Source organism: Paenibacillus glucanolyticus NBRC 15330 (assembly GCF_004000885.1).
GTDB classification, from domain to species: domain Bacteria; phylum Bacillota; class Bacilli; order Paenibacillales; family Paenibacillaceae; genus Paenibacillus_AQ; species Paenibacillus_AQ glucanolyticus.
The window spans coordinates 1-57671 of the sequence record NZ_BIMC01000022.1; the positions used below are offsets into that span (position 1 = coordinate 1).

58 protein-coding genes (1 of these 58 running past the window's edge) are annotated in these 57671 nt (G+C 49.1%); 9 read left to right on the forward strand and 49 right to left on the reverse strand.

Annotated features, from left to right (window positions below; translation table 11 throughout):
• The 18 genes from PGL02S_RS23500 to metH form a co-directional block, all read right to left on the reverse strand.
• Nucleotides 1-550 (reverse strand): hypothetical protein (locus PGL02S_RS23500; protein ID WP_127502960.1); only part of this gene is annotated, 550 nt, incomplete at its 3' end.
• A gap of 5 nt (nucleotides 551-555) precedes the next feature.
• A complete protein-coding gene (locus tag PGL02S_RS23505) occupies nucleotides 556-951 on the reverse strand; it encodes a hypothetical protein (protein WP_081742705.1) in 396 nt (131 codons plus the stop codon).
• 23 nt (nucleotides 952-974) lie between these two features.
• Nucleotides 975-1433 carry a hypothetical protein gene (locus PGL02S_RS23510; RefSeq protein WP_006209686.1) on the reverse strand — a complete coding sequence of 153 codons (459 nt, stop codon included), beginning with the start codon at nucleotides 1431-1433 and terminating at the stop codon, nucleotides 975-977.
• A gap of 77 nt (nucleotides 1434-1510) precedes the next feature.
• Nucleotides 1511-3586, reverse strand: coding sequence for a hypothetical protein (locus PGL02S_RS23515; RefSeq protein ID WP_036637591.1), 2076 nt, complete (start codon nucleotides 3584-3586; stop codon nucleotides 1511-1513).
• Nucleotides 3576-5489 (reverse strand): ATPase, T2SS/T4P/T4SS family, encoded by a 1914-nt coding sequence (locus PGL02S_RS23520; RefSeq protein WP_063455997.1) that lies wholly within the window; start codon nucleotides 5487-5489, stop codon nucleotides 3576-3578. Before PGL02S_RS23520 ends, PGL02S_RS23515 begins: the two co-directional genes overlap by 11 nt.
• Entirely contained in the window at nucleotides 5476-6345 is an 870-nt protein-coding gene (locus PGL02S_RS23525; protein WP_006209683.1) for a P-loop NTPase family protein, read from the reverse strand. Before PGL02S_RS23525 ends, PGL02S_RS23520 begins: the two co-directional genes overlap by 14 nt.
• On the reverse strand, nucleotides 6342-6962 hold the full coding sequence (locus PGL02S_RS23530; RefSeq protein ID WP_235187306.1) for a hypothetical protein: 621 nt from the start codon (nucleotides 6960-6962) through the stop codon (nucleotides 6342-6344). Before PGL02S_RS23530 ends, PGL02S_RS23525 begins: the two co-directional genes overlap by 4 nt.
• Before the next feature lie 141 nt (nucleotides 6963-7103).
• Nucleotides 7104-8201: an SAF domain-containing protein gene (locus PGL02S_RS23535; protein WP_036637562.1), complete on the reverse strand. Its 1098-nt coding sequence runs from the start codon at nucleotides 8199-8201 to the stop codon at nucleotides 7104-7106.
• Between the two features lie 28 nt (nucleotides 8202-8229).
• Nucleotides 8230-9699, reverse strand: coding sequence for a serine/threonine protein kinase (locus tag PGL02S_RS23540; protein ID WP_036637559.1), 1470 nt, complete (start codon nucleotides 9697-9699; stop codon nucleotides 8230-8232).
• A 159-nt stretch (nucleotides 9700-9858) separates the two neighbouring features.
• Entirely contained in the window at nucleotides 9859-10935 is a 1077-nt protein-coding gene (locus tag PGL02S_RS23545; RefSeq protein WP_036637557.1) for an SAM-dependent methyltransferase, read from the reverse strand.
• A gap of 5 nt (nucleotides 10936-10940) precedes the next feature.
• Nucleotides 10941-11714 (reverse strand): ABC transporter ATP-binding protein, encoded by a 774-nt coding sequence (locus tag PGL02S_RS23550; RefSeq protein ID WP_036637555.1) that lies wholly within the window; start codon nucleotides 11712-11714, stop codon nucleotides 10941-10943.
• Nucleotides 11711-12058 (reverse strand): thioredoxin family protein, encoded by a 348-nt coding sequence (locus PGL02S_RS23555; protein ID WP_051449105.1) that lies wholly within the window; start codon nucleotides 12056-12058, stop codon nucleotides 11711-11713. The genes PGL02S_RS23550 and PGL02S_RS23555 overlap by 4 nt, the downstream gene beginning before the upstream one ends.
• A complete protein-coding gene (locus PGL02S_RS23560; protein ID WP_006209670.1) occupies nucleotides 12055-12393 on the reverse strand; it encodes a cyclic-phosphate processing receiver domain-containing protein in 339 nt (112 codons plus the stop codon). The genes PGL02S_RS23555 and PGL02S_RS23560 overlap by 4 nt, the downstream gene beginning before the upstream one ends.
• Nucleotides 12394-12410: 17 nt before the next feature.
• Nucleotides 12411-13259, reverse strand: a complete 849-nt coding sequence (locus tag PGL02S_RS23565) for a deoxyribonuclease IV (RefSeq protein ID WP_036637553.1) — start codon at nucleotides 13257-13259, stop codon at nucleotides 12411-12413.
• A complete protein-coding gene (locus PGL02S_RS23570) occupies nucleotides 13249-14067 on the reverse strand; it encodes an Fpg/Nei family DNA glycosylase (RefSeq protein ID WP_006209668.1) in 819 nt (272 codons plus the stop codon). The genes PGL02S_RS23565 and PGL02S_RS23570 overlap by 11 nt, the downstream gene beginning before the upstream one ends.
• A 49-nt stretch (nucleotides 14068-14116) precedes the next feature.
• Nucleotides 14117-14905, reverse strand: coding sequence for a TIGR01457 family HAD-type hydrolase (locus tag PGL02S_RS23575; RefSeq protein WP_036637586.1), 789 nt, complete (start codon nucleotides 14903-14905; stop codon nucleotides 14117-14119).
• A gap of 324 nt (nucleotides 14906-15229) precedes the next feature.
• Nucleotides 15230-16159, reverse strand: coding sequence for a ribonuclease Z (gene rnz / locus PGL02S_RS23580; RefSeq protein ID WP_036637552.1), 930 nt, complete (start codon nucleotides 16157-16159; stop codon nucleotides 15230-15232).
• A gap of 87 nt (nucleotides 16160-16246) precedes the next feature.
• Nucleotides 16247-19687, reverse strand: a complete 3441-nt coding sequence (gene metH, locus PGL02S_RS23585; RefSeq protein WP_036637551.1) for a methionine synthase — start codon at nucleotides 19685-19687, stop codon at nucleotides 16247-16249.
• A 168-nt stretch (nucleotides 19688-19855) separates the two neighbouring features.
• Here metH and PGL02S_RS23590 point away from each other — a divergent pair, with 168 nt between their 5' ends.
• Nucleotides 19856-20392 (forward strand): cupin domain-containing protein, encoded by a 537-nt coding sequence (locus PGL02S_RS23590; RefSeq protein WP_006209664.1) that lies wholly within the window; start codon nucleotides 19856-19858, stop codon nucleotides 20390-20392.
• A gap of 100 nt (nucleotides 20393-20492) precedes the next feature.
• On the opposite strand, the gene PGL02S_RS23595 is transcribed toward PGL02S_RS23590, so the two are convergent.
• The 5 genes from PGL02S_RS23595 to PGL02S_RS23615 all read right to left on the reverse strand — a co-directional run bounded on the left by PGL02S_RS23595 (nucleotide 20493) and on the right by PGL02S_RS23615 (nucleotide 23464).
• Nucleotides 20493-20897: a FixH family protein gene (locus PGL02S_RS23595; RefSeq protein WP_036637584.1), complete on the reverse strand. Its 405-nt coding sequence runs from the start codon at nucleotides 20895-20897 to the stop codon at nucleotides 20493-20495.
• 270 nt (nucleotides 20898-21167) lie between these two features.
• On the reverse strand, nucleotides 21168-21959 hold the full coding sequence (locus PGL02S_RS23600) for an HAD family hydrolase (protein WP_036637549.1): 792 nt from the start codon (nucleotides 21957-21959) through the stop codon (nucleotides 21168-21170).
• A 42-nt stretch (nucleotides 21960-22001) separates the two neighbouring features.
• On the reverse strand, nucleotides 22002-22526 hold the full coding sequence (locus PGL02S_RS23605; protein ID WP_006209661.1) for a hypothetical protein: 525 nt from the start codon (nucleotides 22524-22526) through the stop codon (nucleotides 22002-22004).
• 160 nt (nucleotides 22527-22686) lie between these two features.
• Entirely contained in the window at nucleotides 22687-22893 is a 207-nt protein-coding gene (locus tag PGL02S_RS23610; RefSeq protein ID WP_006209660.1) for a DUF896 domain-containing protein, read from the reverse strand.
• A 199-nt stretch (nucleotides 22894-23092) separates the two neighbouring features.
• Nucleotides 23093-23464: a LysM peptidoglycan-binding domain-containing protein gene (locus PGL02S_RS23615; protein WP_036637582.1), complete on the reverse strand. Its 372-nt coding sequence runs from the start codon at nucleotides 23462-23464 to the stop codon at nucleotides 23093-23095.
• A 175-nt stretch (nucleotides 23465-23639) separates the two neighbouring features.
• Between PGL02S_RS23615 and lexA the strand changes: the two genes are divergently transcribed.
• Nucleotides 23640-24266, forward strand: coding sequence for a transcriptional repressor LexA (gene lexA, locus PGL02S_RS23620; RefSeq protein WP_006209658.1), 627 nt, complete (start codon nucleotides 23640-23642; stop codon nucleotides 24264-24266).
• A 73-nt stretch (nucleotides 24267-24339) separates the two neighbouring features.
• Here the strand turns inward: lexA and PGL02S_RS23625 are convergent, their stop codons facing one another.
• The 23 genes from PGL02S_RS23625 to PGL02S_RS23735 all read right to left on the reverse strand — a co-directional run bounded on the left by PGL02S_RS23625 (nucleotide 24340) and on the right by PGL02S_RS23735 (nucleotide 50629).
• On the reverse strand, nucleotides 24340-25158 hold the full coding sequence (locus tag PGL02S_RS23625) for a hypothetical protein (protein WP_036637548.1): 819 nt from the start codon (nucleotides 25156-25158) through the stop codon (nucleotides 24340-24342).
• Nucleotides 25151-25690, reverse strand: coding sequence for an RNA polymerase sigma factor (locus PGL02S_RS23630; protein ID WP_036637547.1), 540 nt, complete (start codon nucleotides 25688-25690; stop codon nucleotides 25151-25153). The genes PGL02S_RS23625 and PGL02S_RS23630 overlap by 8 nt, the downstream gene beginning before the upstream one ends.
• A 139-nt stretch (nucleotides 25691-25829) precedes the next feature.
• On the reverse strand, nucleotides 25830-26246 hold the full coding sequence (locus tag PGL02S_RS23635) for a hypothetical protein (RefSeq protein WP_036637546.1): 417 nt from the start codon (nucleotides 26244-26246) through the stop codon (nucleotides 25830-25832).
• 146 nt (nucleotides 26247-26392) lie between these two features.
• Nucleotides 26393-27721, reverse strand: coding sequence for a type I glutamate--ammonia ligase (gene glnA / locus PGL02S_RS23640; protein ID WP_006209653.1), 1329 nt, complete (start codon nucleotides 27719-27721; stop codon nucleotides 26393-26395).
• Nucleotides 27722-27784: 63 nt separating this feature from the next.
• The gene (locus PGL02S_RS23645; RefSeq protein ID WP_006209652.1) at nucleotides 27785-28195 is read right to left on the reverse strand and encodes a MerR family transcriptional regulator; all 411 of its coding nucleotides are present in this window, start codon (nucleotides 28193-28195) and stop codon (nucleotides 27785-27787) included.
• Nucleotides 28196-28277: 82 nt separating this feature from the next.
• Nucleotides 28278-29531 (reverse strand): methionine gamma-lyase family protein, encoded by a 1254-nt coding sequence (locus PGL02S_RS23650; protein WP_036637545.1) that lies wholly within the window; start codon nucleotides 29529-29531, stop codon nucleotides 28278-28280.
• A gap of 80 nt (nucleotides 29532-29611) precedes the next feature.
• The gene (gene hflX / locus PGL02S_RS23655) at nucleotides 29612-30901 is read right to left on the reverse strand and encodes a GTPase HflX (protein WP_036637544.1); all 1290 of its coding nucleotides are present in this window, start codon (nucleotides 30899-30901) and stop codon (nucleotides 29612-29614) included.
• Nucleotides 30902-31023: 122 nt separating this feature from the next.
• On the reverse strand, nucleotides 31024-32007 hold the full coding sequence (locus tag PGL02S_RS23660) for an AAA family ATPase (RefSeq protein WP_006209647.1): 984 nt from the start codon (nucleotides 32005-32007) through the stop codon (nucleotides 31024-31026).
• Nucleotides 32008-32089: 82 nt separating this feature from the next.
• Complete coding sequence (locus PGL02S_RS23665) at nucleotides 32090-32743, reverse strand: YdcF family protein (RefSeq protein ID WP_036637543.1); 654 nt, start codon at nucleotides 32741-32743, stop codon at nucleotides 32090-32092.
• Entirely contained in the window at nucleotides 32743-33300 is a 558-nt protein-coding gene (locus PGL02S_RS23670; protein ID WP_006209645.1) for a DUF402 domain-containing protein, read from the reverse strand. The genes PGL02S_RS23665 and PGL02S_RS23670 overlap by 1 nt, the downstream gene beginning before the upstream one ends.
• 102 nt (nucleotides 33301-33402) lie before the next feature.
• Nucleotides 33403-36063, reverse strand: a complete 2661-nt coding sequence (locus PGL02S_RS23675) for a PBP1A family penicillin-binding protein (protein WP_036637541.1) — start codon at nucleotides 36061-36063, stop codon at nucleotides 33403-33405.
• A gap of 180 nt (nucleotides 36064-36243) precedes the next feature.
• Nucleotides 36244-36483 (reverse strand): RNA chaperone Hfq, encoded by a 240-nt coding sequence (gene hfq, locus PGL02S_RS23680; RefSeq protein ID WP_006209643.1) that lies wholly within the window; start codon nucleotides 36481-36483, stop codon nucleotides 36244-36246.
• Nucleotides 36484-36535: 52 nt separating this feature from the next.
• Nucleotides 36536-37483: a tRNA (adenosine(37)-N6)-dimethylallyltransferase MiaA gene (gene miaA / locus PGL02S_RS23685; protein WP_036637539.1), complete on the reverse strand. Its 948-nt coding sequence runs from the start codon at nucleotides 37481-37483 to the stop codon at nucleotides 36536-36538.
• The gene (locus PGL02S_RS23690; protein WP_036637537.1) at nucleotides 37473-38252 is read right to left on the reverse strand and encodes a class I SAM-dependent methyltransferase; all 780 of its coding nucleotides are present in this window, start codon (nucleotides 38250-38252) and stop codon (nucleotides 37473-37475) included. Before PGL02S_RS23690 ends, miaA begins: the two co-directional genes overlap by 11 nt.
• A gap of 17 nt (nucleotides 38253-38269) precedes the next feature.
• Nucleotides 38270-40255, reverse strand: coding sequence for a DNA mismatch repair endonuclease MutL (gene mutL, locus PGL02S_RS23695; RefSeq protein ID WP_036637535.1), 1986 nt, complete (start codon nucleotides 40253-40255; stop codon nucleotides 38270-38272).
• A gap of 38 nt (nucleotides 40256-40293) precedes the next feature.
• A complete protein-coding gene (gene mutS / locus PGL02S_RS23700) occupies nucleotides 40294-43068 on the reverse strand; it encodes a DNA mismatch repair protein MutS (RefSeq protein WP_036637532.1) in 2775 nt (924 codons plus the stop codon).
• A gap of 61 nt (nucleotides 43069-43129) precedes the next feature.
• On the reverse strand, nucleotides 43130-44386 hold the full coding sequence (locus tag PGL02S_RS23705; protein ID WP_036637530.1) for a putative amidoligase domain-containing protein: 1257 nt from the start codon (nucleotides 44384-44386) through the stop codon (nucleotides 43130-43132).
• Nucleotides 44387-44493: 107 nt separating this feature from the next.
• Nucleotides 44494-45060 carry an outer spore coat protein CotE gene (locus tag PGL02S_RS23710; RefSeq protein ID WP_006209636.1) on the reverse strand — a complete coding sequence of 189 codons (567 nt, stop codon included), beginning with the start codon at nucleotides 45058-45060 and terminating at the stop codon, nucleotides 44494-44496.
• A 128-nt stretch (nucleotides 45061-45188) separates the two neighbouring features.
• The gene (locus tag PGL02S_RS23715) at nucleotides 45189-46169 is read right to left on the reverse strand and encodes an aromatic acid exporter family protein (RefSeq protein ID WP_006209635.1); all 981 of its coding nucleotides are present in this window, start codon (nucleotides 46167-46169) and stop codon (nucleotides 45189-45191) included.
• A gap of 101 nt (nucleotides 46170-46270) precedes the next feature.
• A complete protein-coding gene (locus PGL02S_RS23720; RefSeq protein WP_006209634.1) occupies nucleotides 46271-47104 on the reverse strand; it encodes an ABC transporter permease in 834 nt (277 codons plus the stop codon).
• A 5-nt stretch (nucleotides 47105-47109) separates the two neighbouring features.
• Entirely contained in the window at nucleotides 47110-47883 is a 774-nt protein-coding gene (locus PGL02S_RS23725) for an ABC transporter ATP-binding protein (protein WP_036637528.1), read from the reverse strand.
• 40 nt (nucleotides 47884-47923) lie between these two features.
• A complete protein-coding gene (locus PGL02S_RS23730) occupies nucleotides 47924-48928 on the reverse strand; it encodes an ABC transporter substrate-binding protein (RefSeq protein WP_006209632.1) in 1005 nt (334 codons plus the stop codon).
• Nucleotides 48929-49111: 183 nt separating this feature from the next.
• The gene (locus PGL02S_RS23735) at nucleotides 49112-50629 is read right to left on the reverse strand and encodes a carboxypeptidase M32 (protein WP_006209631.1); all 1518 of its coding nucleotides are present in this window, start codon (nucleotides 50627-50629) and stop codon (nucleotides 49112-49114) included.
• A gap of 129 nt (nucleotides 50630-50758) precedes the next feature.
• On the opposite strand from PGL02S_RS23735, the gene PGL02S_RS23740 reads away from it, so the two are divergent.
• The 5 genes from PGL02S_RS23740 to PGL02S_RS23760 all read left to right on the forward strand — a co-directional run bounded on the left by PGL02S_RS23740 (nucleotide 50759) and on the right by PGL02S_RS23760 (nucleotide 53268).
• The gene (locus PGL02S_RS23740) at nucleotides 50759-51097 is read left to right on the forward strand and encodes an iron-sulfur cluster biosynthesis family protein (RefSeq protein WP_036637526.1); all 339 of its coding nucleotides are present in this window, start codon (nucleotides 50759-50761) and stop codon (nucleotides 51095-51097) included.
• Nucleotides 51098-51127: 30 nt separating this feature from the next.
• On the forward strand, nucleotides 51128-51697 hold the full coding sequence (locus tag PGL02S_RS23745) for a beta-class carbonic anhydrase (RefSeq protein WP_006209629.1): 570 nt from the start codon (nucleotides 51128-51130) through the stop codon (nucleotides 51695-51697).
• 204 nt (nucleotides 51698-51901) lie between these two features.
• Nucleotides 51902-52480 (forward strand): PadR family transcriptional regulator, encoded by a 579-nt coding sequence (locus PGL02S_RS23750; protein ID WP_036637524.1) that lies wholly within the window; start codon nucleotides 51902-51904, stop codon nucleotides 52478-52480.
• Between the two features lie 56 nt (nucleotides 52481-52536).
• Complete coding sequence (locus PGL02S_RS23755; RefSeq protein ID WP_006209627.1) at nucleotides 52537-52986, forward strand: hypothetical protein; 450 nt, start codon at nucleotides 52537-52539, stop codon at nucleotides 52984-52986.
• Between the two features lie 3 nt (nucleotides 52987-52989).
• Complete coding sequence (locus tag PGL02S_RS23760) at nucleotides 52990-53268, forward strand: YxcD family protein (protein WP_036637522.1); 279 nt, start codon at nucleotides 52990-52992, stop codon at nucleotides 53266-53268.
• Nucleotides 53269-53370: 102 nt separating this feature from the next.
• Here the strand turns inward: PGL02S_RS23760 and PGL02S_RS23765 are convergent, their stop codons facing one another.
• The 3 genes from PGL02S_RS23765 to PGL02S_RS23775 form a co-directional block, all read right to left on the reverse strand.
• Nucleotides 53371-54018 carry a GNAT family N-acetyltransferase gene (locus PGL02S_RS23765; protein ID WP_173937144.1) on the reverse strand — a complete coding sequence of 216 codons (648 nt, stop codon included), beginning with the start codon at nucleotides 54016-54018 and terminating at the stop codon, nucleotides 53371-53373.
• An 86-nt stretch (nucleotides 54019-54104) separates the two neighbouring features.
• Nucleotides 54105-54563 carry a helix-turn-helix transcriptional regulator gene (locus PGL02S_RS23770; RefSeq protein ID WP_051449104.1) on the reverse strand — a complete coding sequence of 153 codons (459 nt, stop codon included), beginning with the start codon at nucleotides 54561-54563 and terminating at the stop codon, nucleotides 54105-54107.
• Between the two features lie 7 nt (nucleotides 54564-54570).
• Entirely contained in the window at nucleotides 54571-54921 is a 351-nt protein-coding gene (locus PGL02S_RS23775) for a DUF6809 family protein (protein WP_307719600.1), read from the reverse strand.
• A gap of 166 nt (nucleotides 54922-55087) precedes the next feature.
• Between PGL02S_RS23775 and PGL02S_RS23780 the strand changes: the two genes are divergently transcribed.
• Entirely contained in the window at nucleotides 55088-56479 is a 1392-nt protein-coding gene (locus PGL02S_RS23780; protein ID WP_036637520.1) for a TraB/GumN family protein, read from the forward strand.
• A gap of 172 nt (nucleotides 56480-56651) precedes the next feature.
• A protein-coding gene (locus PGL02S_RS23785; protein WP_036637518.1) for a UbiD family decarboxylase crosses the window boundary here: on the forward strand, nucleotides 56652-57671 show its 5' portion. It continues 819 nt past the right edge of the window; 1020 of the gene's 1839 nt are visible here — the first part of the coding sequence; the start codon lies at nucleotides 56652-56654; its stop codon lies off the right edge, out of view.

Here is a 57671-nt window from a genome sequence, read left to right on the forward strand (position 1 = left end):
AATCTTCATTAAGAACCAAACCTCCGTAAGGAAAAGCGATAGCTGCCTTCCCGCCTGAATTTGATCCTGTCAATGCATCGAATATCAACAATCCGGGTGTACGATTCAAGCTCCGAACGCTTACCTGGAAGTGATCGCCGGCCGTTAGGCGGTATCTACGGCTGTCATCTTCCTTGGCAACATGCGAATCCGGAAACAGATATCGCATTACATCGTCCTGATAATAGGCATCGTATACAACGGAGTAGCGGTTCAGGAATGTGTCCGGATCTGAAGGATCGCCATATTCGGGATGGTATTTCTTATGGTGATGCTCCATCTCCACGCTGTACATGTTCCCGGTGGCTGCCAGCTCTTGCAGGAAATCATTGTACATGATAGGGGTAATATATCCCTTCGTACGAACGCTGTCTACGAACTTGGTAACGGATTGATAGACAACGAGCCGTGACAGGTCATCCTGCCTTCTGGCCATCTCGCCCGCGGGAACTAAATAGAGCAGAAGAAGTGCCAGAAAAGCCGCAAACCATTTCGAAACCGAATTTGACATTGTTGCTACCTCACTTTAACAAACTGGATGCTATCCACTTCTCCATTGGTTCCGCGAAGATACTGCACGCCATAACGAGCGCTCATATCGATAATCGACAGATCCAGCTCTTCTGGATTACTGCCTGAGCTGAATCGTATTCCGTCCACGGACATATCGTAAACATTCGTCTGAACCTCACGAAGAGTAAACAATACTTCGCTTCCCTTATAGGTCAGATTTCTACCCTCGTTCATCATCTCCACTGTTGTCACTCCGGCATGCTGCTCCTGCGTCATCCTGCCCGCGGCGCTTATGCCTTGGTCGAGGAAGGTCTGCATATTAACGGCATACATACAGGCACCTATAAACAATGTCACCCCAGCTGCCAATTCAAGCATATTTATCGTTTGTTCACGCACGACGCGTCACCTTCCAAAAATAACTATTGATCAAACTTGATGCCCCTGATCACATTGGAATTATCCTTAACAATAGTCGCCCTGAATTTTCCGCTTGGGTTGACATACTCCGTGCTCTTCTCATCCATTACGAGATTGATATTCCCTTGCCTCGAATCCGGATTCAGGATAGATCCGTCCGTCTCCAAAACATTACCGTACCATTGCCCTGCTTTGTTTTTTCCGGTTGCTATGAAAACCCCGAACTGATCCTTATCCTTGTACTTGCGAAGTGCATTCGTAACCTGAGATCCGCTGATCGTTGTACCGTCATAAACGGTGAAAGCTGCCTGGGACAGCTCTGTTTGAATATCCGAGAAATTGTTCTGTGCGGTTTTGGTAGCTTCCTGTGCCGAAATAAACAAAATAACAACAATGGTGATCAGAGCAATTGTCAAAAATATTCCCGCGGCCACCTTCAGAGCTGATGATGCATTATTCATTGAAATCTCCCTCTTTTTCTCATTTATTATTTGAGTCTACGAATCATGACGACACTACACTACACTCGCGGCAGCATCTACAAACGCTGGATTTGCTCATAATACGTTTCCATCTGGGAAAAACTCATACCAATTAAGGGAATGACCAGATACATAAAGATCAGAGCATACATAGGGGTAAAACCGATCAATCGCGCCCATGCCGCCTTCGTATCAATCATCGCCTCATATTCCTGTTTGCGCTGCTCGAAGCTGAAGATCATCTCGCCATCCAGATCATCGAATACGTCCTTGATCGGTACTTTATCTACCGCAAGCAGCAATTTGTCTACCAATCGTTGAAAGTCAGGGAACCAAACATCTTCCTTCAGCTCCAGCAAAGCCAATTGGGCTCCATGCTCATAATGCAGCAGGCTTTTTTGGATCGGGATCTTAAATATGACGGCGAATCGATTAAGCCATTCCAATATGCCCTCAACCGAGATTCGTTCCATCCCCCGCAATATAGATATGACCGTCTGGAACTGATATACTTCATGCCGCATTTCCATATTGTGCACTTTCCGGTGAAAATACAGCAGCCATAGAGGGGCTCCGTATGCTGCCATCCCTGTCAAAAAGGACAACAGCAGCTCCCACCATTTTAGATATTCGCCATCATATCGCTGCAGCTTTATCATGATTCGATCAGTTATGATATCAAGCTGCTCCATAGTCAGTCCCATCTGATCCGTTTCGCTTACCATGTGCTTAACCTGATCGTGGGTGACATTCGGAGACATTTGCAATTGCTCCATCAACAGCCGATCCTGTTCCACAGTCTCTTCTGCCTGCCGTCGTTCGATCTCACTCATCTGACCGAACAGTGAATTGTTCAACGCTGCGGGAACATACAACAATTGATGTTTAGCCTGGACATGCAGACCCATTGCCAGCGATAACGAAAGGAAAAAAGCCAAGAAAAAGAACGTTAACCTTCTGACATATAACCATTCGAATTTGATTCTTGCATTGCTTTCCTTTAATAGTCGGAGTTGTCTGTCATAGTTCAACGTACCAGGGCTCGGTGCCATCATATCCACAAGCCTACGAACGAAAGAAATACGATACAGTCTCTCTTCCCAAGTGACTTTTTTCTCTACCCCTGCACGGTAATCCGTTTCTCGATTCTGCTGAAGCTTCTGCAGCAGGACGTACGAGATTAGAATAATGACATAAATCGAAATCTTGGTAATAAAACCAAGCTTGCTCATATAAAATTCATCCATTGAAGGAAAACTGCTTCTTGCCCAGCGTTCGATCGGTTTCGTAAAGAAAACAGGTGCCAATGCGATAACATTCAAGCCCTTCATCAAATAATCGAGCTTGTCTCTTCTCAATATTTCCAATTGGATTTCCTTTGTCAATCCGCTTAATCCATGCAGGTAGATGGAGCCTTGCTTTCTGGCGTGATCGCCAAACTCCATAACAAGGTGGGAAATGCCCGCAAAAGCCTTAAGATAACGATTAGGTGCCACCTCATAATAACGTTCCAACTCTTCGTCGGGATCATTGGATACCAAGGCATTGTAAATTCGATGTGCATGAATTGATATTTCGTGTCCGGAGGTTTCAGCACCCTCGTACAGCGCTTCCTCCACCATGCCATGCTGCTGATAGTGATGACGGACTAGAGAGAATAATTCAACCGATTGAACGAGCACTCTTCGCTCCAGGCGATTGATGAACATCTCAACAAGCATATTGTTAATAACCGCAGCCGCAAGAATGACAATGACCATAAATCCGAAGTCCGGTTGGCTCCATATAAGCAGTAACGCTGTTAGCGTGAGGGTGCCTGTTATAGCGAAGGCAAGTTTCATCGTCTCAAACCGAAGCGCGATTTCATCGTAAGGATGAATGATCGCGATTCTCTGCCTGATCCGTTTGAGATAAGATCGGACCAAGGGGATTTTCACCCCGTACATATAGGCCAATTGAAACCACTGTCGGTACATCTCACGCAGTGGCTTGTTTTCTCCCATCTCTGCCCTTCCGACGCTTCCTCTATGAAAAACTCGTCTTCTGGATAGCCATAACACGATACCCATGGTGATCGCAAATAGCAGCAGAGATATAATGAAAACCAGGATCAGCACATCTTTAGAGGTCACCTTCTCCCCCCCAACCTGCAGTCAGAAATGCTTTGAATTCTTCCGCATCTTCCGGCTGCATCTGCTCCGTCATTTCGAGGATACTGCGCTCGGATAGCTTGGCAGCAGCTATATACACTCCATCCCGGTACTCAATCACATTGCGGGATATAAAATGACCTTCTTCATTCAATCTCCGTATATGCTCTGCACTCAGCTTGAAATATTCCTCCAAACGTTTCTTCAAGCTGCCACTATCCGAGTTTATATTGATGTCTGGGAATGTCCCCTTCTCTATCGGGATACATTCTGTAATGCGCTCTATGTAACGGTTGCCATTCGCATCTCTTCTAAGATGAACATCAAAGTTGATGACACTGATTACCTGCTGCTCGGCAATGTGCTCCTGTCTGAATACTCCACTCTTGAGCAGGGAATTGCGCAGCGATTGAACCAGATCCTTGAATGTCTTGGCATGATGGGTAAATACCGTGAACAAACTGGCCACTTGGGACATCTGAATCATCCATGAAGCTACCTCGTCACTAGCTACCTCGCCAAGAATATTGACCGTACCGTCCGTTTTCTTCTGAAGATCCAGGCCTGCCTGCCCGCTTATGTGTTCCGTTTCCCTGAAGCTGAGGATGTTCCTTCGGCTGTAGATCTTCCTCAAATGCAGCTCAAAGGCCATTTCCTGAACCCGAAGCGTATAGGACGCATATATGTGGCCCACCATCGCCATAAGCAGCGTTGTTTTTCCCGACCCTTGTGCACCGGTGATAGCCGTAATCCGACTGCCCCTCATCAAATATTTCAACAATCCAATCGGCAGTTCCGCACCGCTGCCCGTAATCAACTGATCAAGCGAAACCTTAGGCAGATCGAATTTGCGAACAAAAAATGCCCAGGATTCTGCAAACGGAGGTCTAACCACGACGACCCGTGAACCATCCTTCATCTCATTTACCTTGTAACCGCTGGCTTCGGAAAGCTGTCCGGGATGATTGTATTTGTATATGTTCTGACATACCCTCTTCAGTTCCAGCATCGACCCAAACGAAAGGAAGCCCAGATGCATCGATATCCCCCGGTAAAAAATCCACACACTTTCACAGCCCGTTGAAGGTAATCCGGCGTGCTGTGCCCCAATTCCCAAAAAATCATCGTGAGAACGAAAGATCTCCTGTCCGCTGTCACGGTCGACAGTTATCCCGCTAACTCCACCGCTAACCCCGTCAATACGCTGATCTCTGATTTCATCCACAACAGAAAAGCCTTTGTACTGCTGATAAATGCGTTGAACCACGATATCCAGCTTCTCCTGAAACAAGAGCGGGCGCTGCTCGGACTCATAAATATAAGCCATGTCATCCGCCGTAACCGCATATACGCCGCCCTCTCCATAACCGGGGATCACCCGCGGTCTGGCAAGATCATATGTTTCGACCAGTACAGACAAGGCATCCTCACCATGTCTCTGTTTATATAGGTATAAGACGATTTCGAATTGATCCTGGGCTGTCAGGTCCAGCTGATTCTCGAACGAAATTGCAGCATTAATATTGGACTCATTCAAACCCAAATGGCTGACAAGCAGCTGTTTTAAGAAATCCTTTACATAAGCCTTGTCCAGTACATCACCTGATACGCAGCCTTTGAGAGCGCGTCTCAATTCACTTCGCTTGTTCAATCTTCTTCGATACTCTACTTCATGGAGTCCTAAATCGGACAGTTGACTATGCGTCAGTTGATGCAGGGTATCCTTAACAAACTCTGTCATGGACCCGAGTGAATACGGGTCCGTTCCCCTTGTCATGTCAGCGGCTGTTTTCTTTGTGTCCAAATAGCGAAGGTATACAAACAACAGCGCAAACAAAATCAAGATTACGATCCAAACCATATTCAAAGAGCTACCCGAAAGCATGCAAGCCCCCCGCTTTCGAAGCACCGGCAGGCAGACCCAACTGCTCGGCAGCAGCGTCGGCTACATGATGCACGGCGTTATAAAGAGGATTCATCCGTCTAAGGTCAGCACCTCCCCGGCTGCGCTGCATATAGGGCAAAATCGAACGCATATTCCATGCATCCGTCATGCCGGAACAATACGGAACACCGAGCACCACGTTTTTAATGCCAAAGCGACGCTTGATATTTTGCAGAGTGCAATTGCTCTCCCGATCATATTTGCCGATTACATACAGCCGGTGCTTGTCCGTAAGCTCAGAGGGCAATCGTTCCTGTACAAGTTCTCGCTCAAGCGCATGCAAATTTTGGTTCAAAGCCACTACGATCAGGTCAGCACCTAGTAATATTGCTCGGTCTGAGGCCCCAGGTGCTCCATTCCCTGCATCGGCTATCGTGACATCATAACTTCGCTTGGAGGATTCCATGACTCTGTTCATTAGGGTGGCCTGATTCCCATCCTCCGCATGCTTGGCCGATTCGAATTCATGCTCAGGCATATGCCGCGGCCCACACAGCAGATCCAGTCGGTCTGACAAAAGCGGCAGGGTATAATTGCGTACATTCTCTGGACTCAATCTCCCACTTGCATCAAGCCTTTCCAAGGCATCCATGCCGCTGTCCTGGAAAGCCGTAATATAATCCAGCGTTTCCTTTCGATGTGTAAATGCTTGTTCCACTCGTTCTCCATGGTATCCGCCATGTGCCAGCAGCACTTTGACCTGATACTCGAACGCCAGCACGATGGGCAGGCTTGTGGCCAGCATGGTACTGCCACTGCCGCCCCTCAACGGACTCCACACAGCAATCAGACTCATGCATGCCTCCTTCCTGCTTGCCTTAACGCCCGGCGGATATGCCGCTGTTCCATCTCCGACAATCTGCGGATAAGTTCAGTAAGGGATCGCTTATACTGCCTGGACAATGGCTTAATGCCCAGTCTACCCGCATGCTCATTCTTAATTTTCAGGGCGAAAAACAGTTCGTCCCACGGCATTTTCACGGGTGGACCCAGCCACTCGATCCGACTTTCTTCCAGATAACCTTCGATGTAAGCTTCATCTGTTAAATCTTCGATCACCTGAACGTATACCCGATGGAACGGTGGTAATGGATCATCTATTCTTGCAGCTCTTAGCTCATCCAGCAAAGCTGAGCTCTTTCTCAGTCCTGTTACCTCGAATCCGCTGACCCAAACATAGGCATCGGCTTCATCCCATTGATTCTTATCCAAAAATTGCGATTTCTCTACATCCATAATGACGTAGTCATACGTCTTCTCATCTCTTCCTTCCAAATATTTCCTCAGTGAAGAGTAATTCTGAAATCCGGTTGCCACATCAAACCCGGCAAACTCAATGATCGGCAGTTTAGGATGCATCACGCCTATGCAATGTTTGTACTTCGCATCAAGCGCACCATCCACTAGCAACACCCTGTTATCTCCGAACGCTAATATTTTGCACATATACAAAAGCAAGTCGCTCTTATCACAGATGCCCGTAAATATCCAAGTCTTCAATTGCTAACACTCCTTCATTCGCCTATCTGTTATTCAAGATCAATATGTTCCCGCTCAGGGACTTGAGAATATCAAATCCGCATCAGGTGTTCCCACTTCTGTTGTGGGCTTTGGATCCGCTGTTCCCTGTGTTCCCAGAATCTGCTCAGCTTCAAGATCCATCTCACCGCGTAGCGGGGTATCCCCCTGTTCGTCAGATTGGTTATCAGCCGAACTGCTATTAGCAGGAGGTGTCGCTGGAGTGCTGTTAGTGGATGCCGGGCTCCAAGAGTCCGGACTTCTGGCACTGCCTCCAAACGTGGAACTATAGTGCACATCAGAAGCCTGAACCTGCTGATTCGAATTAAGTTTGCTTAAATCCTCTTCCAGCGTGCTCCGAAGCGAAATCTCCAGATGCTTTTCCGCTTTCTTCACTATGTTCGGATTGCTTGCAATCAGGCTGGATACTTCCTCATTCGGCGGATAGTTGGGAATCGCCTTATCCTGCAGCTCCGGTTCAACATAAGTAAGTGCATACAGTGTTGCACCATGAAGGTAAGCGTCAACCAAAGCACTGGAGAGCAGAAGAATCTCCTGTTCACTTAACGTCGTCCAGAATGCCGGATTTTGAAACCTGTCAATCTTCTTCTTGGACAAAATAATGTAATCCTGTCCTGTCGGGAATTGAACCCGGACATCCACAACGTCCCCCTGTCTCAAATTACTTGGCAAATATACGGATTTCATCTCCCGATGACGCAGATCTGACGGAGTAGGCTCCTCTTCAAACAGCATCGTGCGCGTGATAGGTGTTCCTTGCAGCAGTTCGATCTTTACCCCCTTCCCGGCGATCTCCTCCTTGACCGAAAGAAGATTGTTAGAAGCCCCTTCATACGGCAGCCGAACTTCCTTAATATCCTTTGCCTCAATGAAATGTCCAGGAGGAATATCTCTTACTGGAACCCATGCAACCTGCATCGAGTTCAACTGCTGAAGCTGCGTCTCTTCCAGCTCCGTGATCCGCAGCTCGTATTTCATTCGCTCTTCACCCTGCTGTTCCTTATAGCCGTTCAGATAGTAAATCATGGTGCCGGCACACAGGGCACCTGTCACGGCTGCGCCGGCAAGTCCGGCAAATATCAGCTTGCGGCTCCGCCGCCTGATAATCGGCATTGCTTCATCTCCTTCATATCAAATGCGGTTAATTCTTTCGAAACCTGAATCTTCGCTTCCGTTCTGTCGAAGGCAGATAGTCCTGAAATACTTGGGCAAATGTCTGTTGGCTGCTATTCGGTATCTCAAATGGATCCGATTGCAGAGGCAATGCATGAACTTTGCTCGTTCCAAGCGCTTTCCTCATCTCCTGAATCGTTTCTTCCCCCGCGAGCGGCAGTGCATAAATCCGTCCAGGCTGAGGATGTCTGGACAGCATCCGGGCTAGCGTCACCACATCATGCTGCCGCCACTCCGCTCCTGAACCGATCACGATCGGCAGATCGGCCCGAAGGAATTCCTCCAACCGTTCGCTGTCACGATAGGACCCCAAATCGAGGACAACCGCATCATAACTGCCACCCAGCAGCGAGATGACCTCCGTTCTGGCCGTTTGGCGCCAAAAGTGAATTCCATTGATTTCAAACTTTCGAATGGACCCAAGCTTTCCGCCTTCCGCGATTTCCTGAATCCGGCTGAATGCGGTGGATTTCGCGCTCATTTCCACAATCGCCACTTTTCCATATCGCGAAGCCAGGAAATGTCCAAACGCAATACAGCTATGTGTAGTTCCTACACCTGACGATGCACCTAGCACAGCAGCCACCAGCGTCCCGGCAACCGTACCGGACTGAACCCCCGAACTATTCACGGGAATCGACTGCTGCCTGCTGAATGCAGAACGCACTTCCATCGTGGATTGATATCGATGCTCGGGTGCATATTGCAGCAGTTTACGGATAACAGGCACCAGTTCTCTTGGCAAGTCACCACGAATATGACGCTCCACGCCTGTGATCCATTCACTGAACTTGCCACTGGTTGAGAGATATAGCAGCAGCGCGCCTAACCCATACAGATCCGATCGCGCATCGCTTTGCCTTCCCCCATACTGCTCCGGTGCTGCAAATCCGACCGTTCCAAGCTTGACCGTATCCTCGCCGCTCTCCTGCTTGTAACTTCTCGCGATGCCAAAATCGATGAGTCGAACCTCCAGCTGATCGGTCAGCATGATGTTCGATGGCTTTAAGTCCCGGAATATGACCTGAGGCTCATGACCATGGAGATACTCCAGCACGTCCAGCAATTGCTCTGTCAGTTCCATGATAAATTCCGGATTCACGTTTCCGCGGTATCCCCGAAAGTACTTCTCCAATGTCATGCCCTGAATGTAATCCATCACCAAATAGGTGTAGCCGGTATCCTGAACATGGAAAAAATCAACGATTCGCGGCAAGCGCGGATGACTGAGTTTAATCAGCAGCTGCGCCTCATCCTGAACAGCGCGCTGCATACCGGGCTCAGACATACTCTCCTTCACCGCCCATTTCTTGCCGGGCAGCTTCAAATCCTCCGTCAGATATACGCAGCTCATACCGCCTTCGCCGATAATACGATCTATAACATAACGTTCGCCTAGCACTTCCCCATGCAGCAATCTGCAAGGCTGCTGTTTCATGATTACGCCCTCTCCCCTGTCTTATAAGCACAACAAAAAGGGAAAGCACTCCGCCACATCACTAAATCGTGATGAATAGCGGGATGCTTTCCCTGTAGTTGTTGTTGGTTAATTTTAGAATCATTATAAAACATTATTCATTCAACTGTAAAGACTTTTTTAATACTTAATCATATATAGCGTAATCTCGTCCCGATTATGAAACAGCTGCTTCGCTCCCTGAACCTGCATTCTCGCCTCTTCAAAAACCGCCATGATCTCTTTCACAAGCGCCATCGGTTTCTTGGTCAACAGCTTAACTGTAATGACTGCCGTGCCGCCCGCCTGAAGACTGTACAGGAGCCCTGTCACCATCTTCGCCGTTTGTTTCGGACTCCAGCTCATATCGCAGACCAGCAGATCGAATCTATGCTCCTTAAACGACACATCGGCCGCGTTCTTGTGGATGACCCTCAGGTTCTTGTGTCCGTGAAGCGATGGATGCATTTTGGCGGGATCCACCGCTGTAACCTGCAGGCCGCGCTCCAGCAAAAAGGAAGTCCATCCTCCAGGCGCAGCACCGATATCAAGGGCCTTGCGGAACGAATCAAATGGGATTCCGAACTGCTTCTCAGCCTCAAGCAGCTTGAACTTCGCCCTTGAGATTTGACCCTCTTCACGTTGAAAACGGACTGCGCCTCCGTTCCAATCCGACAGGTTCTCCTCTGGCCGCGACACGCCTACATACCATAAGCCGTCCGCTGCGAACAATGATATGATCCACTCCGGCGCCTGCACCGTGTATTCGAATTGGAGCGGAGTCAAACGATGCTGAAGTTCATCCCGGAGCGCTGCCGGGTTTTCCGTCCACAAGCTGTTCTCCGTCTTTCGGATCTGGATGGATACTCGGCTGCCGCTGATCTCTTCCCGCTTCAGTATATACGCTTCGACCGCATGTAAAGCTTCATCAACGGTTTCCGCCGTTATTTCCAGATGTACGGGAAACAGATGCCGTAGAAAAATAGGGGGCTTGGACATTATCAGTCCCTTGGCCTCCTCTTCCGACCTGCCGAGTGTTGTTACAAACACCTCACCCGGTATCAACATCGTGCTCTTCAGGCTGCCAAACATCCGGCGCAGCTCTTCTTGGGCATAGGGTGCAAATCCATGATTTGCTGTGCACACCCATTTACAGTGCAAATCCTGACTTTTCCGATCCTCTTCTTCAAGACCCTGCATAACATTTAATTCATCCAAACGGATTAACCTCCAGAAATAACTTTGATCCAGGGACGTCCGCCATTCCATTCCAGCTGAGCGTCAATATCATAAGTTTGTTTGATAAGTTCAGGTTTTAATACTTCTTCTTTCCTACCCGAGGCCGTTAAGCGTCCGTCCTTGATAAGCGCCACATGAGTAAACAAAGGGACAATCTCCTCGATATGATGCGTAACGTACACAACCGCTATCTTACGCTGCTTCAGAGAATCAATCTCCAGCAGCATCTTCTCCCTTTCGTACAAATCAAGGCCGGCACACGGTTCATCCATAATCAGAATCCTCGGATCAGCCATAAGGGAACGCGCCAGCATTACTTTTTTTCGTTCGCCCTGGGATAAGGTTCCGAGAGGCTGCTCTGCCAAATGACCAACATTCATCTCATTCAGCAGAGTGTAGGCTCTACTCCGTGCTTCCTCCGGAATGTCCTGATAGAACCGCAAAAAGGCATAAGCGCCTGTGGCGACTACTTCCCACACCGGGTCGCTCAGAGAAAGCTTTTCCAGCAGCGATTGACTAATATAGCCTATGGATTTGCGGACATCTCGAACGTCACATTGTCCATATACATGGCCGAGAACTTCAACTCGTCCACTGGAAGGGAACATATACCCCATCATCATTTCCAGCAGCGTGGTCTTGCCTGAACCATTCCGGCCCAAAATAACCCAGTTTTCTCCCGGTCTCATCTCCATGCTGACATTATCCAGAATATGACGGTCCCCTCGGACAAGCGATATATGCTGCAACGAGATCATGGCTTCACACTCCTGACAAAACTTGCAATATCCTGCACGGAGCCCATCCGGTACAGCACAGCCGGTACGGCGCCAGCACTTGATTGGACAGCCAAGAGAGCAGGAACACTGCGAATTTGATACCGTTCCACAATGCCCGGAAGAAAATTCACGTCTGCTTCAAGGAGCTTCATATCCGGAACCACATGCTCCACAATTTCGATCATTTTACGCGCAGCGGCACATGTACCGCATAATGGCGTATGCAAAAATACGATGACAGGATCAGCTTCCATATCCCGTTTCGCCATACGCTCTTGCCATTCGAGCCTCTCCACCAGTTCCCGCTGTGTAACCTCGATCATCTTGTACCCTGCGCGACTTCCCGCATTACGGATTCCGGCATCGGTCCATTATGAACCTGCACGCCCTCGGGCATATGTGCATAGAGCAGTTCATACATTTTTCTTCTGCCTGAAGGACTTGAGGTGTGAAGATATATTTCCTTGGCCTGCAGCTTCTCGGCAATCATAGCAGCAACTACATCGCCGCCGTTCATTTGATCATGCCCCAACTCAAAATCAAGTGACAGCACATCCACTTCGCATTCGCGGAGCATCAACAGACATTCTTCCCCGTTTCGAGCCAGCGCAAATCCTTTCGGATTAGGACGCCAGTCGTCTAAATACAGATGAATCATACTACTCTCTCCCTTAATCAGGACCAGGACAGCACCTTGGCGATGTCTTCCCGATGTGTGCCGTCAGCCCCTTTTTCACTTTCCAGGACAAATGCCTTGCCCGTGAGCTCCTGTGCCAGAGCCAAATGCTTCAGCGCTTCTGTACCTATCATACCTTGCCCGACACGTGCATGACGATCTTTTCTCGAACCGGCTCCATATTTCGAGTCGTTTAAGTGGACTGCTACCAGGGAATCCCAGTAACCAAGCGACTTGCCTCTGGCAAGGAGCTCGCCTGTGTTGGATATATCCCATCCTCCTGCCGCAAACAAGTGGCAGGTATCGAGACAAAAACCTATTTTTTCCGGATAATCAGCCAGCTGTCTAACCTTTACACTCTCCTCAAGGGTCATGCCCATCGATCCATGGTCGCCCGCCTGATTCTCGATCAGCAGCTTGGCCTTGCCCTTCCAAGATGATAACACATCGTTCAAACAACGAATAATATTCTGATAGCCTTCCAGCACATCCTGACTCTTGTGATGCCCAAAATGAACAACGATGCCAAGCGAGCCGCAAGCCTCTGCAATTATAAGGTCATTCTTGAGTGATTCCACGGTCAACCCGTAGAATTCTTCGCCGCGGGTCTTCCCTACCGCCATATTCGTCGGATAAGGCGTGTGCGCAATCGAAACAATCCCTTGCTCCTGGCAGAACCTGGCGCATGCGGCAGCATTCCGAATGTCCGGCGTCTTCAAATGGAGACTGCGCGGATTTTTCGGGAAATATTGATAGGCCAGCGAACCGATCCCGGCTGCATGCTGGGCTGCTGCAAGAAATCCGCCCCGGGTGCTGACGTGGCTTCCGATCCTGATCTTAGGCTTCATGCTGGCAATGGGGACAAAAGAAAACTTTGCGCGAGGTATGCTCCGCCTTCGCAATAGCGGTACCGCAGCGAACGCAAGGCTCTCCTTCGCGATCATACACCTTGCATTCATCGTTATAGGCTCCTGTCAGCTGGTCCCCTTCCTGAAACGGCATCTCCATGTAACCTCCGCCATCAGTCGCTTCATTCATTACCTTAACGGTGCTGTCATACAGCTGCTCCAAAGACTGCTCCGACAAATCCTGGATTTTGGTCAATGGATGAATTCTGGCATCAAATGCGATCTCATCTGCATAACAGTTACCGATTCCAGCGACAACCTGTTGATTGACCAGCGTAGTTTTTAATGCGCCACGCCGCTTTCCGATCAATTGGACAAAGCGCGCTTTGGTCATGCGTCGGTCCAGCAGCTCAGGTCCAAGCTCTTTTAGCGCATCATCGGCTTCTTTTGCCGTAAGGAAATGCAAATAACCCAGGCGCAGACCGATAAAATACAACACCTGATCACCAAACGTGATCTCGACTTGAGTAGAACGGGGAGGACGCTCTTCATCGATACGCCCTAAATACAGAATGCCTCCCAGCATCAAGTGAAGCAGCAGCCGGCCTCCGTTGTGGAGATGAAATACAAGGTGCTTCCCTCTCCGTTCCACAAAAATGACCTTGCTTCCTTTTAATACGGAAGTAAACTCATCAACAGGCACGTTTAGTGATTTCTCACGGTTCACAACAACATTTGTGATGGGTACATTGACAATGCTCTGAGATAACAGTCTTCGGTAGTTCTCCATTTCCGGCAGTTCCGGCATGATTCATCTTCCCTTCGTCGATCACAAAAGTTTATGTACGCTTCGCTTTTTACGAACACAGCAGTTTGACCACTTCACTCAAATCGCGGCATATATAGTCCGGCGTAACACCCGTTGCCTCGATATGTGCCCCCATGTTGAGATCTGTCGTTATACCCGTCATAACGAGCACCGTCTTGCATCCGGCATGTGCACCCGCTGCGATATCCGTACGGATATTATCCCCGATCACATAAGTTTCTTCCGGTGCCAGTCCAAGACGGTCCGAGGCAAACTTCATCAGAATCGAGGAAGGCTTGCCAATCACGGTCGGCTTAACTCCGGAAGCAGCTTCAATGGCGGCCCCAAGCGAACCTGCACCAGGCATTAAGCCGGTATCCGACGGGAGAAGCAGATCGGGATTGGTCAATACAGACACCGCCCCCTCCTGAATCCAGCGGACAGCACGGGTCAGTTTATCGTAATGAAACGCACGGTCAATTCCTTGAATGACATATTCAGGGGAGTCCTCCACGATCGTGAGGCCTGCTGACAACAGCGCTTCCCTCAGTCCCTCTTCCCCGAGCATCGCAACTCTGGCTCCCGGCGATTCCTCGGCAATATATCGGGCCGCCGCAAGGGAAGAGGTGCACACTTCGTCTGGCGAAGCAGGTATCCCCATTTCCATCAAATGCGCTGCCACCTGCTCCGGTGTTCTCGAGGAGTTGTTGGTTACGTACAGGTACGGAATCTGCAGCTCCTTCAATCGCTCAATGAGAAGATCCGCTCCCTCAATTCGGTTGCGGCCGTGATACAGTGTTCCATCGAGGTCTATCAGCAATCCTTTGGGTTTTTCCATCATGTTATAGCACCTTCTTTATTTCTTTCCTTCATACCCTAAATGATTCATCGGCTGAAGTACAAGTGTATTCTCGCCAATCCGTTATCGGCATCCATCATCATGAATATGTATCAAACATAAATACCCCAGTAGTATTATTGTAAAGAAGCCCACATCCGGTTGCAAGGTTCATGCCGGGCGCCTCATCCTGGTGCTGCCGAGTCGAAAGAAATCGAAGGCTGTCCAAGCATCAGCGAATATATATCGGTTTGTCATTTCCTGCGCTTTCCCGGAAAATAATTCACTTCACATTTCCCTGTAAGCCGGTCAGCTGCTCCATTTTCACGATCTTCTCTGGATGGGGTACAATCCGAAATCTTCAGCCAGCCGTGTATCCTCAAAAATCTGCTGCGCTTCCTTAAGCAGTGGCTGCAGATGCTCGATATCTTTATAGCGGGAACTAAAGTGGGTCAGGAACAGCGTCTTTACTCCGGCTCGTTCTGCTGCCTCTGCTGCCTGCTTAGCTGTACTGTGATAATATTCGTGAGCGAGCTCCGTCAAGTCATCCATAAAGGTAGCTTCATGAACGAGAAGATCGGCTCCCTTCGACAGGCTCTCCACCCCCGGGCATGGGCGCGTATCCCCGAGAATCGTAACCACTCTGCCCTTTTTCGGAGTTAGAAGCACGTCCGAAGCATGTATCCACCTGCCGCCGCCGAGATCCACGCTCTCTCCTCTTTTCAGCTTTCCGTATAACGGTCCCGGCTTGAGCCCGTAAGCCTCCAGCCGCTTCAGATCCAGACTGCCGGGAAGGTCTTTCTCCTCTATGCGGTAACCGTAGCTCTCCGCTCGATGATCCAGCTTTGCCGCTTCCACCCGGAAGCTATCGTCCTCAAACAACACACCGCCCGTATGCTCCATGATCTCCATCGTGTAAGGAACACGGGATTGGCTGATGTTTAATGTGGTCTCAATGAACGATTTAATCCCCGGGGGACCGTAAATCGCAAGCGGTAAAGTCACGCCTTGGGCACCGCGGCTCGAAAGCAGTCCCGGCAAGCCGAAGATGTGATCACCATGCATATGGGTAATGAATACCTTCTCAAGCTTGGACAGCTTGAGCGGGGATTTCAATATTTGATGCTGTGTGCCTTCTCCACAATCAAAAAGCCACAAACTTCTGCGCTCCTCCAGCAAACGCAGTGCAATCGAGGTCACGTTACGCTGCAGCGTCGGAACCCCCGCATTCGTTCCTAAAAAATAGAGTTCCATCCCTCTTCTCCCCTTTCGGTTGTAAACCGGAGAAATCCCCCGAAACATTCGGAGGATTTCAACCCGGCTATGCCGGTATTCAACAGGTTAAGCTTTATCCACGTTAAAATAATGTGCCTCAGGATGGCTGAACACCATCGCCGATACCGACGCCTCAGGCTCCATCATGAATCCTTCTGTGAGTTGAACGCCGATATCCTCTGGCTGCAGCAGCTTAAACAACGGCTCCTGATCTTCCAGGTCCGGGCAAGCCGGATAACCAAAGGAGACGCGAATGCCTTGATACCTGGCACCCAAGCGCTGCTTCATGGTCATGTCTGCCGGATCCGGATATCCCCAAGTATCCCGCATCATGTGATGAATCCGCTCCGCCAGTCCTTCTGCCGTTTCCAGGGCAACGGATTGAAGCGCATGGGAGCGGAGATAATCTCCCTTGTCCTTCCATTCCCCGGACAGTTTTCCTACGCCGTGTCCTGCTGTAACAACGAGAAATCCGACGTAATCCATCACCCCGCTATCTACGGATTTCAAGAAATCCGCCAGACATAGGTATGGCTCAACCTGCTGTCTCGGAAACGTAAACGTATGCAGTTCTTTGGTTGTGTCATTCGGATCATATATGATGATATCGTTGCCTCTCGACTGCGCCGGGAAGAAACGGTACATGGCATGCGCCTGAATGATGCCCGATTGAACGGCCTCCTCCAGGATGCCGTCAACGGTTTCCTTAAGGGATACTGCCTTCGGATCATTTGCTTTTAACAGCTGTTCCACGGATCCTTTAAGTCCCAGATGATGTCCTAACAGCATCTGCATGTTGATATAAGGCAGGATATGCGAGATCGGATAATTCCGGAGCACATGCCGCTCCATATCCGGCGGTATATACACCGGGACATCTGTCGATATTTTGGATCGCAAGCCCTCTGACAGCTTAGGCATCACTTTCACCACTTGAGGAGCCGCAGCTTCCGCTTCTTGCTCTGCCTTGATATCTTCAACCATTTTTGTCCGCTGCACCGGATCGCTAAGCTGGTTTGCCAAAGCAAGACCATCCATCGCATCCTTGGCATAGAGCACCATCCCATCGTACTCCGGACGAATGCGCGTTTTGGTGAATTTTCGTGTCAGGGCAGCTCCGCCTACCATAATCGGAACGCTGATCCCGGCATTCTTCAAATCCTGGGCCGTTGATACCATCTGCTGGGCTGATTTGACCAGCAAACCGGACAAACCGATTGCATCAGGCTGTTCACGCCGGTAGGCCTCGATAATTTGCTCCGGTGGTACTTTTATACCCAAATTAATGATTCGATAACCATTGTTGGACAGAATGATCTCCACCAGGTTTTTGCCGATATCATGCACATCTCCCTTGACGGTGGCGAGCATGATTTTACCTTTGACCGATGACTCGTTTTTCTCCATGAAGGATTCCAAATACGCCACGGAGGCTTTCATTACTTCTGCGCTCTGGAGCACTTCTGCCACGATTAACTCATTGTTGTTGAACAATCGGCCAACCTCGCTCATTCCATTCATCAATGGGCCGTTAATAATCTCAAGGGCTCCGTATTTGGTTAATGCTTCATCCAAGTCCGGAATAAGTCCTTCCTTAGACCCTTCCACTACATAGGAAGCAAGGCGTTCCTCAAGAGTCAAATTCGAGACTTGAACCTTCTTCTCGACCTTCTTGTTGCGGAATGCCGCCACAAAGGCTGCCAATGTCTCATCATTGGTGCGGTAGATCAGATCCTCCGCCAACCGGCGCTCCTCTTCTGGAATGGAGGCATACCGTTCCAGCTTCTCTGTGTTCACAATCGCATAATCCAGGCCCGCCTTGGTGCATTCGTACAGATACACGGAATTCAGCACTTCGCGTCCTGCTTCCGGCAATCCGAAGGAAACGTTGCTGATTCCAAGAATCGTATGCACTTTCGGCATCGCTTCTTTTATAATACGAATGCCTTCAATGGTTTCCTTGGCGGATCCGATGTACTGCTCGTCTCCAGTACCTACAGGGAATACCAGTGTGTCAAAAATAATATCTTCCGGTGAAACACCATACTTGTTCACGAGCAGATCATAAGAGCGCTGAGCTACCTTCAGCTTGTCGTCACGATGGATCGCCTGGCCGCTCTCATCGATGGTGCCCACTACGACCGCAGCACCGTATTTGTGTACCAAGGGAATCACTTGCTCAAATTTCTCCTCGCCATCTTCAAGGTTAATGGAGTTAATTATCGCTTTGCCTTGCGAGTATTGGAGGGCTAAGTCAATGACAGCCGGATCGGTTGTATCCACCATCAGTGGTACCTTAACCTTTTTCACCACGAGCTCCAGGAATTTGACCATGTCTTCACTTTCTTCACGATCAGGGTCCTGCACACAAACGTCAATAATATGAGCACCGTTCTTCACTTGTGCACGGGCAATCTCGGATGCCTCTTCGTATTTGCCTTCAACAATTAGACGCTTAAACTTGCGCGAACCCAGTACATTCGTACGTTCACCCACCATATATGGGCGGTTTTCTTGCTCAATATAGACAGGCTCGATGCCGGACAATGCCGGTAAATGCGTACCATCCAGCGGACGTGGCAGGAAGGTGTCCATCGTATTCTTTAGCGCACGAATATGATCAGGAGTTGTCCCGCAGCAACCGCCGGCAATATTGAGCCATCCCTTTTCTGCAAAAGCACCCATCTTCTGGGCCAACGACTCAGGGGATTCATGATACTGACCGTTCTCGTCAGGCAGACCAGCGTTAGGATAACAACTGATCGCACTTCTTGACATTTCAGACAAAGACCGGATATGGTCGCGCATGAATTCCGGGCCTGTAGCGCAGTTAAGCCCGATGGATACCGGATTTAAATGTTCCAATGAAATGTAGAATGCTTCAATATTCTGACCGGCAAGCGTGGTTCCCATCGGTTCGATGGTACCGGAAATCATAATAGGAAGGGTAACACCCGTCTTCTCAAACGCCTGGCGAATGCCAATGCTCCCCGCTTTAACGTTCAACGTATCCTGTGAAGTTTCGAGCAGCAGCGCATCAACCCCTCCTTCAATCAAAGCCACGGCCTGCTCCTCGTAACTCTCAATCAACTCGGCAAAAGTCACACCGCCGGTGACGGAGAGCGTCTTGGTTGTCGGCCCCATTGCCCCCACCACATAGCGAGGACTGTCCGGGGTAGAATATTTTTCAACCGCAGCACGCGCCAAATGCGCTGCTTTCAGGTTGAGTTCCCTGGCAAGCTCCGGAACATCATATTCAGCAAGGACAACGGAGGTTGAGCCAAATGTATTCGTTTCAATCAGGTCTGCACCTGCTTCAAGGTATTGTTCATGTATTTTCTGAATGACATCCGGCCGATGAATGACCAACATTTCATTACAACCGTCCAGCTCCGGGCCGCCAAAATCTTCTGCCGAGAGGTCCTCTTGCTGTATCATGGTGCCCATGGCACCATCAAGAATTAATATTCGTTCCTTAAGTACTTCTTGTAAGCTAGGCTTGTTCAACTCATAAACCTCCCCGGAAAACGTTAAATCTTAGTGTATCAGAATATTTTTCAATAGAAAAGCTGAAATATGCGTTGTTACTCGGGCAAATCAACATTTGCAGATGACAAACGCGGTGAGGGGGGCTATAATACATATTAATCCAACGGGAGAAAGAGGGTTAGAGCTATGGCAGAGATTGTAATTCGCAATACGAACGAACGTATTACCGGGGAAGAAAATGTTCGGGAATTCCTGAATAACCAAGAGGTTGTTTACGAGCACTGGAATATGGAAAAACTCCCGGCAGCGCTTCAAGAAAATTTCAAGCTTAGTGATGACGATAAGAAGCGCATTTTGGACATCTTTGATGTAGAGATTCGCGACCTGGCTGCAAGACGCGGCTACAAAATTTGGGATGTCATCACACTTTCCGAGTCAACGCCCAATATAGAGGACCTGCTGAAGAAATTCGAAGAGGTTCACACGCACTCGGAAGACGAAATCCGTGCGATTGTCGGCGGTAAAGGGATCTTCATTATTAAAGGTTCTGACGATGTAGGATACTTTAATGTTGAGCTTGAGCCCGGCGATGTCATTTCCGTTCCGGAAAACACGCCTCACTTCTTCACATTGATGGAGAACAAACAGATCATCGCAGTTCGTCTCTTCATTGAAGAGAACGGATGGGTAGCTACACCGGTAGCGGATCCCCAGTTCCAATAAAACTGCAATGGTTGATTGAATAGGAAAATAAAATAAGGCAGCGCAACCATCCGATTCACGGATCCTGCGCTGCCTTATTTTATTGTGTTGCATTACTCCATTACTCCGTTACCGTGAGTTCCTTCAACGGCATCGAGTGCTGTCCTCTTGCTGTGACGTGCGAAACGATACGATACGTTCCGGCATCGGCGAAGGTTTTTTCCATTTGGTATACCCCATCCTGATCGTGCTTAACCGGCACCTTCGCCTGTACGCCTCCACCTTCGAGTGTTACTTCAAATTCCACATCATTCGCATCTTCCACCGGATTGCCTGCTTGTGTCACCTTTGCTTGAATTAATACCTTCTCACCAGCCTGAATGCTCTCCGGCGTCAACGTCAGTTCTACAATGATAGGCTCTGCCATCACATCATCGCTGTATTCCGCTTGGCTGTCACTGCATGCAGCAAGCGCAACAGCCATAAGTACCATCGCTGCAAACAAAGCCACCTTTTTCGTTGTCATGCCTAACACCTCTTTACGATATAATGCTATGTATGGTTCATCCACGTAATGGTCCATGCCAATCTGCGTAAGCTTACTATCCATTATATCGTATTAACCTTTTTTTTCTATCTCATACAGCTTACAATTGTGTGACGTTTGTCACAGGCGGTAATCACAACAAAACTCAGGCGACAGGACCAACAAAAAAACAGCCCCGGATCGCATAATCTGCTTCAGGACTGTTTCTATGTACGATAACGTATCGATGGATATTTATATACTTGTAATTTACAAATTCCTCAAAATGCCGTGCAGTTCGGATAAATGCTTGATTTCAAACTTCGGCTGTATACCCGGATCATGGGGACGATCGACCCGATTGATCCATACGGTATGGAGCCCAGCCGCATTGCCGCCCTTAATATCCGTTGTCAGTTTATCCCCGACCATAACAGCTTGATCGGCCTCCACACCTAACAGATCAAGTGCATGCTTGAATATGGAGACATCTGGCTTACCCTTGCCGAAATCGCCGGAAATGATAATATGATCGAAATATGGGACCAGCTCCGGGACGCCATTCAGCTTCTCCTGCTGCAGATCAGGACTTCCGTTCGTCAGAAGCAGTAATTTCACGTTGCCCTGCAATTCCTTCAGAATTTCAAAGGTTTCTTCATATACATAGGGTCTTGTTCGACGTTCTGAAGCAAATCGTTCAGCCAGCTTCTCAGCCAACGACTCATTATCCACACCCACGCGAATAAGTCCTCGGCGCCACGATTCTTTGCGGTAAACGGGTGCAAGTTCCTGAAGTTTCCTGAATTCCGGCTGTGCTCCAGCCGTAAAATTCGCCCACAAGCCTTCAAACGGATTAATTCCGATCATTTTAGTAAAAGCAAACGTATCATACGATTCATATAATGCTCTTGCTTCCTCCCTGACCGCAGACAGTAGTTCAGCTGCATTGACGCCGGTTTCCGCTGCCCCCGCTTGGCTTGTCACTTCGAAAGCCTCTTCCACACTTCGTTCGTCCCACAATAACGTATCATCCAAATCAAATAACACTGCAGCTATCGGCATTTCTCTCCCACTCCCCATATTGACTGTTATCTGCTCTGTCGATTAGTCATGCTCCACTGGAATTTGATGAGTTTTGGCAAACTCCTCCAGCCTCTCGCCCATCGCTTTGGTATCATAAAGATTCATCATACGTGAGAACACCCAATTGCCCGCTTTCCCTTTGCCCTGGATAACCACGGAACCCGAAGCAATTTTGATCTTCTCGATGTCAGATACAGCCAAACGGCGTTCCCGGTTGAATTTCATCGTGGATACAGAGGCACGCTCTATCTTCAAATAAGGCTTACGCAAGAAAATCATAAGCGCCAATAGAATATACAAACTGACACCCACCCAGTTCAACACATCATTGCTTCCTCCTGTTGCCCCAGACGTTGCAGTGCCCAGAAGGGCGTACAGCCCGGCAAGCGCAACGAGCACTAACGGCAGAACGTATTTACGTCCTTTAAACACATCACTCTTATCGGAGATGGTGGAGCCTTGGTACGAGGACAGCCCTTGCTTCTTACGCTGCTTGTTGAGTTGTGACATATTCTTGTTGACTTTTCTTTCCCATGATCGTGACATATGGTTCCCCCTGGACTCAATTTCAATATGATTTAAACCATATAAACTTGGGAAACCGTGTTCAATTCTCTACAAATGAACCGGCATCCCAAATGTTATGATTCTATCCTTCTATCTGCCCATTAATCCTCTGATCAGATCATGAGACAGTTTTCATAGACTACTGCTTTAATCGTGGGCCGCCTTTTTCTTCATTTTCATCTACCCATTCAATCGATTCAAGCTGTTGTCTAAAGTTACTACGAATATTGTTAAGGTATATTTCCCGAAGCTCAGCCCGTTCCTTCTGCTCTTCTTCAGTCAACCCTTCACTCTTCTGTTTTCTTGCTAATACATTAATGCGTTCAACCAAAGTATCAATATCCATGCCTTCTCCTCCAATTCCAATATCATTTATAACTTAAACATGTGAAAAAGAGCTTGTCAAGGAAACCGCACCCTTGCAAACTCTCATTAAGAATAAATATGAATGTATGATTAGTATGAATGGGTCCTCCCCATCATTAACAATAGAGTAATAGTAATTAGAAATAAACAATACGCGTTAGAATGGATTGCTCATTACATTACCACACCGGTAATGATAACACCTCTCCTGCCTGTATGTCAGGACCTTTCAAACCGTTCGTTCTTCTAATACTATCAATATATACGCGCGTATCCATATCAGCTGGTTTATGAAGGGAAGCGATACGCCATAAACTATCGCCGGATTGAACAATGACCAACTTCTCACCTGTCGGCTTTTCCATTCCCCCGGCAAAAACGGAATAGGCCCCCGTCCAAAAGGATGCAACAATCAGCAGAATGAATAGAAGTTTAATTAAAGGGATGGAAGTCATTCTGGATTTCAATTGATAGACCCAAGTCACCGAAGACTTCTCCGTTCGCACAGGAACGTTCTCATAAATACTACGGTATGTACTGTATTTCAACATGGAATCATCATCTCCCAAACAAGTGTTCTCTTATGAATTCATAATAACACGAACACTTGTTTGATACAATACCTAAAAGAACATTTGTTCTATCTTTTTTTAGAACTTATGTTTGTACGAACGGAAGTTCTATGTTATAATTTTCCCAAACGTTACTAAATGGGGTTGATACGGCATGTCGAAAATATCCAGCCGCCAGCTGGCGATCTTAGAGTTTATCCGCAACGAAGTTCGTAGCAAGGGTTACCCGCCTTCTGTCCGGGAAATCGGCGAGGCTGTAGGACTAGCTTCCAGTTCAACGGTCCATGGTCATCTAGACCGATTGGAGAAGAAAGGCCTGATCCGCCGTGACCCTACGAAGCCAAGAGCGATCGAACTGCTTGGCCAAGAAGAATCCGATAGCGCTAATCTGTTTACCCACACCATTGCCAGAGTGCCTGTTGTCGGTAAAGTCACTGCAGGCGTACCTATTACCGCCATGGAGAACATCGAGGATTACTTCCCTCTCCCTCAGCATTATGTAGGGGACGATAAGGTATTCATGTTATCTGTTGTTGGTGACAGCATGATTGAAGCTGGCATACATAGCGGTGACTATGTCATTGTTCGCCAGCAGCAAACTGCAGACAATGGTGACATTGTAGTAGCGATGACAGAGGAAGACGAAGCAACCGTAAAAACCTTCTACAAAGAGAAGGACCACGTTCGCTTGCAGCCGGAGAATCCTACTTACGAGCCCCTGCGCCTGAATCATGTAACCATTCTCGGCAAAGTCATCGGTCTCTTTAGGGATGTACACTAACTTCATATATCAATGAACAAGAGGTTACCTTCCTTAGTTGGATGGTAACCTCTTGTGCTACGTTATTTAATCCTTAAGATTTCCGGTCCTTGCGCAAGACCATCACCATGGCATTTTGCCTAAGATCTAATTGATACATTCTCTCAGCCATATTATATTCAGGCGAGCCTTCCCCGCCTGGACCCTCCGTGGACTTCAGAACAAGCTTATTATCTTTCACCGTAGGTGTAGTGCCCGGTCTGTAATAGGACGTGCTGGCTCTAGAGAACTCCTCCTCAAATTGCAGCTGCACCGCCTTACCACTCCCATGCTCCACCGCAAATGCATAGATTTGTATTCCGTGACAGTCCTTATATTGCGGGGCGAGTATGAACACATCCGCTTCCTGAAAAGGCAATCGAATCATCTGAAGAGCAGCGGAAGTTGGTTGTATGAAGGTGAGATCCTCAAGGACAACCACATCCTCCGAGGTCCCCTCTACCGCGTACTTCACTTTGTAATCCCCTTTAAACGACAGATCCGTTTCGAGTCCGAAACAGCTGGGAGCTCCTAATTCCGTTATCTCTTCCTTATCGACGGCAACTACCTGTAACGTTCCTTCATCCGTTGTACCTTCTGCGCGAATCGTCTCCGTCACAGATGGGGATGGTCCCCCCCCTGCCGTATGCTGTTGTACCGTACGTTCCCCCCAAGGAAACTGAATCAATAGCAGTAGAATGACAAACAATAGCACGCCAGTCATACCAACACGTAAATATGGACGACGCTTTGATCTATGGCTACCTTGGGTCAGTGACACCTGCACCTTATTTTTCATCTCGGCGGTAAATGGTTCATTTTGAAAAAGACCTTGTTGCGCTCGCTCGTACCAATCAGGCTTTTCCTCATTCATAACCAGAATTCTCCTTTAACATGTTCTGCACTTTTTTTCTCGCCCGATACAGCCTGGATTTAACCGTACCAGTCGCTACGTTTAGAAGCTCCGCTATCTGAGTGATCGGCATTTCGTAGTAAAGATCTAGAACCAGCACCTCCCTGAACTTTCTTGGCAGACTCATAATCATCCTCCATATCTCATCTGTATACTGACTTTCCATATACTCCGCTTCAGCTGACCGGCTCTGCGCATCCAGACGCGGCTTGTCCTGCAAGGTCACTTTCCGCAAGAAAAAAGCCTGTTTGTGCCGGAACGCCGTATGTCTTGTAATCGTAAGCAGCCATGTCTTTAACGTCGACTGCCCACGAAACGTATGTATTCCATAATAGGCCTTAATAAAAACCTCTTGGGCAATGTCATCAGCAAGAGCATGTTGCTTGGTCAAAAAATAGGCGTAATTCCATATATCATTTCCATACTGGTTCATCATTTCATTCAAGGTTTGTGTGTCCATCTCCGACATTTTTGCTACGTATTCAAGCTCCAACCGATTCACCTCATCTAATTAGAGTCATTGAAGCGAGTAAAAGTTCCCAAAATTTTGATAAATAAAAAAGGCATCTTCCCCCACATGGAGTTGATCCCCTTCATTCCCGGTTAATGTTAACTGGTTTCTAAAGATTATGTTACTCACTCGTTAAAGGAGCCTGGTCCCAATTCAATTTAAATTCAGAACCAAATCTTCTTATGGATTCTATGTCAGCAGTAAGATTAAAATCCTGCTCAGACCCGTAAAAACCCAATTGATAACTTCCTGCCGTATCTGTTTCTTTCCAATCCAATTGATATAAATGTTTTTCAAAAGACATAAATAAACCATTAAGACTAAATAAATTAAGCCTATCAAGAGGAAATTCCGTCGTAACTCTAATATAATTTCGAATCGTCAGGTTGGTCCAACCAAAATTCAAATCATAAATTAAATGATCCGCTTCAAAAAACTTAAAATGGATCTGGCATCCTTCATTCTCACCAGGTATTCGTGATATAAAACGGAATTCAACCCGAGTTTCCTCTTCATGGAGGTCCCTAAGTACGGCCATTTATAATCTCCTCTACGGTTATTCCTTTGATTTCGGGTAATGTTATTGTAATCAAGCGTAGTTGGAATGACAAGTCGGCGCTGCCACACCTACACCGACTTAAACAAAAAAATCCCCACTGCCATATAGCAGCGGGGATTCCTCTATTAATACATCGTAATGTACTGATCGCGTTCCCATTGGTGAACTTGTGTGCGGTACATGTCCCATTCGATTTCCTTCAGCTCATAGAAGTGCGCCAGCGCATGATCGCCAAGTGCGTCGGAAATAACTTCGCTGCGAATCAATTCGTTGAGCGCTTCCTTGAGGTTTGCCGGCAAGCTTGGGATACCTTCCTCGATGCGCTCTTCTTCCGTCATCACATAGATGTTACGGTCGATTGGAGCCGGGAGGGACAATTCGCGTTTAACGCCATCCAAACCTGCTTTTAGCATTACAGCAAGAGCGAGGTATGGGTTAGCTGCTGGATCCGGGTTACGCACTTCGATACGTGTGCTGAGGCCACGGGATGCAGGAATGCGGATCATCGGGCTGCGGTTGCTTGCAGACCACGCTACGTAGCAGGGTGCTTCGTAACCAGGCACGAGACGCTTGTACGAGTTAACCGTAGGGTTGGTAATCGCAGCAAATGCGCGTGCATGCTTAAGAATACCCGCCATGTAGTTACGAGCAGTTACGCTCAAGCCAAGCTCATCACTCTCATCAACAAACGCGTTCTCGTTGCCTTTGAAGAGCGATTGGTTGCAGTGCATACCAGAGCCGTTCACGCCAAAGAGTGGTTTCGGCATAAAGGTAGCAATCAGACCATGCTGACGAGCAATCGTCTTAACAACCAATTTGAAGGTTTGGATCTGATCGGCTGCTTTGATAGCACTCGCATATTTAAAGTCAATTTCGTGTTGGCCAGGAGCCACCTCATGGTGAGATGCTTCGATCTCAAAACCCATCTCTTCCAGCGTCAACACGATATCGCGGCGGCAATTCTCGCCAAGGTCCGTTGGTGCCAGGTCAAAGTATCCGCCTTGGTCATTAAGCTCCATGGTTGGGTTGCCTTTTTCATCAGTCTTGAACAGGAAGAATTCCGGTTCTGGACCTACATTCATGGAAGTGAAACCCATCTCTTCGGCTTCTTCCAAAGCTCTCTTCAGAATACCGCGCGGATCTCCGGCAAATGGAGTGCCGTCAGGCATATAGATATCGCAGATCAAACGCGCAACACGATCCTCGGATACCCATGGGAAGATCATAAAAGTATCGAGGTCCGGATACAGATACATATCGGATTCTTCAATACGTACATAACCTTCGATGGAAGAACCATCAAACATCATTTTATTATCAAGTGCTTTTGGCAGCTGGCTTACAGGAATTTCAACGTTTTTGATCGTTCCAAGCAAATCTGTAAATTGCAAGCGGATAAATCGAACATTTTCTTCTTGTGCAATGCGTAGAATGTCCTCTCTGGTATAACTCACTTTATCCTCTCCTTTTTAAATAAAAACTAGTAATGTGAATGAAGAATTACAGCATGGCAATCCTTATTTATTAAAAAACCGGGATAATTCCCCTTGAATCAATGAAACCTGACCCGGTCTTTTAGCGGTAATCAATTCCTGCTTCAGCAAACGACGCAGCTGCGACTCTGACATCTCACGGCGTCTGTTCTCCGTATCAGGAGTAATGACGGTAGCCTCTTCAGACTCTTTTGTGACAGGGTTCATAACTTGCTTAATGCCAGCGATGTTAACACCTTTCTCAATCAAAGCCTTAATCTCTAGCAGTCGCTCCACATCATTGAAGGAAAACAGGCGTTGGTTGCCCGATGTGCGGGCAGGGACAATTAAATTATGCTGCTCATAATAGCGTATCTGTCTGGCAGACAGATCCGTAAGCTTCATAACGATGCCTATCGGAAATAACGCCATATTCCTCCGAATCTCATCACCCATATCTCATCAACCTTCCAAGTGGTCTATTCTGATCCTATTGTACATTTCCTGATCAGCTACGTCAACCGCATGTAAGGATAACTCACAATAGTTTACGATCTTTCATACTTTGAAGGGCCATAAGTACCCCATATTTAACATGAGAGTACGTCAGCCCCCCCTGCATATAACCAATGTATGGAGATCGGATAGGGGCATCTGCCGATAATTCAAGGCTTCCTCCCTGAATGAACGTGCCTGCAGCCATGATTACCGGGTGCTCATATCCAGGCATATCCCAAGGCTCAGGCACCACATGACTGTCCACTGCCGCTGCCCGCTGAATCCCTTGAACAAAAGCGATCAAGTGATCCGGTCCGGTAAAAGAAACGGCCTGGATCAAATCCGTCCGTTCCTCCTGCCAGCCCGGCTTGGTTGTAAATCCTACGGCCTCAAACATCGCAGCAGCATATACACTGCCCTTGACCGCTTGTCCTACCGTAGAAGGTGCGAGGAATAACCCCTGGTAAATTCCCCTCGTCGTGCCTAGCATAGCTCCCACCTCACGCCCGATTCCCGGAGCGGTAAGCCGATAGGCTGCCATATCCACATAGGCTGCCTTGCCGCAGATGTATCCACCGGTTTCGGCAATGCCGCCACCCGGGTTTTTGATGAGAGAACCTGCCATCAGGTCAACACCAACTTCGGTAGGCTCCAATTGCTCCGTAAACTCGCCATAGCAGTTATCTACGAAAATAATCAAATCCTCGCGAATGGAACGGATACGGGCAACCATTTCACCGATCTGAGCGACCGTAAAGGAAGAGCGCCAATCATATCCGCGGGAACGCTGGATACCGATGACTTTCGTTGTTGGCGTGATCATCATCTCCACCTGGTTCCAATCAATCTCACCTTGTTCTGTTAGCGCAATCTCATGATAACCGATGCCAAAATCCCGAAGGGAACCCGTGCCGTCCCCAGGCTCGCCGATGACTTTATGAAGAGTGTCATACGGACGTCCAGAAATGTACAGCAGCTCATCCCCTGGTCTTAAAACGCCAAACAGCGCCGTCGAAATCGTATGCGTCCCGGAAGCAAAATGAGGACGCACCAGGGCCGATTCGGCCCCGAATACGTCTGCATATACTTCATCCAGCACTTCCCGCCCGCGATCATTGTATGCATAGCCGGTGGAAGCCGCGAAGTGAAAATCACTTACGTGATGCTTCTGGAAGGCATCGATCACCTTCCACTGATTGAAGTCCACGATCGCGTCAATCTCGCGCAAGCGCTGTCCTATTTTTGCTTCCATCTCATTGCTTAATTCAAGTATATCCTGCGAAAATCTTGCCATGACAAACCGCTCTCTCCTCTATTACACATGATGTCTCACATCTTAACACTTCATCTTTAATTCACGCTGTTGTATCTCCATTACTGCTGCTGAACGTAATCATGAAGCAAATAACCCATCTTCTCGTAATCAGCTTTATTAATTCGAACCTCGTAGAGGATATCATTCTCATCAAAAGACTGCTCCAGCACGTCGCCGATACGGTATACAGCCGAGTTCAGATCGCCCCGGTCAGCGGGAATACGAAAAGTCACATTCCCACCCGACAGCTGGTTCTGGATCGCTTCACGGACCGTGTCCAGGTCCTGATCATTATAAGCACTGATCTTTAATTGCCCCTCCCCGGTCGGCAGCATCTCCAACTGCTCCGGCTCACACGCATCCTTCTTGTTAAAAAGAACGATCTGCGGTTTATCCGCTGCTCCCAGGTCCTGCAGAATAGAATGAACCACAGCCATCTGCTCATCTCGCATGGGTGAGGAGGAATCCACAACATGAAGGATCAGATCCGCTTCATTGGCTTCTTCCAGCGTCGCACGGAATGCCGCAACGAGATCATGTGGAAGATTCTGAATGAATCCTACGGTATCCGTAAGGACCACTTCTTTGCCGCTTGGCAGTTCGAGTGCACGCGAGGTCGGATCCAGCGTAGCAAACAGCTGATCTTCGATATACACGTCTGCGGCCGTTAAACGATTCAGCAGTGTCGATTTGCCGGCATTCGTATAGCCGACCAAGGCTACCTGTACGGCGCCACTCTTCTTGCGGCGCTCCCGGTGCAGACTCCGGTGCCTTGTCATCTCATCCAGCTGCCGCTTCAGGTCACTGATTCTGTCGCGAATATGCCTGCGGTCGGTTTCGAGTTTGCTCTCGCCCGGTCCGCGTGTCCCGATCCCCGCTCCGAGCCTTGACAGATTCTTGCCATGTCCCGATAACCGCGGGAGCAGATACGTAAGCTGAGCCAGCTCCACCTGAACAATCCCCTCACGCGTCTTGGCGCGCTGGGCGAAGATATCCAGAATCAATTGAGTCCGATCGATAATCTTCACATCGAGGGATTCTTCCAAATTCCGTACTTGCGCACCGGATAACTCCTGATCGAATATCGCGGTGGTTGCGCCCAATCCATCAATCGCCATGCGAAGTTCTTCAACTTTTCCCTTACCGATAAACCATTTGGAGTCCGGGACTTCGCGATTCTGGGTGATCACATCCAGCACCTCAACTCCAGCCGTTTCAGCGAGCTGAACCAGCTCCTGCAAAGAATATTCGGGATTGATTCCCGAACGTTTAACCTTATCCGTCACCAAGCTGACCAGTATAGCCCTATCTTCGATCTCTGTCCGGGTATCATGCGTTGTATTAGTCATATATCCAACTCCTTCTAACGATTACGTCTCTTATGTTAACTAACCACGGCTGCCTGCAATAAACATGATGATGATCAGGAAGCGGTGTTACCCCTTCATTATGTTCGAAGACAGGTTTAAAATCATTGTAATTTTCCGTTTAACTTAAAGTCCTCCGGCCTTAGTGTCATAAGCTCAAGCTTGCCGGGATTCCCGGTCACATATTGGTTCAGCAGCCGAACCGATTGATTGCGAATGGATTTCTCGATCACATTCCTCACATAACGGGCATTACTGAAGGCATGGAGTCCATGATCCTTCTCAGATTGCAGATGATCCTTCAGCTTGCTGAGCGACTGCGGCATCAAAATATAATCCCGCTCCTTTGCCATCAGCTCTGAAATCTGAATCAACTGATCCATGTTGTAATCCGGAAAGTCCATCTGTATCGGAAACCGGGAATGCAGTCCAGGATTCGTATCCATAAAAAAATCGATCTCATCACTGTATCCTGCCAATATCAGAATAAATTGATTCTTGTGATCCTCCATTGACTTGACAAGGGTATCGATCGCTTCCTTGCCAAAATCCTTCTCGCCGCCTCGTGCCAAGCTGTATGCCTCGTCAATAAACAGGATTCCTCCCAGTGCTTTCTTGACCAGTTCTCTGGTCTTTTGAGCAGTATGGCCGATATATTCGCCGACAAGATCCGCTCTTTCTACTTCAACCAGATGTCCTTTGCTCAGCACGCCCATCTTCTGGAACAGCTTCGCAACGATGCGCGCGACAGTCGTTTTGCCGGTACCGGGATTTCCTTTAAAAATCATATGGTATACATGACCGCCACTTAATAAGCCTGCTTCTGAACGCATCTGAGACACTTGAAGCAAAGCGTAAATTTCGAACACCAGGTCTTTGATTTGATCCAGACCTACTAGCTGATCCAGCTCTTTCTGTATTTCCTGGAATAGACTGTGCTGGGAAACAGGGTTTGGCGAAGGGGCCGGTTCGCGTTCCGGAACCACGCTGCTGACAAGCGGAGGTTCCGCGCTGCGGAGCACGACATTAATCTGCCTGGATGGCCGTCCTTCAGATCGGCCGTTAGCGGCCGTTACACGCCCGTTCATTGCTCCTCACCTCTTTATCCAAAGGGCTGACTATCTATTCCAATGTATTCTATTTACAGCCTGCTTATTAGAAGTTTCGTCCTCATAGGACACCAACTGCGATCAGCAGCCGATCAGCCGTCCATTTCGTGTAAGCAAGCACTTCTCTCGACTTGTGTTTGACCATGGGGAGAACGGTAGATTCCGTCAGCGACATAGAAGGATGATCATAACCAAGAGTGGTTGCTACCTCCAGCGACCTCGTGCCATGATAATCATGCGTAATTATTATGGCCGTCTTCCACCCGTTGTTCTCCATGATATCTTGACTGTAGAGCAAATTCTCATAGGTGCTCGTGGCTTCGTTTTCCAAGTAGATGCGCTCTTCAGGTACGCCGGCCTCCACCAGGAAGTTTCTCATCCCTTCGGCTTCGGTATACGTATACCCTGGCTTATCGAGACCGCCTGACACGATAAAAGTATCAAATCGTCCTGCGTTGTATTCAACCAATGCTTGCTCCAGCCGTTCCCGCAGTCCCGGGCTTGGCTGATCGCCCCACATGGATGCACCCAGAATGATGCCGACGTCCGCTTTCTCTGCCGGGCTGCTCTCTGCGCTTTCAATTTTCCAATACGCATAACCCGACCACAATACCCCAAGAACAACGAGAGAGAGCAGGGCATACATCCCTCTTCTAAACCATGCTCTCTTCTTCGTGCCCGCTCTCGGCAAATTCTTATGTATTTCCTGACGCATTATTTCTTCCTCCTGAATTCTCCGTTATGAAATAACTGGTCACGATGCTTCAGAGACATCATAAAGTAAGGAAATTCATGTGCGTCGATGGCCCGAAGAAGGTTCCTTGCAGTCACCTTGGCAAGCCTGTAATCATCCCGGGTAATATCATTCCGGCGCAGGGCATCCTCAAGCTCATCTTCATCCAGCAGAAACACTTCACCGTTCTTGACGACCACAACGTCCAGATACAGATCGTCAAACCAAGGGACACCCTGATCGGTTACTCCTTGCTTCTTGCAAATATCAATGTACCATTGCACGATCTTTCGCTTGTCATCAAACATGGCGGTAACGATGAAATGGCTGTCCTTCGGATAATACTGCAGCCAAGAATAACCTTTGTCCGCGATTCGGTAGGTATGACGGCCATACGTCTTCCACAACGGTTCTTTCAGGCCGTATATGGTATATAGCGTGAGATACCCTGTAAATTGCTCACATTCCACATACCGGGAAGTGAAGTGTCGGCGGGTGATACGGCGCCAATTCGCCCGATCTCCGAATTTACGTTTCATGGAACTTTTCCTCCCCATATCGTATTCCCAGCTTACCACATTTGGGTTTCACACTCAAAACAAAGAAGCCCCCGCAATTCAAGCGGAGGCTTTCTTGTTTGGTTATGGGCTTTCTTGCGGTGCATCCTGTGTATTCGCAGGATCCGATGGATCAACAATGGTCCCCGGTACCGTAGAAACATTGCCCGTATCCGAGTTGGTTCCCCCTGTGCCGTTGCCTCCATTGTTGGAGCCATCCCCTGAACCATCAGAACCATTACCTTGGTTCTGGCCGTCTTGACCCGTTCCGGTCCCATTGTCAGGAGGTGGATTCGTTCCATTGCCGTTTCCGCTGCCAGGTCCTTCACCAGTGCCATTTCCATTGCCTGTATCTCCAGGACCAGTGCCATTACCGTTTTCGTTACCCGGAGGCACTTCGTTCCCTGCTCCATTGTCACCATCCTCAACCGGAGGCGGTTCTTCGGTATCTACCGGAGGTGGTTCCACTTCCTCGGGCGGCAGATCCTCCGAAACAGCGACGACCTGCAGAACGTTCGAAGGTTCCGACTCCTTGCCAGTCGAAGTATCAAAAGCAGTCACGTAGTAATCGTAGGTCAATCCTTCCATGGCGCTCACATCTTCAATGGAGGTTCCGCCCAAGGAATCGAGAATACGGGTGTATTCCGCCTCGGATGTTTCCTTACGATACAAGTGATACTGAATATTGCTGCCTTGAACCGCATTCCAGCTCAGGGATACGGTCTGAGTCTCGCCATTATACGAACCGGTCAGTCCGCTGACGGCGGTTAATGTCGTTTCTTCTACTGGAGGCGGTGGCGGTTCAGTGCTCGGGAAGTTCTTCGCTTCATAACCCTGAACCGCCTTCTCCATCACTTTGCCCCATAATGAAGCCGAGATCGAGCTGCTTCGTTTCAGCAGATGCTGTCGGTCAGGCGTATCGTATCCCATCCACACAGCAGCGGTTAACTCCGGTGTGTATCCGACAAACCAAACATCACGGTTCGAGCTAACACCCTTGTATCCACTTTGCGTGGTTCCGGTCTTACCGGCTACCGGACGACTGATCCGGGCGTTCTTGCCCGTTCCTTCATCAACGACGCGACGCATCATGTCTGTCATTTGCGAAGCTGTAGAAGCTTCCATTACACGTTTCCCTTTGCTTCCTTTGTTCTCGTGCACAACCTTACCTTTGTTATCTTTAATCTGTTTGATCGCAAAGGCCTCTTTAAATTCACCGCCATTTGCGAAGGCACTGAACGCTTGTGCCATTTCAAATGTATTGGTACCGGTATCCATTCCGCCCAGTGCAAGGGACAGATTCGCGTCACCCTCGGACATTTTGATGCCCAAACTCTGCGCAAAATCAAAACCGGTCTTAACTCCAATCTGATTCAACAGCCAGACGGCCGGAATATTCTCGGAGCGCTGAATCGCTTCAGGCATACTGATTGTCTCCGAGTAACCATGCAGGTTATTCGGACAGTAATTGCCGCCGAAACACTGCTTTTTATTGCTCAGCCTGGAATCTTTCGTGAATTTCCCGGATTCCAGCGCAGGTGCGTACGACACAATTGGCTTCAACGCGGAGCCCGGTTGGCGACGGCTGTCGGTTGCCCGGCTGAACCCGCCTCTCGTATACTCACGCCCACCGGCCATGGCTACGATACCGCCGGTCTCTTGGTTAATAATAACCATAGAGCCTTCAACAGGTACATCATCCGGGCTTTCTTCGAAGTTAGCCGGGTTGCTGAACTCCTCCTCCACAGCCTGCTGAGCATTGATATCCATGGTGGTATAAATCTGGTAACCTCCGATGTTGACATCATCCTCGGTAAGGCCCCACTTCTCTTCGGCCTCTTCCATGACGTAATCAATAAACGCCGTATACTTCTGCTGTCTTTCAGGCGGTGTATAATCATAATCCACCTTTTTCGCTTCCTCAGCCTCACCGGCCGTAATGTACCCTTGCTGCTCCATCAGAGTCAGCACCACAGCACGACGCTCTTTGGAGAGGTCGGGGTTCTTCAGCGGATTGTAACGGGAGGGCCCCTTCGGCATTGCCGCCAGTGTTGCCATTTCCCACAATTCCAGATTGTTCAAGTCGGATTCCCCAAAATACCGCTCGGAAGCCGCTTTAATGCCGTAATAAGGTCCACCGAAGTTAATTCGGTTCAAATACATCTCAATGATCTCTTCCTTGCTGTGCTGACGCTCAAGCGCGAGCGCGATCGACATTTCCGTCGCTTTGCGGAAAAATGTTTTATCGCGTGTCAGGAAGATATTTTTTGCAAGCTGCTGTGTGATCGTACTTCCGCCCTCTACCATGGATCGAGCCATGATATCCTTGACCGCGGCACGGCCGATCGACCACATATCCACGCCGTTATGCTCCATAAATCGTTTATCTTCTGTTGCAATGAATGCCTGTACTAATAAATCAGGAATATCTTTGTACTCGACCGGGTCACTCTTCTGGATAGATAGCTCACCCATCAGGGTGCCGTTACGGTCATACACTTTGGAGGTACCGTAAGCGGTCAGTTTATCCTGGTTCTGCTCCAGCAGCTTCTCGCCGCTGATCAGGATGAACAAGTAACCTGCAAGCGCGCAGAAGATCGCAATGACGGCTGTAAAAAACAACGCCCATGCAATTCGTTTGCCTTTGCCTTTTTTCTTCTTCGATTTAGGTTTGGTGGTTTTGGATGTCTTCGAGTTGTCTTTGTTTTTGTTCAACCTTGACATCTGATTATCTTTTCCAGCCATTTGTCCCCCTCCTTACTCCCTTGCGGGATCAAGCCTCTGACTCTCGTCAAGTCTCGGAAAGAAAAGAACAACCTTCTCAGGTTGCTCTCTGCACTCCTTATAACTAAACGAATTATAAACAAAAAAGTTTCAAAATAATCAGGATGGTATGATTATGCTCTCTATGAATCAATCTAAAATCTATTGATCGTTGTTGTTATCCTGCATCAGGGACACATTGCGCTGCGGCATGAACGTGGAGATGGCATGCTTGTACACCATTTGCTGACGGCCGTCGCTGTCAATCACGATGGTAAAATTGTCAAAAGCTTTGATCGTTCCACGGATCTGAAAGCCGTTTGTCAGGTATACCGTGGCCGGAATGTTCTCTTTACGCAGTTGGTTCAAGAACGTGTCTTGGATGTTAATGGACTTGTTCATTAGCCGTACCCCCAATGGTTCAATTAGATTGTTTTGAAATATATTCAAGATTTCAGTGAAACTTTCCTGCTATTATAGCACGGATTTTTTGATAGTTTGCAGAAAAATTTCCCGAGTCGGTGACGTCTACCCACTCGATGTCTTTCATATGACGAAACCATGACAGCTGCCGCTTAGCGAACCGGCGTGTATCACGCTTGAGCAGAACCACCGCTTCCTCGTAGCTAAACTCCCCGTTAAGATGCGATACAATCTCCTTGTAACCAAGCCCTTGCATGGATACAAGCCCTGGAGCATACCCTTTGTCCATGAGCGCCGCCACCTCATCAACAAGTCCCTGATTCAGCATAAGATCAATTCGCTCTTCAATACGGTTATATAGCATTTGCCTGTCCATTGTCAAACCGACCAAGCATAAGTCATAGGGAGACTGCTTGGTTTGAGGGGCCAGCTGGGCTGAAAGCGGGATACCTGTCATGTGGAATACTTCCAGTGCACGAACGACCCGACGTAGGTCATTAGGGTGAAGCCGATTGGCTGTTTCAGGGTCTACATCGGCAAGTTTCCGGTGAAGGGCTTCCGCACCATTTTCGTTGGCATAACGGAACTGCTCATCCCGAAAAGCCTCGTCCGCCCCGGTCTCGCTGAACTGATAGCCATAGCATACCGATTCCACATAAAGCCCTGTTCCACCAACGATGAACGGCAGCTTGCCCCGGCCAGCAATCTCGGTTATCAATCTTCGGCTCTGCTCCTGAAATTCAGCCACTGAATAGGGATGATCCGGCTCGTGGATGTCAATGAGATGATGGGGAATGCCTTCCATCTCATCCGCAGAGATTTTGGCTGTGCCGATATCCATGCCCCGATATACCTGCATCGAATCGCCGGATATAATCTCACATCCAAATTCCTTGGCAAGTTCAATGCTCATTTTGGTTTTGCCTACAGCTGTCGGTCCGATAAGAACGAGCAGTTTCGGTTTTGATTCATCTGTCAATGGAAATCACTCCGTACGTTATTTTCGATTTTCCCCGCTCAGGCAAAGAAAAGCCCAGCCGCTCAAACTCTCCGCTGTACCGTGCTTCCTTCAGAACAACGGTTTTTCGTGCAACCCTGACCGCTTCTCTCACACTTTCCTCATCCAGCGGTTCCCCATTCGCATAATGCCTAAGCGGATTGATGGATGCCGAATCTGTGATCGGCTCGCGGAACATCGGATCGAAATAGACAATATCCACGCTCCGATCCGGCAGCGATTTCAAGTAGTCTAAGTGATGGCTGTGCCGTACCTCGATTCTCCTCATGGCCTGATCACTGGCCTCCAGATGACTTTCATAGGTCCGAAGGCCCTCTTTGAGCAGCGCATACAAGGGCAGCGAGCTCTCCAATGCGGTGACCCGGCTGTTCTCCCCGCCTTTGCCCGAGAACACCAACGAGTCAGCGCCAAGCCCGGCCGTACAATCGAGAACGGAGTCTCCTTCGGCCATACCGGCAGCATCCAGCATAGGATCCGGATTGCCGTGCAGCACGCGTTTCAATCTGACAAATCCCATGCTCGGATGAAATTCCATGACAGAGCCGCCCGGTCCGCTGAGACGCACATGTCCGTTCAATACGACCAGAATGTCGTCGTCTCCGAATCTGCGGGCTAATTTTCGTAATGAATGACCACCGCGCTGAACATATCGGCACCCGGTCTCCTGGGATAAGCTTATCGCACGTTTAACAATGTCCGGCGCTTCCGCTTCTCCAGTTGTAATGATCATGAAAGTCCTCCTTGCTGTTACATGACGCGTTTAAACATTTTCTCCAAATCATAAGCTGAGAATGAAACCACGATCGGTCGTCCATGCGGACAGGTGTATGGCTGGCGACAGGCGCCCAGACGCTGAATCAATGTCATGGCCTCCTGCTCGGTCAGCTTCTGATTGGCTTTGATGGAGGCCTTGCAGGAGCACATGATCGATGAGGTCTCTCTCAGCTTCGCAACATCAATATTTCGTTCGCTCAGCACCCACTCAGCCATCTCTTCAATGATGGATTTCTCGTCACCCTTGGGGAACCAGAACGGGTGGGAACGCACCAGAAAGGTTTGGCCGCCGAAAAACTCCATATATACGCCGACCTTCTCAAACCAGTGCAGCCGCTGCTTCACCTTCTCCGATTCCGATGGTGTGAATTCAAGTGTAATCGGCAGCAGCAGCTCCTGTGAGGCGGCAGCCGGCTTACCGAACTGCTCGTAATAGTACTCGTAGTTAATCCGCTCATGGGCGGCATGCTGATCAATCAAATATAGCCCGGAATCATTCTGCGCAATCAGATAAGTTCCGTGGTGCTGACCGATCAATGTAAGTTCTGGAAATGGCGGGATTTCCGGGGCAGGCCCTGATGCAGCCTGAAGCCATTCCTTGGTTACAGACGGAATATGGGCATTCCCCTTGTTCTCATAACGGTAATCGCTGCGATAGGAAGAGGCTGCAGCCGTTTCCCGCATGGGAGCCGTTGCTGGCGTTCCACCTGACCCATCCCCGTAAGAGCGCCTGATACCGGATTCGGGCTGTAAATGATCCCGCTTCTCGGACCATGCTGATCCAGGCGGGATCGGGAAGGACGTCATACCTTGATCGGATTGATCACCGCTTCGTGCCGCCGGGGCCTCTCCGTCTTCCCTGCTTCCTACCGAAGCATCCCGACCCTGCGCATTGGGAAATTGCAGCTGCTCCTGAATGAAGGCATGCTCGCTTTTGCCAATAGCTTGTTTGGCAGGGCGGGGAATGAGTATTTCCTGCTGCAGCACCTTGCGGATCTCCTCCTCCACAAATGCAAACAGCTCCTGTTCTTTGCTGAACCGCACTTCCAGCTTGGATGGATGCACGTTCACATCAATCAATGAGGGATGCATGGTCAACTGAATGACAACGAGCGGAAACCGGTTAATCGGCAGCAGCGTGTGATACCCTCTTAAGACGGCCTGCATCAGGCCATAGTTGCGGACATATCTTCCATTGATGATCAGCGACATGCCGTTCCGGTTCGCCCGGGTGTAATCCGGACGGCTGATGTATCCGCTGAGTGTGTAATCCATATTCTCCGCTTCAAACGCGAGCATGGCTTTAGCGGATTGAGTGCCATAGATAGCCGCAATCACTTGCAAAGCATCACCATTACCCAGCGTTTGAAGCAGAGAGTTTCCATTATGCCGAAGCGTAAAAGCAATATCCGGCCGCGAAAGAGCCAACCGATACATGTAATCGGAAATATGCCCAAGCTCCGTCTGGATCGTTTTCATATATTTCAGCCTTGCCGGCGTGTTAAAAAACAATTCTTTCACCAGGAAATCCGTTCCCCTGGGGGCAGCAGTCTCTTCGTTCACACGAAGATGCCCGCCTTCGATTTCGATCTTCCGGCCGCGGCCGTCCTGAACATTGGACGTCACCAGCCGTACCTTGGATACCGCGGCAATGGACGGCAAGGCTTCGCCTCGGAATCCGAGGCTCGTGATCTGAAACAGATCCCGGCCTTCCGTAATTTTGCTTGTCGCATGGCGGTAAAAAGCCGTCTCGCAATCTTCCGGGTCAATGCCTGCCCCGTTATCCGTGACACGAATGCTGTCGAGTCCGCCTTCTTCGACCGTAACGTCGATCTTGGTGCTCCCGGCATCGATGGCATTCTCCACAAGCTCCTTCACAACGGAGGCAGGCCGCTCCACCACCTCGCCGGCAGCAATCTGGTTTGCGATATGCTCGTCCAAAATACGAATAATCCCCATTGTTCCTACCTCCGTTTCACTTCAATCCCATGCAAAAATTATATATCCTTCGCCTGGATCTTAAGATCATTCAAGAACTGCATGGCCTGAAGAGGTGTCATATTCATCACGTCGGCACCCTTCACCGCATCGATAATACCTCTGATCGCAGGAGTTTGTACAGCTTCCGGCGCCATGGCATGTCCATCCTTGCCAACCTTCGCCGTTCTCGGATCAGGCACTTCCTCTTCCCCAAAAATAGAGAGCTGTACCACGCCCCCCTTCCGTTCTCCATGGCTCAAGTCGCGGGGGGTATACGGGAACGCATCTTCACGCTGCTCCCTTGCCATTACTGCTCCATCGGTACCCTCGGCAGCCAAAGAGGCTGAAGCGGTCTCTTCCCGCTGCAATGCCGCCCCATGCTCCGAAGCCACAGCAGCCAGCGAAGCCTGCTCCAAGCCCTGCAGCAGGCCATAAGCACGGTCAATGATGCTGCCGGGCAGACCTGCCAATCTGGCGCAATAAATACCATAGCTGCTGTCTGCTGCCCCCGGGATCAGCTTGCGGAGAAAATGAACCTTATCTCCGCTCTCCTGAACGGCCATGGAATAGTTCTTAAGGCCGCCAAGACTTTCCTGAAGATGAGCAAGCTCATGGAAATGCGTGGATACAAGCGCCTTGCATCCGATATGATCGTGCACATATTCAATGACGGCTTGTGCAATGGCCATGCCTTCGCTTGTTGACGTTCCGCGTCCCAGTTCATCAATGATAATCAGACTGCGAGGCGTTGCTTTTTCCGTCATGACCTGAATATCTGCCATTTCGACCATAAAGGTGCTCTGGCCTCCAATTAAGTCGTCCGCTGCTCCGATGCGGGTAAAGATCCGGTCTACCAGCGGGATAACCGCGCGCTCGGCCGGAACAAAGCAGCCGAGCTGGGCCAGGATTGACAATAAGGCAACCTGGCGCATATATGTGCTTTTTCCAGCCATATTCGGACCGGTAATAAGCAGGATAGAGGAGCCGTCCTTACGCAAATCCGTGCCATTCGCAATAAATGCAGAATCCTTCATAACCGATTCAACAACAGGATGGCGTCCGCCTTCAACGATGTAATCATACCCGTCGCTCAGCTCCGGCTTCACGAACCGGTACTCTGCACTGACCGCAGCCAGCGATTGGTAAACGTCGATTTCCGCGATTCGCTCGGCAAGCTTCTGCAATCGGCTCACTTGTGTATTCAGCTTGTCCCTAAGCTCGGTAAAGAGGGCATATTCAAGGTCCACCATCTTCTCCTGGGCCTCCAGGATCAAACCTTCCTTCTCCTTCAGCTCCGGTGTAACATATCGTTCCGCATTGGCGAGCGTCTGCTTCCGCTCATACCGGCCTTCCGGCAGGGAAGACAAATTGGACTTGGTTACCTCGATGAAGTAGCCAAACACCTTGTTGTAGCCGATCTTCAGGGATTTGATTCCTGTAGCCGCACGTTCCTTGGCTTCCAGCTCTGCGATCCAGCGTTTGCCGCTGGTGCTTGCCTCACGGAATTCGTCCAGGCGCTCGTGATATCCCGGCTTGATAATCCCTCCATCACGTACGGACACCGGCGGCTCATCCACAATGGCGTCCTCGATCAGCTCGCACAGATCGTCGCAAATATCCGTATCCGCGGCTACACGCCGGAGGGTTTCGGAAGGGGATTGAGCACACAGCTCTTTCAGGGAAGGAATTTGTCTCAGCGACAGCTTGAGCGCATTCAAATCCCGACCATTCGCACTGCCAAACGCAATCCGGCCTACCAGCCGTTCCAGATCGTAAATCTCTTTAAGTGCCATCCGCAAATCTTCTCGCAGTATGTACTGGTTATAGAGATGTTCCACAGCCTCCAGCCGCTCTTCGATCCGGCTTCGGGACAACAGCGGTTTATCGATTCTCCGCCGCAGGAGCCTTGCCCCCATCGAGGTCTCCGTTCGGTCCAGAAGCCACAGGAGCGAACCCTTCTTCGAACGCTCACGCACCGTCTCGACCAGCTCCAGATTGCGCCTTGTGAATGGATCCAGGACCATGTACTGTCCCGGTTCATAGGAAGCAATCTGCGTCAGCTGCCCTAGTGACCGCTTCTGCGTCTCGCTTAAATACGAGATCAGCAGAGATACGCAGGCTCTGCGTTCCTCTTCCAGACGAGCCCAGGCGGGCTCCCCGAATTGGGTTCGAACCAACGCATCCTCTCTTCGATCCCACGCCGTATATACGATATTCCGGCTGCCGGGAAGCGACTGTGAAGAGATGATCTCAAGCAGCGCTGCGTCACCGATAATCTCGGAAGGCTCATAGAGGCCAATCTCGTCCCGGAGCCACTCCTCCGACCATGGAACCGAGGTCACATAGAGCTCGCCGGTCGACAAGTCGCATGCGGATAAAGACATCAATCCGCCCGCTTCTGTGACACACACCATATAGTTGTTCGATTTGTCGTGGACAACCTTGCCGTCCATGATCGTTCCCGGCGTTACGACCCGGACGATTTCCCGGCGCACCATGCCTTTGGTAACGGAGGCATCCTCCATCTGCTCACAGATGGCGACTTTGTACCCTTTTTCAATCAACCGCTGGATATACCCTTCGGCTGAATGATACGGCACTCCGCACATCGGTATTTTCTCGGTGCCACCGCCTTCGCGGCCGGTTAGTGTAATCTCCAGTTCCTTCGACGCGAGGATCGCATCATCAAAAAACATTTCATAAAAATCGCCTAAGCGGAAAAAAAGAAACGCATCCTTCGCTTGTTCCTTTACATTTAAATATTGTTCAATCATCGGCGTATATTTAGCCATGACGTACCTCCATGCCTTTTCTAGCTTGGCCTCTATTATAACAGAAATTGACCTCAAGGCATCAAGGCTTAACGGGAATATTCCACAGCGGCCTGATATCCCTGCTCTCATCCCAGGTTCGCCCCGCCTCGATATGCACAAGAGCAAGCTCAATTTCACGGGCATAGTCCTTATACTCCGGCAGTGCGGACAGATCCCGGTGCCACCCCGCTATACACTCTTTGAGCACGGTCTTATCCCCGTCGTAATAGGCCCGGTGGTATCGTTCGGTATTCAAGGGCCTTGCGAGCAGCCGGTCGCTGTATCGGGCGATCAGATAGGCGAGATACAGCGATACCTTCGCCACGAGGGGGGAGACGAGAAAGCTGGGAAGCGTTCGGTACTCAAAACCGCCATACGGCTGCCTCCGGAAATCTCCCAGGAAACCGTATCGGGGTCTGCGATGGCGCCCTTTGGGATCTTCCAGCAGCGCCAGCGGCAGTGCCAGATAATTATCCAGCGTCTGAAGCAGTGACAATGACAGCGGAACACCGCTGAAATGAATATGCCCACCAAGCGGGAAGTCCCCGCAAGGCAGAGCACCTGCTCTCCATGTCAGCGAACGATCCAGAATCATCGTTTGGGCAGTGCGCAGCGCTTTTTGCATTTCGTGAAGCAATTCCTTAGGGTCTGCTTTGGGTGACGGCCTTAATTCGGCAATGGGGTAAATGACCTCCCCCCGAAAACGCACGGCATCACTGCCGACTTCCCCGCCACGTGCCATGAACTCGGAAGCAAACACGATTTGCCCGTTGTCCTGCATCAGCACAAACTCCGGATCCATTCCGATCAGCAGCGATGGAGTGATTGGAGCGTCTCCGGTCTCGTTAAGCGTATTGCCCCCTTCCGTCGGGCCGCCCTTGGCACTCATAACCGCTTGATTCCGTCCCCCCTTCATTCGAACACTCTCAACCACGTATCTCCGCCCGGGCCGGGCCGTAATGATGACCTCTCCTTCATCCACACCCAGCGTATACAGCGAACGCAGTGCCGCTTTCTCCAGTCTCCGGTGCAGACCGTCTTCGTATCTCCCATTCTCGGGATCAGGCTCATACAACACCTCGCTGCCTCCCAGCTGATGGTGGCGGATCGAGGCTGCAGCCAGCTTCCGAACATGAACCGAGTATTTGGCTGTGTAGCGGTGCTCCTCCCCGGAAGCCATGCCCAACTGGCAAGGAATGCCGGACCTGATCATACGTGCCTGTGCCAGGATTGCATTAGCCCCATTGATTGGAACATAACCTTTTGCAGCAGTTGGTTTTACCATGGATTTAGTCATCCCCTAGCCCCCCTCGCGAAAAAAATAAAAAAGAGGGCATCCGCCCTCCGCAAAGCTGCCCTCACTGCATATGCTAAGATTATAATCATTCCTACAGGAGGGGTAACTTACAGTTCATCCTCCAGACCTTCGTAATCAAGGTCTTCGTAATCATCGACATCGTCTCCCAGGGCGTAGTCGAACTCTTTGTCTTCGTAGTCACCATGGTGGTTGGTGCATACTTTTACAACGACCTTGGTTTCGGCCACCAGTTCCACCGCATACTCTCTCTCTACCCGCAGGATGACACTCGTGCCATTCGAGGATACGCTGGCTTCGACGCAGCTCGGCTCCTGTGTCGCTTCTGCCGACACCTCCACCGTTGCTGCGCGATGCTTCGGATCCAGATAGGAAAGAGGCACGCGTTCTACATACGACACCGTTTCTTTCGCCACGTCGGTCTGCGAATTTTTGTCATAGGAATACCAGATGTTAACATCGTAAGTACCAATAACTTCAATTCCGTCTCCGGCGGCAACCGCCTCGTATTGATGGTTTATAATCCAGGCCCCCAAAATACTGGTCGGATTATTAGGCGGAGTCACGGTATGTGTTACGGTAGAGAACTTACGACCCTTGCCGCAGATCGCCTTCGTGATGATTTCTCTACATTGGTGTTTATGACTCAATGACATCTTCGAACCTCCTCCATACAATCATTCCATACATGTGTATGCACGAGATGGGCGAATGTTGAATGAAGTGGTCCAAATAAATTCATATGATGCTAAAAATATCAGATTTTTTTTTGAAAAACCCTGAGCTACGGGGCCGAATCCGCACGCTTCTGCGGTTTTTTTGCCGTGGGTGCCTTATACTTCTTCGATATATTCAAATAGTATTCCAGCTCATGGCAGAGCTGCAGAATCGCGGATCTGACCTCGAATTCCTCGCGGGTGGTCGGGAGATCCATTTCCTTGAACCGGTCTTCCAGCTCAATCAGCAGACCTTCGGACTTGCCCGTATATCCTTCAGCAACAACATCCTTGCTTAATTGATCGAAAATTTCAGCGGTCAGCACCCCGTGAGGAAGACGCTCGTACACCTGCGATATCTGATGCATCATGCTCTGGATGTTCTCCATCTGTTCCTTCCGCATATAGAAATATATGTTCCAAGAGCCGTCCGGATGAATCATCTGATTCTCCGATGCCCGCTTCGCTTCTTCTATTCCCCGCTCGATCTGCCGATTGGCCTCAATCAGTTCTTTACCGTCCCATATATGTTCAGGGTCTCTCAGCGTGAGCGAGAAATGATTGAAAATGACAGAGAAGAGCCCGTCCACCCTGCGGCGGATCTCCATCATCGCTCCCTCACTGTTTGGCATGTACACCAAGTTCACCAGCATCGCTGACCCAAGGCCGATAATTAGTAACTCAACCTGAGTAAGGAGAATGTCGAAGCCAATCTCTTCGCCCTGAAACACTCGAAACACCACGACGGAGCTGGTAACGATTCCTTCCTTGAAATTCGCTTTTGAAATCGCAGGGAATGCGAGAAGTATGTAGAGTGCCAGAACCCAGTAATGAAAGCCGAGAAAATAAAAAAGAATGCACGCCAGCAGCAGTCCCAGCAGCGAAGCAAAGAACCTGGATGATATGGAGCGCACACTCCGTTTGCGCGTGACGTCCACGCCGAGTATAGCAAGAAGACCGGCGGACGTAGCCCCCGGTATATTTAAGGCATCTGTAATTAAAATGGCAAGCAGGCTTGCCGCGGCCGTTTTGATGACACGAAATCCCATGTGATGAAGAGCCTCCAGGCGATTGTGATGGTTTTACTTCATCCTAGCCTATTTTCATGCCATAGACAACCATACAGGGAACCTGCCCAAGACAAGGCGCTTTAACGATGAGTTAACAATTTTCTTTCTATATATACAACGATTTGATACATGGCCGTGGCCACGACAGCGATAATGAGAAGGCTTGATAGGACGAGCGTAAAGTTGAATACCTGAAAGCCGTACATGATCAGATAACCAAGACCCGATTTCGCAACCAGGAATTCACCGACTATGACACCGACCCATGCCATGCCCACATTGACCTTCAGTGTAGACACGATGGCCGGATAGGATGCCGGCAGAATGACACGCTGAAAGACCTGACGCTTGGTGCCGCCGAAAGTACGGACAACCTTGATCAGATTGGAATCCACCTCATTAAAGCTGTTGTATACCACAAGGGTGGTCACAATGACCGTAATGGATAATGTAGTGATCACGATAGCGGTAAAGCCGGCGCCGAACATGACAATAAAGATAGGACCCAGCGCCACTTTCGGCATGCTGTTGAACACAACCATGTAAGGGTCCAGAACCTTATTAAGAAACGGTGACCACCAGATCAAGACAGCCAGCAGCGTGCCGACAAGCGTGCCCAGCAGGAACCCGACAACCGTCTCTCCAACCGTGATCCCCAGATGCCCCCACAACTCGCCGCTAACCATGTTGCCCCATATATTAGAGAAGATTTTGGACGGGTAGCTGAATAAAAGCACGTCAATCCACTTCCATCTTCCAGCCGCTTCCCACCAGATAAAAAACAGCAGCAGCAAGCTAAGCTGGACCGCCAGTACCCGATTCCGGATGCTTTTCTTCTTCTTTGTGTGCTTAACATAGATATCCTGGAGCCAGCCCTTCGAAGAAGAAGCAGAAGGCTCATGCCTTGTTGTCATAGGCTTCACTCCTTCCCGATGGTTTGCATTTCGCCCCAAATCTCATGAAACAATTCATTAAAGCCCGGCTCCTTGCGGGCAAAAAAAGGCTGCGCCCGTCGGATGTTCTCCGGGATATCAAATAACCGGTGAATCCGCCCGGGATTGCGGTTTAAGAGAATGACCCGATCGCTCATCGCAATGGCCTCCGACAGGTCATGGGTCACCAGAATGGCGGTCTTTCCCCGCTCTTTCAAAGTCTCCACAATCAAATCCTCGAGCTGCAGCTTCGTCTGATAATCCAATGCGGAGAATGGCTCATCGAGCAGAAGCAGACCGGGATCCGTTGCCAAGGTCCTAACGAGTGCGACCCGCTGTCTCATCCCGCCTGACAGTTGTGACGGATACAGATTGCCGCTGTCGCCAAGCCCCATTTCCCTGAGCAGATTCTGCACGGCGCTGCGGCTCTCCGGATTCAATCGTTCCGTCAATTCCAAACCAATCAAGGCGTTATCCATAATGGTCCGCCACGGAAATAAATAGTCCTGCTGCAGCATGTATCCCACCTCCGGTGACGGCCCATATATCGGATCGCCATTCACGTAAGCGGCTCCTTTGGACGGCTGCAGCAGGCCGGCAATGACAGACAATATGGTCGTCTTGCCACAACCGCTAGGTCCAACCAGGCTGACAAATTCGCCGGGCTCCACCTTCAAGTGAATTCCTTCCACAGCCAGAGAGGCTTCCCGATCGGTGACATATACGTGAGCGATATCATTCAATTCAACTACCGGTACCATGGTGCTCTCTCCTTTCGTTCTATGGATTAGGAGTACGTCATTATTTCGCTAACTTCGCTTTCTCGGCAAACGTGTTGTTAACGATCTTCTCAGGAGCTACCCGCTCTTTCAGTTCGCCGGCTTGATCCATCACGTCCAGCAGATTGTTCCATTCTGCATCATCCACGATCGGATCGGTTGCGTAGCTCCCCTGCTCTTTGTACCGTTTAACAGAAGAAACGACGATATCCCGGTCGCTATCCTTGAAATAAGGCATGATGGCATCAGCAATATCCTCAGGAGTGTTGGCATCCACCCATTGCTGTGCCTTGTAGAGGGCATTGGTAAACTTCTGAACCGTTGCGTCATGTTTGTCGATATAACTCTGCTTGGTCATGAACACCGTATAAGGCAGATGTCCGCTTTCCACGCCGAAGGAAGCTACCACCTTACCCCGGCCTTCTTTTTCGAAGATGGAGGCTTGCGGCTCAAAGAGCTGCACAAACTCACCCGTACCGGAAGCATAGGCTGATGCGATATTGGCAAAATCAATGTTCTGAATCAGCTCGAGATCACCGTGCGGGTCAATCCCTTTTTTGTTCAATGTGAACTCGCCTGCCATCTGCGGCATTCCGCCCTTGCGCTGGCCCAGGAATACCTTACCCTTCACGTTGTTCCAATCAAACGCGCCTGATCCGTCCCGGGCCATCAGGAATGTGCCATCCGTCTGTGTCAGCTGACCGAAGTTAATGACAGGATCCTCAGAGCCCTGCTGATAGACGTAAATCGAGGTTTCGGAGCCGACTAGCGCCACATCGATAGCTCCTGACAGCAATGCCGTCATAGTTTTGTCACCGCCCGGGGTCGTCTGCAGCTCCACATCAAGCCCCTCTTCCTTGAAAAATCCTTTCTCCAACGCGACATACTGCGGCGCATAGAAGATCGAACGTGTCACTTCGCCAATCTTGACTTTTGTAGCCGATCCACCGCCACCGCACCCGGCAAGCGCTACTCCGCAAACAAGCAGCATCGATAACGCCAGCCCCCACCATTTTTGACGCTTCATGGTAACCCTCCATTCCCTTGAACAAACTTTTCTTTTCAACATATGCATGCGTCTGCCCAAAGGTTAAACGCCTGGCAGTGTCACTCATGCCGCTGTACCCTATGTGTGGAGAAGATAAAATACCAAATGAGCTTTTCCTATGTAAAAGAAAAAAACGCAGCCACAAGGGCTGCGTCTCATCCATTAAAGCTTATAAATCTCTTTATATTTCTCTTCCAGATAATCCGCCAGATAGTCCGGGTTCAGCTCTTCTCCTGTGATTCTCACAATAATCTCGGAAGGTTTCTCGCTCTTGCCGTACTTGTAAACCTTGTCTGTCAGCCATTCTTTGATTGGAGCCAAATTCCCCTCTTCAATCAACTGGTCAAGGTTCGGCAGCTCTTTACGCATCGTGTGAAGCATTTGGGCAGCATACATGTTACCCAGCGAATAGGATGCAAAATATCCGAAATCACCGCCGGACCAGTGAACATCCTGCAGCACGCCCATTCCATCGTTTGTCGGCATAATGCCGAGGTATTCCTTATACTTCGCGTTCCAGGTTTCCGGAAGATCCTTCACAGCCAATCCTTCGTTAAAGAGCATTTTCTCGATCTCGTAGCGAATGATGATGTGCAGGTTATATGTCAGTTCGTCTGCCTCAATACGAATCAAAGAGTTCTCTACCTTGTTCGCAGCCAGATAGAATTGCTCAACGTCCACTTCCTTTAATTGCTCAGGGAAGTACTGCTGGAGGTCCGCAAAATAACGACGCCAGAACGGGCGGCTCCGGCCAATCATATTCTCCCAAAGACGGGATTGGGACTCATGAATGCCCATGGAGGTGCCGCCGGAGAGCGGCGTGCCTGCCAGTGTCTTGTCGATATTTTGCTCATATAGTGCATGCCCGCCCTCGTGCAAGGAGCTGAATACCGCACTGAGCACGTCATCCGGAAGATACATGGTCGTAATGCGCACATCGCCAGGATTGAGACCCGTCGCAAATGGATGCACACTCTCATCCAGGCGTCCTGCTTCAAAGTCATAACCCATTTGCTCCAGCAGAAACAAGCTGAATTTCTCCTGCTGTTCTTTCGGGAACAGCTGTTTCAAGAAAGCTGTTTCCGGTTTGAAGGAAGACTCCTGGATTGCATGGACCAGCGGCACCAGACGCGCTTTCAGACGTTCGAAGATGGCATCCACCTTCTCCACCGTCAGATCCGGCTCGTACATATCAAGCAGTGTATCGTATCGGGTATCCTTCACGCCCCAATATTCGATAAACTCCTGCTTGAACGCTACGATTTTGGTTAAGTATGGCTCGAAACCTTCGAAATCACTATTCTTCTTCGCTTCCTCCCACTTCGTTTCCGATTGGGCGGCAAGAATGGAATATTCCTGGAAGCGTTCAGGTGGAATGGATTTGCTCTGGTCGTACATTTTACGCACTTCCGCGATCATGCGGCGTTTGCGATCATCCAACTGCTCTGCCTGTTCCGGCTCGGCAAAAAAAGACAGAAGCTGTCCCATCTCTTCCGAGATTTGCAGTTTAAATGCTTCTGTAGATAGAACCCCGATCGTTTCGGAACGAATTTCGGTTCCTTTGCGGGGAGCACCTGTCCGTAAATCCCAATGAAGTAGGCCTATAGCTTCGTAGTAGCTCATAATTTTGCGAACCAATCGATCAAATTGTTCCCATTGCTGTGAATGTTGTACTGCCATACGGGCTCACCTTCTTTTTTTAGTGATAGGAATCTTTTATACTCTATTGATGATACTTTTTACAAGGTATATAATCAACTTCCAGAAAGAATAAATAACATTCTACATATAAAGGAGTGTCAGGATGCCTTGATTATTCAACTCACCCCCCAAGCCGAGCAGAAGCTGAAGGATAAACTTGGGGACAAGCCAGGCACCATCAGGCTGATCTATGACACGGAGGGATGCGGATGTGCCGTCAACGGCGTTCCAAGCCTGCGAATTGTAGATGAGCCTACAGTGGATGATATCACTGTAGATACGGGAAGCCCTGTGCCTTTTATTGTAAACCGTCGGCAGGAAATTTTCTTCGAGGACAAGATGAAGCTTGACGCCGATCCCGGCGTGTGCTCCTTCCGCCTTGACAGCAGCGGACAACATTACGGCACCAATATTCAGATTATAGATACCCGAGTGCAACAACTATAAACGACGATCGAAACGAAGGAGAGAATATCCATGGAACAACACCTAAACAGCATTTTGGAACACAACCGCAGCTTTGTAGAGAACAAAGAATACGAATCCTATCTGACCGGTCGTTTTCCTGAGAAAAAACTCGTCATCATCACCTGCATGGATACACGGCTCGTCGAACTGCTTCCAAAAGCAATGAATTTCAAGAATGGCGATGTCAAAATCATTAAAAACGCCGGCGCTATCATCTCCCAGCCTTTCGGCAGTGTGATGCGGAGCGTTATGGTTGCACTGTACGAGCTTCATGCGGAAGAAGTAATCGTAGTAGGCCACTATGAATGCGGCATGGCTTCCCTCAACGCCGAGGATATGATCCAGCATATGAGAGACCGCGGGATCTCGGATGAAGTTCTCTCCACGCTTGAAAATTCCGGCATCCGCTTGTCCAAATGGCTTCGCGGTTTCGATAACATTACAGACGGCGTAAAAAACACCGTTGACCTGATCAAAAAACACCCGCTGCTTCCGCCAAACGTACCCGTTCACGGCATGGTTATCGACCCTAACACAGGCGCGCTTGATCTGGTAGTCGAAGGTTACGAGAACAAATAAATCATTCAAAGTCAAATTGGAGCACAAGCGCTGAGGCGTTTGTGCTTTTTTAGTCACAATTTTACCAAAAGCAGAGAGAAAGAACCCTCCCCCAGTTGTCAAACCATACAGTTTCAGTGTACACTTTTTATCAACCGGACCGATAGGCGGATTTCCATCCCAACCTTAGTGTCCACGATATGCGTTTCAAAGGGAGTTATGTCCATGAATACGTTGTCATACGGCTTGTTAGGACTACTAGCAAGAAGAGAATCATCAGGATACGATTTGATGCTTCGCATACAGCCATTTTGGCAAGCCAAACACAGTCAAATTTATCCCCTGCTGTCCAGCATGGAGGAGAAGCAATTGTTGTCCTCTCACTGGGTCCAGCAAAGTGATAAACCGGACAAGAAAATCTATGCGATTACCGAAAAGGGCATGCAGAAGCTGCGCGAATGGATGTACCAACCCATTGCTCCCGCAGTCACCAAAGATGAACTTTCTCTTCGAACCTTCTGCCTGTGGTTAGCGGAGATCGGCATCGCCGTTGATATTTTCGAGGACCGCAGAATTGGCTATCTGGAGAAAAAGCGTTATTACGAGCAGATTTTAGAGGGGATTCCGGAGGAAACCCGAGAGCTTGGAAGCAAGGCATTCAGCAATTATGTACTCGCTACCAAAGGATTGATGATGGCTGAGACCGAGCTGAAATGGTGTGATTGGGTACTGGATTTATTAAAACAGCAGCAGCGCTCAACCGCCTCAAAACATGGTCGCACAAATTTTGAAACCTTATCGTGACTCGTCCGTAGTACTCTTTATTACTCTAAATTCACTGGGAGGTTCGACAGAACACGATGAAAAAAGTATTGACTATTCTTGTAGCGATTACACTGTTCTTTGTAGCGCTGACACCAGATTCCGCAGATGCCAGAAGAGGCGGCGGCGGTTTCAAATCCGGTAATAAGACATACAACAGCACTCCGAAAAAGAATGATACCAATAATGTGCAACAATCCAACAACCGTTCCAATAACACAGGAGCAGCCAACACAACCAAACGCGGATTCTTTAGCGGCGGCGGCTTGATGAAAGGTCTTATGATCGGTGGTCTTGCCGGTTTGCTCTTCGGCGGAATGTTCGCTGGCATGGGCTTCATGGGCGAAATTATGGGATTGTTGATTAATCTCATTGCAATCTGGGCTTTGATTATGGTCGTTATGGCTGTTGTACGCGCCGTGAAGAATCGTCGTCAACAAAACGAGCGTCGCGACAACAACAACAATAACAATAATAATCGGTACTAATCCATGGTTCTAAGCATGGACGAAATCGTCAATGCGGTCTGTCTTCACCAGGCGGAACGCAGAGGCGTCAAACCGACAGATGTATCGCTTGAGCTTAGCTGGGATGAGGATACCGGTTATACGGCGGAAGTATGGGTAAGCGGAAGAACCCAGTATTTGATTGAGGCTAACCTCATTGAAGCGATTCTTCGCTACCTGCACTCCGAGTACAACATTCGCGCATACAGCGAACAGGTAAGACTTGAGCTTGAAGACGAAATTATCGCAATTGTTCAACAATAAGCAAGAAATCAAAAAAACTGCCGCCTTGCGTAACGCGAGGCGGCAGTTTTTTTATAATGAACCCTCTTCTCTTCCCAACTTATCTGCAAACGTTCCTGCTGGCTATTCATGCTGCTGAAGACCATCCGGCGTGTACACCATGCAATACTGCCGGAGTGAACTGTTGGGTAACAGAATGACCTTGACCGTGCGATAATCATAGTGCTCATAAATGGGTACGTTGCTTGGGGTCTGTGTCTCCAACGTACATAAGATATTCTTCGTATGACATTCTGCAAGCAGTGGCTTTATGATCCTCGAAATGTATCCTTGTCCGCGGCAGCCTTCCTGCACAGCAATCATATCCAAGTGCATATACTGCCGGTCGCCCAGCATCGATAGCCAAACTGAACTCATGCTGCGCAAAATGGTTAGTCCTCGAACAAATCCTCGTATCCCAATGATTCGGCAAATCGGCAAGGATTTGATTATGGCGAGCCCGATCTGTTTCGCATACTTAACGTTAGAGAGCAGTGTTCCTGCCTGTCGCTCCGAATGGAATACCAACGCCACGGCCTCGAAGTCCTTAGACGTCGTTAATACATCCGAATAAGGATACAACATTTCAATATAGCACTGGAAAAAAATATTCAGTGCGTCGAGCCTCGTTGTCTCATCAGGCAAAATAAGTTGATATAAAGGGTCATCCTTTGCAAAAGCTCGCGCCAGCGTGCTGGCTGCCTTTGGAATGTCAGATCGATCTACTCTCAATAATGTGCTATAAATAATTCCACCTCAAATTGAATTGTCCTTCGAATCAGCAGTTTCATACATGCTCATGCTATACGCTATTTTAGCTAGGAAGAATCCACATGAAACACCTGATACTGCTTCCGGTATTCCCCGGGGGTGTACGACGATTGACGTTTGAATAACCGTGTAAAGTAGTTATTATCCTGGAAGCCGCATTGCTCTCCGATTTTGATCAGGGACAGCTCCGAATGTGCCAGCAGCCGTTTAGCTCGCTCAATCTGCAGATGATGTCTGTATTGCAGAGGACTCATCCCCGAGTATTGCTTCAAGCAGCGCGCCAAATAATCAAAATGATAATGCAGCTCGCGGTCCAACTCTCCCGAATCAAAGGGCTGCTCCAGGTGATTCGCCAAGTAGGAAGCTACCTTTTCGCCAAGAAAATAGGATCCGGCATGCGGACTGCTCTTTCTCATCCCGTTCTGCAATTGCAGGAGAAGCTGACCGAACAAATTATGCAGCTCAAACGATCGGTATGGTGTAAGCGCACTGTGCAGTACAAGCATATAACATCTATTCCTCATTAAATACTTCGATCATCAACAGGGCACCTTTTCTAAATCCATGCACGAACGCTGCCGCCGTATGCATTGCACTTGATTGACCTGCCAAATCAAACAACTCTTCAATTTGCTCAAATTCAGTTTCCGATAAATTTTTTTTGAAGGACTCCATGCAGCTAGAAATTTTTCTATTAATTGACTTATAATTTGGATCGATAGATTTTATTGATTCATCAGGACGCCAATTTCCATAGTATATTTCCTCTAGAATACTAATCATTTCCCCTTCCTTTCCTTTAAACACGTCTGATTTATTAGATAAGCTTACACCATAAAAATAAATCGATTGATATTTATGCAAATTCCGCATAGGTTTTTCTGTCGCAGTGAGCTCTCCCCCTGATGAGGACTCTTCTATTCAATGGAACTAGGGCCTGTATATTCCAGAGCTATCCTATCTTATGGTATAATCTACTATTGTGGTGGTTATCTTCCATACAGAACCGATTTGAGAGGAGAACAATTTCATGCAAGAACACAAACGCTGGAGTAGAGTCAAGCGCTGGGCCGGTGCCGGGGCATTAAGCTTAACCATTTTGTTAGGCAATGTCTTCCCGATTCATGCCGACACACCGACTGCTCCCGTACCCGACATCAGCCCTTGGTCGATAGCTACACTGAACGAAGGTGAGAAATACGGCATATATCCGATGGAATGGTATTATGACGGAACCTTCAGACAATCCATTACGGAAGATAAGTTTCAATCTTTAATGGCTACTACGGCGAAGAAGCTGGATCAGCTGGGTCTTAAGAAAAAAGAAGCTTCCTTGTCCTATGTAACAGCCGATGTAATCACAAGAGAAATGGTCATCACCTCTTTATTCAAGCTCCTGTCCAATTACGAGCTGCCGGAAGCTTTCGGGAACACGGCGGTCAAAACGATGGATTACATGCAGCAAAAAGGCATCGTAAAAGGCACCAAAGCAGGTCTGCAGCTGGATCAGCCTTCAAGTGTCGAACAAGCGGTTGTGATGGCCAGCCGATTGATTGAGTATACATATGATACGGCCGATGGCGGAGCCGAAGGCCTGATGTGGAAAGTGACTAACGATAACAACACACTGTATTTGCTCGGATCGGTTCATTTGGGATTGACCGACATGTATCCGATGCATCCGAGCATTCGCGATGCGTTTGCGGCATCGGACGATCTTTGGGTCGAGGTTGATATTGTCAACGGGGATATGTCTTATTTCCAAGAGAAGATGATGTACAGTGACGGTACGAAGCTGCAGGATCATATATCCGCAACTTCCTACGAGAAGCTGCAGAAGACGCTGAAAAAGCTGGCACTGCCAGCAAACACGTTTGATAGCTTCAAGCCCTTTGGCGTATCCAACACCCTCTCCACGTTCGGTTATTTCGAGAATCCGGCCGACAGTGCGTTGGCCATGGCAACCGGTATCGACAGCTATTTCCTTACTAGTGCCATGCTGACAGGCAAGCCAATTCATGAGCTGGAGAGCATTAAGCTGCAAGCTGACCTGTTCGCTGACGTGCCTGCCGAAACGCAGGAGAAAGAATTGAATGAGCTGCTGGATGTCCTCTTGTCAGAAAAAGGATCGCAGGAAATTGCCAACAACCTGAAGCAAATGCAGCTGGATTGGATTGAAGGCGACGTGGAAGGCCTGAAGAAAACCCTGACCGCTGACGGACAGCTCACCCAAGGGGAAACCAATCAGCGTCTGATCGGCGAACGAGACAAGAACATGGCCATTAAACTGTCCGAGCTGCTGGAAAAAGAAGGAGAGCATACTTCCTTTGTCGTGGTAGGCGCGGCACATTATGTCATGGATGGCATGGTTGTCGATTTATTAAAAGAAAAAGGTTATGATGTACAGCTTGTACAGAAATAAACAAGGTATCCTGCTGTATTGATATTGTATCGCCCTGTCCGTATTCATGTGGACAGGGCGATTTTTTATATATAGAGATGCTCCGCATGTATCATGTGTCATTGACCTGCGCTCACAGATTACCGATAATAGTAGAATGAGTTCACTATCTTCAAAGGATTGGAGCTATATCATGAAATATCACAATTTGGAAGAGTGCATCATCGATCTGGAAAAAAACGGGCATTTAGTTCGTATACATGAAGAGGTTGACCCTCATCTTGAAATGGCAGCCATACATATGAAGGTCTACGAGGCAGGCGGCCCGGCACTGTTGTTTGAGAACGTAAAAGGTTCGAACTTCCGTGCGGTATCCAACCTGTTTGGAACGATGGAGCGCAGCAAATTCATTTTTCGGGACACGTTCGAGTCTACGCAAGATGTCATTGCATTGCGCAATGAACCCATGAAAGCGCTCAAGAATCCTTTTAAATATGTCGGGACGGGATTAGCAGCTAAAACCGCATTGCCTCTCAAAAAAACAACCGCCCTCCCGCAAGGGTTTCAGGAAATCCAAATCGCCGATCTGCCGCTGATCAAACATTGGAAGGACGACGGCGGCGCTTTTGTCACCTTACCACAAGTGTATTCCGAAGATCCGGAAAAACCGGGCATTATGAATTCCAATCTGGGGATGTACCGCGTCCAGCTTACAGGCAACGAATATGAAATGAACAAAGAAGTCGGCATCCATTACCAGATCCACCGCGGCATCGGCATCCATCAGGCAAAAGCAAACAAGCTGGGCCAGCCTCTTAAAGTAAGTATTTTTATAGGGGGTCCACCTGCCCACACGATATCGGCCGTGATGCCGTTGCCTGAGGGCATGAGCGAGCTTACCTTCGCGGGTTTGCTGTCAGGGCGCCATTTCCGGTACAGCTATGTCGATGGTTATTGTATAAGCCACGATGCGGATTTTGTAATTACAGGGGAGATTCATCCCGGCGAGACCAAACCGGAAGGACCATTCGGTGATCATCTGGGCTATTACAGCCTTGTTCATCCTTTTCCTGTCATGAGAGTGCACAAGGTGTATGCCAAACAGCGGGCCATTTATCCGTTTACGGTTGTCGGCAGACCGCCGCAGGAAGATACGTCCTTTGGAGAGCTGATTCATGAGCTGACCGGCGGAGCGATTCGCCAAGAGATCCCG

Excerpts from the sequence above, each read along its gene's own strand:
- PGL02S_RS23510 (WP_006209686.1), bottom strand. The coding sequence starts at position 1,433 with ATGAATAATGCATCATCAGCTCTGAAGGTGGCCGCGGGAATATTTTTG.
- hfq (WP_006209643.1), bottom strand. The coding sequence starts at position 36,483 with ATGAACAAGTCCATTAACATCCAAGACACGTTCTTGAACCAACTGCGT.
- PGL02S_RS23520 (WP_063455997.1), bottom strand. The coding sequence starts at position 5,489 with ATGCTTTCGGGTAGCTCTTTGAATATGGTTTGGATCGTAATCTTGATT.
- PGL02S_RS23625 (WP_036637548.1), bottom strand. The coding sequence starts at position 25,158 with ATGAATGAGGAAAAGCCTGATTGGTACGAGCGAGCGCAACAAGGTCTT.
- PGL02S_RS23665 (WP_036637543.1), bottom strand. The coding sequence starts at position 32,743 with ATGCGTCAGGAAATACATAAGAATTTGCCGAGAGCGGGCACGAAGAAG.
- PGL02S_RS23525 (WP_006209683.1), bottom strand. The coding sequence starts at position 6,345 with ATGAGTCTGATTGCTGTGTGGAGTCCGTTGAGGGGCGGCAGTGGCAGT.
- mutS (WP_036637532.1), bottom strand. The coding sequence starts at position 43,068 with ATGGCTAAATATACGCCGATGATTGAACAATATTTAAATGTAAAGGAA.
- PGL02S_RS23770 (WP_051449104.1), bottom strand. The coding sequence starts at position 54,563 with ATGCTTGTACTGCACAGTGCGCTTACACCATACCGATCGTTTGAGCTG.
- PGL02S_RS23720 (WP_006209634.1), bottom strand. The coding sequence starts at position 47,104 with ATGACAACAAGGCATGAGCCTTCTGCTTCTTCTTCGAAGGGCTGGCTC.
- PGL02S_RS23595 (WP_036637584.1), bottom strand. The coding sequence starts at position 20,897 with ATGACAACGAAAAAGGTGGCTTTGTTTGCAGCGATGGTACTTATGGCT.
- PGL02S_RS23615 (WP_036637582.1), bottom strand. The coding sequence starts at position 23,464 with ATGTTGAAATACAGTACATACCGTAGTATTTATGAGAACGTTCCTGTG.
- PGL02S_RS23565 (WP_036637553.1), bottom strand. The coding sequence starts at position 13,259 with ATGAAGCCTAAGATCAGGATCGGAAGCCACGTCAGCACCCGGGGCGGA.
- mutL (WP_036637535.1), bottom strand. The coding sequence starts at position 40,255 with ATGGGGATTATTCGTATTTTGGACGAGCATATCGCAAACCAGATTGCT.
- PGL02S_RS23600 (WP_036637549.1), bottom strand. The coding sequence starts at position 21,959 with ATGCCGATAGCTGCAGTGTTATTTGATTTGGATGATACGTTATTGTGG.
- PGL02S_RS23705 (WP_036637530.1), bottom strand. The coding sequence starts at position 44,386 with ATGACTAAATCCATGGTAAAACCAACTGCTGCAAAAGGTTATGTTCCA.
- PGL02S_RS23555 (WP_051449105.1), bottom strand. The coding sequence starts at position 12,058 with ATGATCGAGGTTACACAGCGGGAACTGGTGGAGAGGCTCGAATGGCAA.
- PGL02S_RS23745 (WP_006209629.1), top strand. The coding sequence starts at position 51,128 with ATGGAACAACACCTAAACAGCATTTTGGAACACAACCGCAGCTTTGTA.
- PGL02S_RS23605 (WP_006209661.1), bottom strand. The coding sequence starts at position 22,526 with ATGTCACGATCATGGGAAAGAAAAGTCAACAAGAATATGTCACAACTC.
- PGL02S_RS23540 (WP_036637559.1), bottom strand. The coding sequence starts at position 9,699 with ATGAAACAGCAGCCTTGCAGATTGCTGCATGGGGAAGTGCTAGGCGAA.
- PGL02S_RS23755 (WP_006209627.1), top strand. The coding sequence starts at position 52,537 with ATGAAAAAAGTATTGACTATTCTTGTAGCGATTACACTGTTCTTTGTA.
- hflX (WP_036637544.1), bottom strand. The coding sequence starts at position 30,901 with ATGACTAATACAACGCATGATACCCGGACAGAGATCGAAGATAGGGCT.
- rnz (WP_036637552.1), bottom strand. The coding sequence starts at position 16,159 with ATGGAACTCTATTTTTTAGGAACGAATGCGGGGGTTCCGACGCTGCAG.
- PGL02S_RS23645 (WP_006209652.1), bottom strand. The coding sequence starts at position 28,195 with ATGGGTGATGAGATTCGGAGGAATATGGCGTTATTTCCGATAGGCATC.
- PGL02S_RS23670 (WP_006209645.1), bottom strand. The coding sequence starts at position 33,300 with ATGAAACGTAAATTCGGAGATCGGGCGAATTGGCGCCGTATCACCCGC.
- PGL02S_RS23590 (WP_006209664.1), top strand. The coding sequence starts at position 19,856 with ATGGCAGAGATTGTAATTCGCAATACGAACGAACGTATTACCGGGGAA.
- PGL02S_RS23710 (WP_006209636.1), bottom strand. The coding sequence starts at position 45,060 with ATGTCATTGAGTCATAAACACCAATGTAGAGAAATCATCACGAAGGCG.
- PGL02S_RS23730 (WP_006209632.1), bottom strand. The coding sequence starts at position 48,928 with ATGAAGCGTCAAAAATGGTGGGGGCTGGCGTTATCGATGCTGCTTGTT.
- PGL02S_RS23535 (WP_036637562.1), bottom strand. The coding sequence starts at position 8,201 with ATGCCGATTATCAGGCGGCGGAGCCGCAAGCTGATATTTGCCGGACTT.
- PGL02S_RS23550 (WP_036637555.1), bottom strand. The coding sequence starts at position 11,714 with ATGATCTCGTTGCAGCATATATCGCTTGTCCGAGGGGACCGTCATATT.
- PGL02S_RS23650 (WP_036637545.1), bottom strand. The coding sequence starts at position 29,531 with ATGGCAAGATTTTCGCAGGATATACTTGAATTAAGCAATGAGATGGAA.
- PGL02S_RS23660 (WP_006209647.1), bottom strand. The coding sequence starts at position 32,007 with ATGAACGGGCGTGTAACGGCCGCTAACGGCCGATCTGAAGGACGGCCA.
- PGL02S_RS23760 (WP_036637522.1), top strand. The coding sequence starts at position 52,990 with ATGGTTCTAAGCATGGACGAAATCGTCAATGCGGTCTGTCTTCACCAG.
- PGL02S_RS23635 (WP_036637546.1), bottom strand. The coding sequence starts at position 26,246 with ATGGCCGTACTTAGGGACCTCCATGAAGAGGAAACTCGGGTTGAATTC.
- PGL02S_RS23735 (WP_006209631.1), bottom strand. The coding sequence starts at position 50,629 with ATGGCAGTACAACATTCACAGCAATGGGAACAATTTGATCGATTGGTT.
- PGL02S_RS23725 (WP_036637528.1), bottom strand. The coding sequence starts at position 47,883 with ATGGTACCGGTAGTTGAATTGAATGATATCGCTCACGTATATGTCACC.
- PGL02S_RS23675 (WP_036637541.1), bottom strand. The coding sequence starts at position 36,063 with ATGGCTGGAAAAGATAATCAGATGTCAAGGTTGAACAAAAACAAAGAC.
- PGL02S_RS23610 (WP_006209660.1), bottom strand. The coding sequence starts at position 22,893 with ATGGATATTGATACTTTGGTTGAACGCATTAATGTATTAGCAAGAAAA.
- PGL02S_RS23690 (WP_036637537.1), bottom strand. The coding sequence starts at position 38,252 with ATGATCATTACAACTGGAGAAGCGGAAGCGCCGGACATTGTTAAACGT.
- PGL02S_RS23715 (WP_006209635.1), bottom strand. The coding sequence starts at position 46,169 with ATGGGATTTCGTGTCATCAAAACGGCCGCGGCAAGCCTGCTTGCCATT.
- lexA (WP_006209658.1), top strand. The coding sequence starts at position 23,640 with ATGTCGAAAATATCCAGCCGCCAGCTGGCGATCTTAGAGTTTATCCGC.
- PGL02S_RS23780 (WP_036637520.1), top strand. The coding sequence starts at position 55,088 with ATGCAAGAACACAAACGCTGGAGTAGAGTCAAGCGCTGGGCCGGTGCC.
- PGL02S_RS23575 (WP_036637586.1), bottom strand. The coding sequence starts at position 14,905 with ATGGAAAAACCCAAAGGATTGCTGATAGACCTCGATGGAACACTGTAT.
- PGL02S_RS23750 (WP_036637524.1), top strand. The coding sequence starts at position 51,902 with ATGAATACGTTGTCATACGGCTTGTTAGGACTACTAGCAAGAAGAGAA.
- PGL02S_RS23560 (WP_006209670.1), bottom strand. The coding sequence starts at position 12,393 with ATGATTCATCTGTATTTAGACGACTGGCGTCCTAATCCGAAAGGATTT.
- PGL02S_RS23570 (WP_006209668.1), bottom strand. The coding sequence starts at position 14,067 with ATGCCGGAACTGCCGGAAATGGAGAACTACCGAAGACTGTTATCTCAG.